Source organism: Oceaniglobus ichthyenteri, from assembly GCF_003057885.1.
Lineage (GTDB): Bacteria > Pseudomonadota > Alphaproteobacteria > Rhodobacterales > Rhodobacteraceae > Oceaniglobus > Oceaniglobus ichthyenteri.
Map to the genome: position 1 here is coordinate 1 of NZ_QAGK01000003.1, position 56,142 is coordinate 56,142.

The 56,142-nt window shown below is 60.1% G+C and carries 59 protein-coding genes and 1 pseudogene (1 of these 60 only partly in view); 34 read left to right on the top strand and 26 right to left on the bottom strand.

All coding sequences use genetic code 11. The annotated features are described in order from the left end of the window. Positions 1-105: 105 nt before the first annotated feature. From C8265_RS19950 to C8265_RS05425, 3 genes and pseudogenes are all read right to left on the bottom strand, one after another. Positions 106-291, bottom strand: a pseudogene (locus C8265_RS19950) (anti-phage BREX system Lon protease BrxL); the annotation flags it as partial. A gap of 123 nt (positions 292-414) precedes the next feature. Then, the gene (locus C8265_RS05420) at positions 415-3,654 is read right to left on the bottom strand and encodes an efflux RND transporter permease subunit (protein ID WP_108482999.1); all 3,240 of its coding nucleotides are present in this window, start codon (positions 3,652-3,654) and stop codon (positions 415-417) included. After that, a complete protein-coding gene (locus C8265_RS05425) occupies positions 3,651-4,610 on the bottom strand; it encodes an efflux RND transporter periplasmic adaptor subunit (RefSeq protein ID WP_108483000.1) in 960 nt (319 codons plus the stop codon). Before C8265_RS05425 ends, C8265_RS05420 begins: the two co-directional genes overlap by 4 nt. Before the next feature lie 107 nt (positions 4,611-4,717). On the opposite strand from C8265_RS05425, the gene C8265_RS05430 reads away from it, so the two are divergent. Beyond that, a complete protein-coding gene (locus C8265_RS05430; protein WP_108483001.1) occupies positions 4,718-5,038 on the top strand; it encodes an ArsR/SmtB family transcription factor in 321 nt (106 codons plus the stop codon). A 62-nt stretch (positions 5,039-5,100) separates the two neighbouring features. Here the strand turns inward: C8265_RS05430 and C8265_RS05435 are convergent, their stop codons facing one another. Continuing rightward, positions 5,101-6,114, bottom strand: coding sequence for an LLM class flavin-dependent oxidoreductase (locus C8265_RS05435; protein WP_108483002.1), 1,014 nt, complete (start codon positions 6,112-6,114; stop codon positions 5,101-5,103). Between the two features lie 184 nt (positions 6,115-6,298). Between C8265_RS05435 and C8265_RS05440 the strand changes: the two genes are divergently transcribed. From C8265_RS05440 to C8265_RS05450, 3 genes are all read left to right on the top strand, one after another. Next, the gene (locus C8265_RS05440; protein WP_108483318.1) at positions 6,299-7,249 is read left to right on the top strand and encodes a TAXI family TRAP transporter solute-binding subunit; all 951 of its coding nucleotides are present in this window, start codon (positions 6,299-6,301) and stop codon (positions 7,247-7,249) included. A 100-nt stretch (positions 7,250-7,349) separates the two neighbouring features. After that, positions 7,350-9,422, top strand: a complete 2,073-nt coding sequence (locus C8265_RS05445; protein ID WP_108483003.1) for a TRAP transporter permease — start codon at positions 7,350-7,352, stop codon at positions 9,420-9,422. 8 nt (positions 9,423-9,430) lie between these two features. After that, complete coding sequence (locus C8265_RS05450) at positions 9,431-9,778, top strand: DUF1850 domain-containing protein (RefSeq protein WP_108483004.1); 348 nt, start codon at positions 9,431-9,433, stop codon at positions 9,776-9,778. Positions 9,779-9,991: 213 nt separating this feature from the next. On the opposite strand, the gene C8265_RS19875 is transcribed toward C8265_RS05450, so the two are convergent. The 8 genes from C8265_RS19875 to C8265_RS05490 all read right to left on the bottom strand — a co-directional run bounded on the left by C8265_RS19875 (position 9,992) and on the right by C8265_RS05490 (position 17,335). Continuing rightward, on the bottom strand, positions 9,992-11,368 hold the full coding sequence (locus C8265_RS19875; protein WP_108483005.1) for a calcium-binding protein: 1,377 nt from the start codon (positions 11,366-11,368) through the stop codon (positions 9,992-9,994). Positions 11,369-11,551: 183 nt separating this feature from the next. Further along, entirely contained in the window at positions 11,552-11,944 is a 393-nt protein-coding gene (locus C8265_RS19880) for a calcium-binding protein (RefSeq protein ID WP_164512293.1), read from the bottom strand. A 170-nt stretch (positions 11,945-12,114) separates the two neighbouring features. Continuing rightward, positions 12,115-12,954, bottom strand: a complete 840-nt coding sequence (locus tag C8265_RS05465; protein ID WP_108483006.1) for an alpha/beta hydrolase — start codon at positions 12,952-12,954, stop codon at positions 12,115-12,117. A 47-nt stretch (positions 12,955-13,001) separates the two neighbouring features. Next, entirely contained in the window at positions 13,002-14,042 is a 1,041-nt protein-coding gene (locus C8265_RS05470; RefSeq protein WP_108483007.1) for a TRAP transporter substrate-binding protein, read from the bottom strand. 27 nt (positions 14,043-14,069) lie between these two features. Further along, positions 14,070-15,359 carry a TRAP transporter large permease gene (locus C8265_RS05475; protein ID WP_108483008.1) on the bottom strand — a complete coding sequence of 430 codons (1,290 nt, stop codon included), beginning with the start codon at positions 15,357-15,359 and terminating at the stop codon, positions 14,070-14,072. Further along, positions 15,359-15,847: a TRAP transporter small permease gene (locus C8265_RS05480; protein WP_108483009.1), complete on the bottom strand. Its 489-nt coding sequence runs from the start codon at positions 15,845-15,847 to the stop codon at positions 15,359-15,361. The genes C8265_RS05475 and C8265_RS05480 overlap by 1 nt, the downstream gene beginning before the upstream one ends. 46 nt (positions 15,848-15,893) lie before the next feature. After that, on the bottom strand, positions 15,894-16,967 hold the full coding sequence (locus tag C8265_RS05485) for an aldo/keto reductase (RefSeq protein WP_108483010.1): 1,074 nt from the start codon (positions 16,965-16,967) through the stop codon (positions 15,894-15,896). Beyond that, positions 16,964-17,335, bottom strand: coding sequence for a TIGR04076 family protein (locus C8265_RS05490; RefSeq protein WP_108483011.1), 372 nt, complete (start codon positions 17,333-17,335; stop codon positions 16,964-16,966). The genes C8265_RS05485 and C8265_RS05490 overlap by 4 nt, the downstream gene beginning before the upstream one ends. An 83-nt stretch (positions 17,336-17,418) precedes the next feature. On the opposite strand from C8265_RS05490, the gene C8265_RS05495 reads away from it, so the two are divergent. The 4 genes from C8265_RS05495 to C8265_RS05510 all read left to right on the top strand — a co-directional run bounded on the left by C8265_RS05495 (position 17,419) and on the right by C8265_RS05510 (position 20,867). Then, the gene (locus tag C8265_RS05495) at positions 17,419-18,069 is read left to right on the top strand and encodes a GntR family transcriptional regulator (RefSeq protein ID WP_108483012.1); all 651 of its coding nucleotides are present in this window, start codon (positions 17,419-17,421) and stop codon (positions 18,067-18,069) included. A 732-nt stretch (positions 18,070-18,801) separates the two neighbouring features. After that, positions 18,802-19,524, top strand: coding sequence for an IS630 family transposase (locus tag C8265_RS05500; protein WP_108483013.1), 723 nt, complete (start codon positions 18,802-18,804; stop codon positions 19,522-19,524). Between the two features lie 433 nt (positions 19,525-19,957). Continuing rightward, positions 19,958-20,278, top strand: coding sequence for a hypothetical protein (locus C8265_RS05505; protein WP_108483014.1), 321 nt, complete (start codon positions 19,958-19,960; stop codon positions 20,276-20,278). A gap of 238 nt (positions 20,279-20,516) precedes the next feature. Beyond that, on the top strand, positions 20,517-20,867 hold the full coding sequence (locus C8265_RS05510) for a hypothetical protein (RefSeq protein WP_108483015.1): 351 nt from the start codon (positions 20,517-20,519) through the stop codon (positions 20,865-20,867). A 72-nt stretch (positions 20,868-20,939) separates the two neighbouring features. Here the strand turns inward: C8265_RS05510 and C8265_RS05515 are convergent, their stop codons facing one another. After that, positions 20,940-21,119, bottom strand: coding sequence for a DUF1127 domain-containing protein (locus tag C8265_RS05515; RefSeq protein ID WP_108483016.1), 180 nt, complete (start codon positions 21,117-21,119; stop codon positions 20,940-20,942). 306 nt (positions 21,120-21,425) lie between these two features. Between C8265_RS05515 and ruvC the strand changes: the two genes are divergently transcribed. Genes ruvC through C8265_RS05540 form a run of 5 tightly spaced genes read left to right on the top strand, consistent with a single transcriptional unit; the run spans position 21,426 to position 25,150 of the window. Beyond that, positions 21,426-21,935, top strand: coding sequence for a crossover junction endodeoxyribonuclease RuvC (gene ruvC, locus C8265_RS05520; protein WP_108483017.1), 510 nt, complete (start codon positions 21,426-21,428; stop codon positions 21,933-21,935). Continuing rightward, positions 21,932-22,597 (top strand): Holliday junction branch migration protein RuvA, encoded by a 666-nt coding sequence (ruvA, locus tag C8265_RS05525; RefSeq protein WP_108483018.1) that lies wholly within the window; start codon positions 21,932-21,934, stop codon positions 22,595-22,597. The genes ruvC and ruvA overlap by 4 nt, the downstream gene beginning before the upstream one ends. A 3-nt stretch (positions 22,598-22,600) precedes the next feature. After that, complete coding sequence (ruvB, locus tag C8265_RS05530; RefSeq protein ID WP_108483019.1) at positions 22,601-23,629, top strand: Holliday junction branch migration DNA helicase RuvB; 1,029 nt, start codon at positions 22,601-22,603, stop codon at positions 23,627-23,629. 43 nt (positions 23,630-23,672) lie between these two features. Further along, a complete protein-coding gene (locus C8265_RS05535; protein WP_206050278.1) occupies positions 23,673-24,269 on the top strand; it encodes a LysE/ArgO family amino acid transporter in 597 nt (198 codons plus the stop codon). After that, positions 24,260-25,150: a DMT family transporter gene (locus C8265_RS05540; protein ID WP_108483020.1), complete on the top strand. Its 891-nt coding sequence runs from the start codon at positions 24,260-24,262 to the stop codon at positions 25,148-25,150. Before C8265_RS05535 ends, C8265_RS05540 begins: the two co-directional genes overlap by 10 nt. Positions 25,151-25,161: 11 nt before the next feature. Here the strand turns inward: C8265_RS05540 and choV are convergent, their stop codons facing one another. The 5 genes from choV to choX form a co-directional block, all read right to left on the bottom strand. Then, positions 25,162-26,190 carry a choline ABC transporter ATP-binding protein gene (gene choV, locus C8265_RS05545; protein WP_108483021.1) on the bottom strand — a complete coding sequence of 343 codons (1,029 nt, stop codon included), beginning with the start codon at positions 26,188-26,190 and terminating at the stop codon, positions 25,162-25,164. Beyond that, entirely contained in the window at positions 26,187-27,020 is an 834-nt protein-coding gene (gene choW, locus C8265_RS05550; RefSeq protein ID WP_108483022.1) for a choline ABC transporter permease subunit, read from the bottom strand. The genes choV and choW overlap by 4 nt, the downstream gene beginning before the upstream one ends. Positions 27,021-27,112: 92 nt before the next feature. Beyond that, the gene (gene thpR / locus C8265_RS05555; RefSeq protein ID WP_108483023.1) at positions 27,113-27,682 is read right to left on the bottom strand and encodes an RNA 2',3'-cyclic phosphodiesterase; all 570 of its coding nucleotides are present in this window, start codon (positions 27,680-27,682) and stop codon (positions 27,113-27,115) included. 2 nt (positions 27,683-27,684) lie between these two features. Beyond that, positions 27,685-27,894, bottom strand: coding sequence for a TfoX/Sxy family protein (locus C8265_RS05560; RefSeq protein WP_108483024.1), 210 nt, complete (start codon positions 27,892-27,894; stop codon positions 27,685-27,687). Next, positions 27,895-28,821, bottom strand: coding sequence for a choline ABC transporter substrate-binding protein (gene choX, locus C8265_RS05565; protein ID WP_108483025.1), 927 nt, complete (start codon positions 28,819-28,821; stop codon positions 27,895-27,897). It abuts the gene before it with no gap. Positions 28,822-28,902: 81 nt separating this feature from the next. Between choX and betI the strand changes: the two genes are divergently transcribed. The 4 genes from betI to C8265_RS05585 all read left to right on the top strand — a co-directional run bounded on the left by betI (position 28,903) and on the right by C8265_RS05585 (position 33,278). Continuing rightward, on the top strand, positions 28,903-29,481 hold the full coding sequence (gene betI, locus C8265_RS05570; RefSeq protein WP_108483026.1) for a choline-binding transcriptional repressor BetI: 579 nt from the start codon (positions 28,903-28,905) through the stop codon (positions 29,479-29,481). 51 nt (positions 29,482-29,532) lie between these two features. After that, complete coding sequence (gene betB, locus C8265_RS05575) at positions 29,533-30,990, top strand: betaine-aldehyde dehydrogenase (protein WP_108483027.1); 1,458 nt, start codon at positions 29,533-29,535, stop codon at positions 30,988-30,990. An 87-nt stretch (positions 30,991-31,077) separates the two neighbouring features. Continuing rightward, a complete protein-coding gene (gene betA / locus C8265_RS05580) occupies positions 31,078-32,736 on the top strand; it encodes a choline dehydrogenase (protein WP_108483028.1) in 1,659 nt (552 codons plus the stop codon). Continuing rightward, positions 32,733-33,278 carry a hemerythrin domain-containing protein gene (locus C8265_RS05585; protein WP_108483029.1) on the top strand — a complete coding sequence of 182 codons (546 nt, stop codon included), beginning with the start codon at positions 32,733-32,735 and terminating at the stop codon, positions 33,276-33,278. The genes betA and C8265_RS05585 overlap by 4 nt, the downstream gene beginning before the upstream one ends. Positions 33,279-33,357: 79 nt before the next feature. On the opposite strand, the gene C8265_RS05590 is transcribed toward C8265_RS05585, so the two are convergent. The 4 genes from C8265_RS05590 to C8265_RS05605 all read right to left on the bottom strand — a co-directional run bounded on the left by C8265_RS05590 (position 33,358) and on the right by C8265_RS05605 (position 37,430). Next, positions 33,358-33,819, bottom strand: coding sequence for an SRPBCC family protein (locus tag C8265_RS05590; RefSeq protein WP_108483030.1), 462 nt, complete (start codon positions 33,817-33,819; stop codon positions 33,358-33,360). 58 nt (positions 33,820-33,877) lie between these two features. Beyond that, the gene (locus C8265_RS05595) at positions 33,878-35,269 is read right to left on the bottom strand and encodes a helix-turn-helix domain-containing protein (RefSeq protein WP_108483031.1); all 1,392 of its coding nucleotides are present in this window, start codon (positions 35,267-35,269) and stop codon (positions 33,878-33,880) included. Between the two features lie 50 nt (positions 35,270-35,319). Next, positions 35,320-36,537, bottom strand: a complete 1,218-nt coding sequence (locus C8265_RS05600) for a multidrug effflux MFS transporter (protein WP_108483032.1) — start codon at positions 36,535-36,537, stop codon at positions 35,320-35,322. 251 nt (positions 36,538-36,788) lie between these two features. Next, positions 36,789-37,430 carry a 3'-5' exonuclease gene (locus C8265_RS05605; protein ID WP_108483033.1) on the bottom strand — a complete coding sequence of 214 codons (642 nt, stop codon included), beginning with the start codon at positions 37,428-37,430 and terminating at the stop codon, positions 36,789-36,791. A gap of 166 nt (positions 37,431-37,596) precedes the next feature. On the opposite strand from C8265_RS05605, the gene C8265_RS19440 reads away from it, so the two are divergent. The 5 genes from C8265_RS19440 to C8265_RS05625 are packed head-to-tail and all read left to right on the top strand — an operon-like array spanning position 37,597 to position 40,199. After that, a complete protein-coding gene (locus tag C8265_RS19440; RefSeq protein WP_164512278.1) occupies positions 37,597-37,752 on the top strand; it encodes a hypothetical protein in 156 nt (51 codons plus the stop codon). A 53-nt stretch (positions 37,753-37,805) separates the two neighbouring features. Next, a complete protein-coding gene (locus tag C8265_RS05610) occupies positions 37,806-38,039 on the top strand; it encodes a hexameric tyrosine-coordinated heme protein (RefSeq protein ID WP_108483034.1) in 234 nt (77 codons plus the stop codon). After that, positions 38,036-38,332 carry a DUF6522 family protein gene (locus C8265_RS05615; protein ID WP_108483035.1) on the top strand — a complete coding sequence of 99 codons (297 nt, stop codon included), beginning with the start codon at positions 38,036-38,038 and terminating at the stop codon, positions 38,330-38,332. Before C8265_RS05610 ends, C8265_RS05615 begins: the two co-directional genes overlap by 4 nt. Further along, entirely contained in the window at positions 38,329-39,534 is a 1,206-nt protein-coding gene (locus C8265_RS05620) for an NnrS family protein (RefSeq protein ID WP_108483036.1), read from the top strand. Before C8265_RS05615 ends, C8265_RS05620 begins: the two co-directional genes overlap by 4 nt. Beyond that, positions 39,501-40,199 (top strand): NnrU family protein, encoded by a 699-nt coding sequence (locus C8265_RS05625; RefSeq protein ID WP_240610991.1) that lies wholly within the window; start codon positions 39,501-39,503, stop codon positions 40,197-40,199. Before C8265_RS05620 ends, C8265_RS05625 begins: the two co-directional genes overlap by 34 nt. Before the next feature lie 26 nt (positions 40,200-40,225). Here C8265_RS05625 and C8265_RS05630 read toward each other — a convergent pair whose 3' ends face one another. Beyond that, positions 40,226-41,359 carry an HPP family protein gene (locus tag C8265_RS05630; RefSeq protein ID WP_108483038.1) on the bottom strand — a complete coding sequence of 378 codons (1,134 nt, stop codon included), beginning with the start codon at positions 41,357-41,359 and terminating at the stop codon, positions 40,226-40,228. Positions 41,360-41,466: 107 nt separating this feature from the next. Between C8265_RS05630 and C8265_RS05635 the strand changes: the two genes are divergently transcribed. Beyond that, positions 41,467-41,676, top strand: a complete 210-nt coding sequence (locus tag C8265_RS05635) for a DUF1858 domain-containing protein (RefSeq protein WP_240610992.1) — start codon at positions 41,467-41,469, stop codon at positions 41,674-41,676. Here C8265_RS05635 and C8265_RS05640 read toward each other — a convergent pair whose 3' ends face one another. Continuing rightward, on the bottom strand, positions 41,677-42,366 hold the full coding sequence (locus tag C8265_RS05640; protein ID WP_108483039.1) for a Crp/Fnr family transcriptional regulator: 690 nt from the start codon (positions 42,364-42,366) through the stop codon (positions 41,677-41,679). 341 nt (positions 42,367-42,707) lie between these two features. Between C8265_RS05640 and C8265_RS05645 the strand changes: the two genes are divergently transcribed. From C8265_RS05645 to C8265_RS05695, 11 genes are all read left to right on the top strand, one after another. After that, the gene (locus C8265_RS05645; RefSeq protein WP_126623145.1) at positions 42,708-43,172 is read left to right on the top strand and encodes a hypothetical protein; all 465 of its coding nucleotides are present in this window, start codon (positions 42,708-42,710) and stop codon (positions 43,170-43,172) included. Next, entirely contained in the window at positions 43,169-45,373 is a 2,205-nt protein-coding gene (locus C8265_RS05650) for a NosR/NirI family protein (protein ID WP_108483041.1), read from the top strand. Before C8265_RS05645 ends, C8265_RS05650 begins: the two co-directional genes overlap by 4 nt. Before the next feature lie 11 nt (positions 45,374-45,384). Then, a complete protein-coding gene (nosZ, locus tag C8265_RS05655; protein WP_108483042.1) occupies positions 45,385-47,322 on the top strand; it encodes a TAT-dependent nitrous-oxide reductase in 1,938 nt (645 codons plus the stop codon). A gap of 3 nt (positions 47,323-47,325) precedes the next feature. Continuing rightward, a complete protein-coding gene (locus C8265_RS05660; RefSeq protein WP_108483043.1) occupies positions 47,326-48,657 on the top strand; it encodes a nitrous oxide reductase family maturation protein NosD in 1,332 nt (443 codons plus the stop codon). Continuing rightward, entirely contained in the window at positions 48,623-49,519 is an 897-nt protein-coding gene (locus C8265_RS05665; RefSeq protein ID WP_108483044.1) for an ABC transporter ATP-binding protein, read from the top strand. The genes C8265_RS05660 and C8265_RS05665 overlap by 35 nt, the downstream gene beginning before the upstream one ends. Continuing rightward, positions 49,516-50,340: an ABC transporter permease gene (locus C8265_RS05670; RefSeq protein ID WP_108483045.1), complete on the top strand. Its 825-nt coding sequence runs from the start codon at positions 49,516-49,518 to the stop codon at positions 50,338-50,340. The genes C8265_RS05665 and C8265_RS05670 overlap by 4 nt, the downstream gene beginning before the upstream one ends. Further along, positions 50,340-50,903: a nitrous oxide reductase accessory protein NosL gene (locus C8265_RS05675; RefSeq protein WP_420818848.1), complete on the top strand. Its 564-nt coding sequence runs from the start codon at positions 50,340-50,342 to the stop codon at positions 50,901-50,903. The genes C8265_RS05670 and C8265_RS05675 overlap by 1 nt, the downstream gene beginning before the upstream one ends. Positions 50,904-50,906: 3 nt before the next feature. After that, positions 50,907-51,815, top strand: a complete 909-nt coding sequence (locus tag C8265_RS05680) for an FAD:protein FMN transferase (protein ID WP_108483047.1) — start codon at positions 50,907-50,909, stop codon at positions 51,813-51,815. A gap of 78 nt (positions 51,816-51,893) precedes the next feature. Beyond that, entirely contained in the window at positions 51,894-52,484 is a 591-nt protein-coding gene (locus C8265_RS05685) for a MarR family winged helix-turn-helix transcriptional regulator (protein WP_108483321.1), read from the top strand. Continuing rightward, a complete protein-coding gene (locus tag C8265_RS19885; protein WP_108483048.1) occupies positions 52,471-53,637 on the top strand; it encodes a P-loop NTPase in 1,167 nt (388 codons plus the stop codon). Before C8265_RS05685 ends, C8265_RS19885 begins: the two co-directional genes overlap by 14 nt. Beyond that, a complete protein-coding gene (locus C8265_RS05695; protein ID WP_108483049.1) occupies positions 53,630-54,871 on the top strand; it encodes a NifU family protein in 1,242 nt (413 codons plus the stop codon). Before C8265_RS19885 ends, C8265_RS05695 begins: the two co-directional genes overlap by 8 nt. A 12-nt stretch (positions 54,872-54,883) precedes the next feature. On the opposite strand, the gene C8265_RS05700 is transcribed toward C8265_RS05695, so the two are convergent. Both C8265_RS05700 and C8265_RS05705 read right to left on the bottom strand, forming a co-directional pair. After that, positions 54,884-55,978, bottom strand: a complete 1,095-nt coding sequence (locus tag C8265_RS05700; RefSeq protein WP_108483050.1) for an N-acetylglucosamine-6-phosphate deacetylase — start codon at positions 55,976-55,978, stop codon at positions 54,884-54,886. Between the two features lie 151 nt (positions 55,979-56,129). After that, positions 56,130-56,142, bottom strand: partial view of an ROK family protein gene (locus C8265_RS05705; protein ID WP_164512279.1) — the final stretch only. Its footprint extends 1,046 nt past the window's final position; only the last 13 of its 1,059 coding nucleotides appear in the window; the start codon falls outside the window, past its right edge — the gene reads right to left on this strand; the stop codon is at positions 56,130-56,132.

Consider the following 56,142-nt stretch of genomic DNA (forward strand, 5'->3'; position numbering starts at 1 on the left):
CAATTGCTACGACAACGCTGCCGTCGAAACCTTCTTCAAGACAATCAAAGCTGAGATGTTGTGGCAGCGGTCCTGGCGAACACGCCGCGATGCTGAGATGGCCATCTCAAAGGTCGCCTCATAGCTGTCGGTTTTTTCATTCAAGGCAACGCTGACCTGATCGATGACCTTGAAACGTCCCTTTTCCTTGATTGTCGTTTGGATCAGACCGACCTTGATCATGGTCGCGTCGATCCCCATCAACACGATAGGTATCTCGGTGGGCACAAGCGACGATCGGCGGCAGGTCATCACCTCAAATGGGAAGATTGCAAGTTGCCGATCGCTTCCTGTATCGCGCTGAATCTTATGCCGTATAAAAAATCTGCTGTTCGCTGTGTCCCGTCAGGGGGGTGCAGCGAACAGCCGCAGGCGTTATTTTTCGGCATCCAGACCGGCAGGCCGATAGGGTGCTTGTGGGTTTTTGAACAGCACATAGATTGCCGGAATAACCAGCACGGTCAGAAGTGTTGATGAGGCCAAACCGAACAGCAGCGAAATCGCCAGGCCTTGGAAGATCGGATCGGTCAGGATCACCGACGCCCCGATCATTGCGGCGATTGCGGTCAGCAGGATCGGTTTGAACCGGATTGCGCCCGCCCGGAGCAGGGTTTCGCGCAAGGGCTCTTCGGCTTCGGCACCGTGGCGGATGAAATCAACCAGCAGGATCGAATTGCGCACGATGATACCGGCCAGGGCGATGAATCCGATCATCGACGTGGCGGTGAACGCGGCATCAAACAGCCAATGACCGAACACGATCCCGATGAAGGTCAGCGGAATCGGTGTGAGGATCACCAGCGGCACCCGGAACGATCCGAATTGCGCCACCACCAGCACATAAATGGCAAGGATCGCCACACCAAACGCCGCCCCCATGTCGCGGAAGGTGACATATGTCACCTCCCATTCGCCGTCCCACAGCAGGGTGGGCGTGGAATCACCGGCGGGTTGACCATGCAGGCTGATTTCGGGGCGCGGCACGGCATCCGACCAGGGGCGATCGTCCAGCGCCTCTTGTACCGCGATCATGCCATAGATCGGCGCCTCGTATTCGCCCGCCAGCTCGGCCATGACCATTTCGGCAAAGCGGCCATTGTGGCGAAAGATCGGATGACTGCCGACCTCTTGGGTAACGGTCACCACATCGCCCAATTCGACGACACCACGATCACCCGGCAGCAGGTTCGCAGGCACAGGCGTTGATGCGGTGCGCTCGGACCAGTTCATTTCGCCACGCGGCAGCGCCACGCGGATTTCGGTCGGATCGCGGCCTTCGCCCCGGTGGGAATAGCCAACGGGAACGCCGTCAAACAGGGCGCGGATGGTGTCGTAAACATCGCTTTGGCGCACTTTGAAAAATTCCAGACTGGCCTGATCGATAGCCAGCCGCAGGCGCGGCCTGGGTTGGCCAAAACTATCTTCGATATCAACGACATAAGGCACTGCGGCAAAGGCGGCGCGCACCTCGCGCGCCACGGCGCGACGGGTGTCGGCATCGGGGCCATAGATTTCGGCGAGCAGGGTCGCCAAAACCGGCGGGCCGGGCGGAATTTCGGCAATGGCGACCGAACCGCCGTCGGGAAGATCCATGTCGGCCAGCAGTTCGCGCGCCGCCAGCGCAATATCATGCGATGATCGTTCCCGGTCGTGTTTGGGCAACAGGTTGACCTGCAGATCGCCTTGTTCGGGATTGCTGCGCAGATAGTAATGGCGCACCAGCCCGTTGAAGTTGAACGGTGCTGCAGTACCGGCATGCAGTTGGATCGACGTTACCTCGGACAAGGCGGCAAGGCGGCTGGCGGCCTCGGTCAGCACCCGTTCGGTGCGCTCAAGGCTGGTGCCCTCGGGCATGTCGACGATGACCTGAAACTCGGATTTGTTATCGAAGGGCAGCAGTTTTACAACCACTGTTCGATCAAAGAAAAACGTCATCGATCCGGCGGTCAGCACCAGCACCACGATCAAAAACAGGCCAGAGCGCCACCGGCTGGCGATGACAGGGGCGGCGACGCGGCGAAACAGCCGCCCCAGAAAGCCTTCGGAATCGTGGTCATGGCCGCCGGTATCCGCGCCCTCCCGCCCGGCAATTTTCAACATCAGCCAGGGCGTGAGGATCACGGCAACAAAGAACGAAAAGATCATCGCAGCCGAAGCGTTGATCGGGATCGGCCCCATATAAGGCCCCATCAGCCCCGACACGAACAGCATCGGCAGCAGGGCCGCAACCACGGTCAGGGTGGCGACGATGGTGGGGTTGCCCACCTCGGCCACCGCCTCGATCGCGGCGGTCACACGGTTGCGCCCGTCGCGCATGGCCCAGTGACGGGCGATGTTTTCGATCACCACGATGGCGTCATCCACCAGAATACCGATGGAAAAGATCAACGCAAACAGCGACACGCGGTTGATCGTGTACCCCATGAGGTTCGACGCAAACAACGTCAGCAGGATCGTGGTGGGGATGACAACAGCCACCACGATGCCTTCGCGCCAGCCGATAACGAATGTCACCAGCAAAACGATGGAAACCGTGGCAAGGGCAAGGTGGAACAACAGTTCGTCGGCCTTTTCATCGGCGGATTCACCATAGTTGCGGGTGATCTCGACGGTAATATCCTCGGGGATCAGTTCACCGCGCAAAAGCTCCATCCGCTCCAGCACATGTTCTGCCACCAGCACCGCATTGGCGCCTTCGCGTTTGGCAATGGCCAGGGTCACGGCGGGAAGCTGGGTCCAGCCCTCGGCGCCATCGGCGCGCGTCAGGGTCCAGGTGCGCGCATCAATCGGTGCGCCGCCAACCACGATATCGGCCACGTCCCGCACATACACCGGGCGATCATCACGGGTGGTCAGTTGCAATAGGCCGATATCACCTGGCCCCTGCAGGGATTGCCCCGCCACCACCGACAGGGTGCGATCAAGTGCTGTATCGCTGCCCACCGGAAAGGTCTGGTTGGCCTCGCTCACCCGCGCGGCCAGTTGTTGCAGGGTGACGCCATACAGCGCCAGTTGTTCGGGGTCGGGTTCGATACGGATCTGATCGGTGCGCCCGCCAACGATATAGGTCAGCCCCACATCATCCACCGACATCAGCGATGCGCGCAATTCCTCGACCAGCGAATACAGCGCGCGGTCGTCCCAGTGCGCCGCCGCCTCGGGGGTGGGCGACAGGGTCAGCGCCACGATGGCGACGTCGTTGATCCCGCGCCCGATGATCAGGGGCTGGGGTATGCCTTGGGGGATACGATCCATGTTGGCCATGATCCGTTCCTGCACGCGCAGGATGGCGGCGTCGGGATCGGTGCCCACATCAAACCGCGCGGTGACCATGACCCGGTCATCTTCGGTCTGGGAATAGACATGTTCGACCGCGTTGATCGAGCGCAGGATCGCCTCAAGCGGTTCGGTGACCAGCTCAACCGCATCGGGGGCGCGCAAACCATCGGTGCGCACCATCACATCAACCATCGGCACCGAAATCTGCGGCTCTTCCTCGCGCGGGATCACCACAAGTGCGATCATCCCCATGGCCAATGACGCCAGCAGCAAAAGCGGTGTCAGCGGCGAGCGGATGAAAGCGCGGGTCAGAAGCCCGGAAATACCCAGTTTCATGGCTGCACCAATCTGTCACCCGTGGACAGCCCGGCCAGGATTTCAACACCATCAGGGCTTTCCTGCCCCAGCAGAACAACCACATCGCGCGGTCCGGTTTGGGTATCGAGCACGACAAAATCATTGCCAAACCGGGTGGTGACATAGCTGCGCGGAATGACGATTACCTCGCGTTTATCCACGGTGACATGCACCCGCACCCGTTCGCCGACAAAGAAACTGCCCAGCCCTTCGACCTCGGCATCGGCGACAATGCGGCCATTGGTGATCAGCGGATAAACCTGTCGGATCACACCAGTTGACGCCACATCGCCGCCCAGCGCGGCACCTGCCACCTCGATCGTGTCGCCCTCGGCGATGGATCGGGCGTGGCGTTCGGGCAGGTTGAGGCGCAACAGGTAATGATCCGATGCAATGGTGGCCACCTGCTCTCCGGGCAACACGACGCTGCCTGACGGGCTTTGCACGTTCAGCACCCGGCCCGCGGCGGGGGCCAGAACCTCGCCCTCGCGCTCTTGTTGCAACAGCACATCGCGCGATTGATTGGCCGAGGCAACGCGCCCCTCAAGAACCGCCACAGCGGTTTGCGCCTGATCCACCCGGGTCTGGGCGATGATCCCGCGCGACAACAGGCTGACGGCGCGTTCCAGATCATCGCGCGCCTGGGCAAGCTCGGCCTCAAGCGCGGCGGCCTGCGATGTGGCGGCGGCGATTTGCGGCGCCATCTGTTCGTTGACGACCAGCGCCAGAACATCGCCCGCCGCGACCATGTCGCCCTCATCCACCAACAAATCCGCGACGGTGCCCCCCACCCGCGTGCGCGCGATCAGGGTGTCCACACTTTCTACCGTTGCGAACACCGCCTTGCGATCGGCCACAAACGTGGTTGTGATCGCGTGGGTCTGGGCAAAGGCAGGCGTGGCGAGGATGAGAAACAACAGGAAAGTCTTATACATGGCGGCGCTTTCGGGTCTGACAGATTTGTGAGCTTTGTTGACTTTCATATTAGACAAAGCTAATTTAGTAAATACTAATTTACAACCAATCTGACATGTGAGAGCCGATGCCGCAGGCCAATTCCGACCCATTCGAGGATCTTCAGGCCCGCGCCGAAGAGGTCGCGACGCTGCTTAAACAGTTGGCAAATACCCGCCGGTTGATGATTCTGTGCCGTCTGGCCGGGGGCAAGGCGACGGTGTCGGAATTGTGCAAGGTCGCCAATCTGTCGCAATCGGCGGTGTCACAACATCTGGCCAGAATGCGGATCGAGGGATTGATCGAGGGGGAAAAAGATGGCCAGCAGATCCGTTATTCCATCATTGATCCGCGCTGCCTTGAGGTGTTGAGCCATCTCAAGGCAAGCTTTTGCGATCCGCCCGATTGAGCCAACCACAGGCACAGCGCGTTTCAACGGGCCGTGCCTGTATCGCGTTTTTCGCCCCGCCCTCAGACGGCAAGCGATTGCTTGTGTGACACCAGATCACCCAGCGCCCCGGCCACAATATCAAAAGAGCGCACCCGCGCGGCATGATCGTGGATCATCCCGGTCACCAGAACCTCGTCTGGCTGATGCTTGTCTATAAGGGCGCGCAACTTCGCCTTGACCGTGTCGGGCGATCCGGTTGCCGAACACGACAGAGCCTGTCTGACCTGTGCCAGAACCGCGGCGGGCACCTGCGCCTCGACATCGCGGATCGGCAGCGGCAACTTTCCCGGTTTGCCCGAAAACAGCCGCGCAAAGGCCAGCGTTTGTGATGAGCGCAAAAATGCGGCTTCGGCGTCGGTTTCGGCGGCGCAAACCCCGATGGTGATCATCGCATAAGGTTTTGCCAAGGCAGCAGAGGGTTTGAAAGACGCCCGATAAACGGCAAGCGCCTGTTCCAGCATGGCAGGCGCAAAATGCGAGGCAAACGCATAAGGAAGGCCCAGATGGGCGGCCAGTTGCGCGCCATACAGGCTTGACCCAAGTATCCAGACCGGAACATGGGTGCCGACACCGGGTATCGCGCGCACCGGCGCAGTGTCGGGCATGTCACCGAAATACCCGATCAGCTCCTGCACATCCTGAGGAAAGCTGTCTTCGGGCATCATATGGCGGCGCAAGGCACGGGCGGTGGCCATATCCGTGCCCGGCGCGCGGCCCAGCCCCAGATCGATCCGACCATCATAAAGCGTTGCCAGCGTGCCGAATTGTTCGGCCACCACCAAGGGGGCGTGGTTGGGTAACATGATTCCGCCCGCGCCAATGCGCATGGTGCGGGTGGCGGCCGCCACATGGCCGATCACAACCGCCGTTGCCGCGCTGGCGATGCCGGGCATGTTGTGATGTTCAGCCAACCAATATCGGTGATACCCCGCCCGTTCTGCCGCGCGCGCCAGATCGACGGTATTGGCCAGGGCATCGCGGGTGGTCAGGCCTTCGGGCACAGGTGACAAATCAAGAAGCGAAAATTTTTGCATGGTGATCTCCGTTTGTCATAAGGTAGGCATCCGGGCGCGCCGATCCAAGGCTGGTTCAGATTGCCATTGCTTGCACTTGATATTCAGGGGCAAATGCTCAAACATGATCCATCTGTCTGGCGCTTCGTGTCGCGTGGGCACGGGCAAAACCCGCAAAGGGCGCCGACATCAAAGGGAGAGCAAAATGAACAAGATCATACCAGCCGCCGCCGGCGCATTCGCCTTGGCGGTCAGCCTGACAGGCGCGGCCAAGGCCCAGGATTTCATCAACGTGCTGACCGGCGGCACATCGGGGGTATATTATCCGCTCGGGGCCGGTCTGGCCAATATCTATGGCGAAAAGATCGACGGGGCGCGCACCCAGGTGCAATCAACCAAGGCCAGCGTCGAAAACATGAACCTGATCCAAAGCGGGCGTGGTGAAATTGCCTTTGCATTGGGCGATACGGTTGCCGCCGCATGGGCCGGCGACGAAGAAGCGGGCTTTCCCGGCAAGCTGGATCAATTGCGCGGCATCGCCGCGATCTATCCGAACTACATTCAGATTGTCGCCTCAAAGGAATCAGGGATCACCGATTTTGCAGGGCTGAAAGGCGCCAGCCTGTCGGTTGGTGCCCCTGCGTCGGGCACCGAATTGAACGCCCGCGCGATTTTTGGGGCGATGGACATGTCCTATGATGATCTGGGCAAGACCGAATATCTGCCGTTTGCGGAATCGGTCGAACTGATCAAGAACCGCCAGCTTGACGCGACCTTGCAATCGGCCGGGCTTGGCGTCTCTTCGATCCGCGATCTGGCGTCATCCTTGCCGATCACCGTGGTCGCGGTTCCGGCACAGGTGGCCGAAAACCTGGGCGCGCCGTATATTTCGGCGACCATCCCGGCGGGCACCTATGATGGCCAGGAGGCCGACGTGCCGACCGTTGCGATTTCAAACTATCTTGTCACCAATGCCAGCGTCACCGACGACATGGCCTATGCGATGACCAAGGAACTGTTTGAAAACCTCGACACTTTGGCGGCCTCGCATCAGGCGGCCAATCTTATCAAACTGGAAAATGCGTTGGACGGCATGCCGATCCCGCTGCATCCCGGGGCCGAGCGGTATTACCGCGAACAAGGCGTGTTGAAGTAAGACACCCTGTGTGTGGGCGCGCGTGCCGGTTGCGCGGGCGTCCACACCACCCAATCCTGCAGAACCTATTTTCAATGCTTCGTCCTTCGGGGAACCGGCCATGACCAATCCAGCAACCCCGCCCCTCCCGACCGAGGTACATGGCGTCAGCTTCCCGCAAGGGAACATCGGGCGTTTCCTGTTCTGGGTCGCGGTGGTCTTTTCGCTTTTCCAGATCGGCACGGCGGCCCATGTGATCGATCTGCCCAGCCAGATCGTGCGCGCCTTTCACGTCGGATTTCTGACTTTGCTGGCTTTTCCGCTGGTGGCCTATGCCCGCTATGACGGGGCGACAATGCGCGCCGTGGCCTGGGGGTTTGCGGCGGCCGGGGTGGCTGTGGCGCTATATCAGTGGTGGGAATACAAACCGCTGATCCTGCGGGCCGGGCGGCCTTTGGATATTGATATCGTCATTGGTGTTGTCTCACTTGTGGTGGTGTTTGCCGCCGCCTGGGCAATCATGGGCATTGCCCTGCCGATCATCGCGGGCGGTTTTCTGGCCTATTGCCTGTTCGGTGAATACCTGCCCGCGCCGCTCAATCATCGCGGTTATGGATTTGGTCAGGTGATCGATCATATGACCTTCGGGACCGAAGGCATTTACGGCATCCCGATTTATGTTTCATCCACCTATATCTTTTTGTTCATCCTGTTTGGATCGTTTCTGGAACGCGCCGGGATGATCCGGTTGTTCACCGACGTGGCGATGGGCCTGTTCGGGCATCGCCAGGGTGGCGCGGCCAAGGTTGCCGTTGTCTCTTCGGGGTTGATGGGCACGATATCGGGGTCGGGGGTGGCCAATGTTGTCACCACCGGGCAATTCACCATTCCACTGATGAAACGCTTTGGATACCGCCCGGCCTTTGCCGGCGGGGTCGAGGCGACGGCGTCCATGGGCGGGCAGATCATGCCGCCGGTGATGGGCGCTGTGGCCTTTATCATGGCTGAAACGCTGGATGTGCAATATATCGAAGTCGTGCGCGCCGCGCTTATCCCGGCGATTCTGTATTTCCTGTCGGCGTTCTGGATTGTCCATCTTGAGGCGGGGCGTCACGGATTGCGCGGCCTGGCGCGCGATGAGCTGCCTTCGGCGCTGGATGCGATCCGCAAGAACTGGATGCTTCTGGTGCCACTTGGGGTGCTGGTTTATCTGCTGTTTGGTGGCTATACACCGCTGTTTGCCGGCACCATCGGTCTGGGGCTGACGATCTTGCTGATCCTTGGCGGGTCTGCGGTTCTGAACCTGCCCGAGGGCATCTTCCGAATCATTTTCTGGATCGCGCTGGGGCTGGTTGCTGCGGGTTTCCTGCAATGGGGCACTAACGTGCTGTTCATCGCCATCGCGGTGCTGATCGCGGCGTCAACCATCACCCATGGCGGGCGCGATACGCTGGCGCTGTGTCGTGACAGCCTGGCCGAGGGCGCAAAGACCGCGCTGCCGGTTGGCATCGCCTGCGCGCTGGTGGGGGTGATCATCGGCACCATGACCCTTACAGGTGCGGCCAACACCTTTGGACAGTTCATCGTGACCGTGGGCAAAGCCAGCCTGTTCCTGTCGCTGATTCTGACCATGCTCACCTGTATCCTGCTGGGCATGGGGATTCCGACAATTCCCAACTATATCATCACCTCAACCATCGCCGGACCTGCCCTGTTGGCGCTGGGTGTGCCGTTGATCGTCAGCCATATGTTTGTCTTTTATTTCGGCATCCTGGCCGACCTTACACCGCCTGTGGCGCTGGCCTGTTTTGCCGCGGCGCCGATTGCCAAGGAAAGCGGGCTCAAAATCTCGGTCGAGGCGATAAAGGTGGCGGCGGCCGGATTCGTCATCCCGTTCATGGCGGTCTATACGCCCGCGCTGATGTTGCAGGATGGCGGCCCGCTGGCCGAAACCATCGGGTTCTGGCCCGCCGTGGCCTATGTGGTGTTCAAGGCCGGCCTGTCCATCGGGCTGTGGGGCATTGCGGTGATCGGCTGGCTGGGGCGGCCTTTGGGCTGGCCTTTGCGCGCGCTGGCGATGGTTGCCGCCTTTACACTGGTCGCGGCGCTGCCGATGACGGATCAGGCTGGATTTGCCCTGGTCGCGCTGTTTGTCGGCATCGTGTGGGTGGGGCGGCGAAAGATCATCGCGTGACCTGTCTTATGGTGGGCGCGACGATGCTGATGTTGGCCGCGTCCGACTTTCAACTTGGGTGGACCCATTCGGTTGAACACGTGGAATGGCAGGAAGAGTGGCGCATCCTCGACAGCGCCCTGTCCCTGACCATGGCGCGGGTGCGCGGGTCTGGCGCAGGGATGGAGCCGGGGGAAAACGCGCGCCTCAGGGATGGCTGGTGGGAATGGCCCGGTGCCATTCAGGTTCCCGCCTTGGTGCTGGCCGCATCCGGTGCCACCGGCGCGGGCTGGACCCTGTGCGCGGCGGACACCTGCACCGTCATCGGAGAAACCTCTGGCGCGCCCATCATTATAAAACCGTGCGCGGCCTCCTGATTTTCAGGCAGACGGACAGCAAAACCATGGGCGCAGTGCTGATCCTGATCAGGGATCGGATGTAAACACGCGGGCACTGCTGTGACCGATGAAGGGGTCGGCGATCCCGTGCGCGATCATGGATAACCGGCACATATACGGCCAAGTTTACGAGGCTTTTGGCGATTTAACGTGACGTCCGGGCGCACCGTGGGCGGCACGCCCGGTAAAAGATCACACGATTACGATGTAGTCCATCAAATCTTGATGTTTACTGGTCACACCATGAATTATCAAAGTACTGCCATAAACTTCAAATGGTTCAATAAGATCTACATCATAAATAATCATCACCGAGTCGTCATCCCAAGAGTCAAGATGAAAATTCGGGTCGGACAGTTGCAGCGTGTCGATCCCGAACTCGAAATCCATGATGGTATCATTTCCATCGCCCGGATTGAACACAAACGTATCAATACCGTCCCAGCCGTACATTTTATCGTTGCCCAGACCACCATGCAGCAGATCATTGCCAAAGCCACCGCGCAAAAGGTCATTGCCCTCTCCGCCGATCAGCGCATCGTGGCCGATGTTGCCATAGAGGCTGTCATTGCCGGTGCCACCAAACATCCGGTCATCGCCATCTTCGCCAAATAAATAGTCATGGCCAGAGTCGCCCAGCAAAAGATCATTGCCATCGCCACCCCGTAGCGTATCAAGGAGATCGCCACCATGAAGCTCATCGTCGCCGTCTTCGCCAAACAAACGGTCATAACCCTCGGCGCCCCAAAGAGTGTCATTGCCTGCGCCACCATACATAGAGTCGCGCCCTTTGCCCCCATCCAGCAGATCATCGCCATCACCCCCATATAGAGAATCATAGCCATCCCAGCCGTACAGCTGATCGTCGCCGTCGCCACCACGAAGCAAATCACTGCCAAAACCGCCGCGCAGCAGATCATCACCGGCCCCGCCATCAAGCGTATCGAAACCGAAGTTTCCAAACAGGCTGTCGTTACCTTCGCCACCTTCGATCAGGTCTGAGTTAGTGCTGCCATAGGCCCGGTCGTTTCCCCCGCCCAAGTCAAGTTTCACGCCGTCACGATAGCCATCAGAATATCCATCAACAGACTCCAGCCCCCTCAGATCGAACAGATCGTTCCAGTCGTTCCCCGAAATGACATGTCCACCGGTTTCGAGATTCTCAACCGAAGCCGCCGCATCAAGGATCAGAGAGTTGGTGCGTATCGGCCCCGTCAACCTGAGGGTATCTGTCCCCCAACCACCATCATAGGTCTCGTCATATAAAATCTCATAAGGCTCAAGCACGAAAAGATCGTCGCCAGCACCGCCGAAATAGGTGTCATTGCCGTGGCCGCCGTACAGCACATCATTTCCACCGCTGCCGCTTAACAGATCATCGCCATCATCGCCAAACAACAGATCTTCGCCGTCGCCGCCGAACAGAACATCATGGCCGATACCACCGCGCACCAGGTCATCGCCCGGCCCACTGTAGATCGTGTCGCTTCCTTGCAGGCCGTAAATGTTGTCGGCCTTAAACGTCCCTTCGATTTCGTCCGAGCGGTTCGTCCCGATAATCTGTGCCATGATATAAGCCCCTCTTTTTGCTGTGATGTCCCGGACAAGCGAACATCACCCTTGAAATACAATCAAGCCCAGCGAGGCGCAGGACAGGCCAATCCGACCAAAGTGACGTAGCGGCACAATCTGTTGCGCCGCTCACTGGGGGAATCTTGCGATCAACCGGCACGCCCCCGCAGCAGCACGCGGTCAGGCAAAGAATACGTGGTCCGCGACAAAGGCTTCGGCCTCGGTCTGGCTGGCCCAAATGCCGGTGTTGTCCCAGATCTGAATACTGGTGGCGTCGGCGTAATTGATCATGGTGCCCCACGGCCCATAATCGACTGTGTAATTCAGATCGGAAAGCTGGATCATGTCGGACCCTTCTTCAAAATCATAAATCACATCGTTGCCCTCGCCAGAGGTGAAGATAAAGACATCGGCATCATCCCCCCCAAACAGTGTGTCGTTGCCCGCCCCGCCGCCCAGGGTATCATCGCCCAGACCGCCCAAGATGCTGTCATCGCCACCACGACCCCACAGTACATCCCTGCCAGAACCGGTTTCGATGACATCGTTGAAAACGTAGCCGAAAAAGGTGATGTCAGGTGCGGGCGCAACGGATCGTCAACGCGTCGCGACAATTGCGAGCGTGAAATAAATGGAGTCCGGATTTTGGGTTTGTTGGGTCGCTCATGCCCTCCGGCGCGCACGCTGTGCAGGGGCCAGACGTGCCGCGCCGGGGTTCACCCTGACGCGCCGGTGTTGTCTGCTCAGCCGCGCGTCGGGCGACCGGCATAGACCTGATGGATCGGGTGATCCGGGTCAATCAGCCCATCGCAGATGTCGAAATGGTGGCGATCCGGTTCTTCCCAGATCGCAACCTTGGCGCCCAGCCCGGTCCAGATATCGGCCAGCAGCCGGTTCTGACGCAGGAATTCGGCCCGTTCACTTCCCCCCACCCAGCAGAACACCCGCAAGCCTTCGGGCGGGGCCAGCAAGGCGGGGCTTTCGCTGAGGGTTTCTTCCGTATCCAGCCGCAGTGTGTCATTCATCCTGAGCCGCAGGAAAGGGCGCAGATCGCTTAGCCCCGAAATCGGGATCACCGCCGACAGCCGCGCCCGCGTTGCCCCGGACAGCGCAGAGCCTTGCGCGGCGATTCGGGCCACCAAATGCCCGCCCGCCGAATGCCCGGCCAGAACCACCGGCCCGGCGATACGCCCGGCGGCCGCATCGACCGCCGCCGCAATCTCGACACCGATGTCGCGGATCCGGACCTCGGGGCACAGGGTATAGCCCGGCACCGCCACGACGTAGCCATGCGCAACCGGCCCGGCGGCCAGATGGGACCAATAGCTGCGGTCAAGCGAATGCCAGTATCCGCCGTGCACGAAAACGAACAATCCACGCGGTTCGCCTTCGGGCATAAACAGGTCATAGCGCTGTCGCGGGCCTGGCCCGTATGGCTGATCCAGCTCTGCGCGCCCCTTGGCCGTCAGATCATCGCGCAAGGCCTGCGCCGGACCGACCCAGGCTTGCGGCCATTGATCGCTGCGGTGGATGTGCGACGCATTGGAATAGGCACGGTCCCAATCGCTCACTTGATGAAACATCGGCTCTCTCCGTAAGGGGCAGGGCCTTGCCGCCCTGCCCATCTGTGTCAGTTCGCCGGAACGCCCAGCTCTTGTGCGACGGTATCGATCGCCTCGCGGTAAAAGGCCAGCGCAGCATCAGCATCGACGCCGCGCGCGTTGGCCTCTTCCAGCCAGCCGTCCTTGATTGGCGCCAGCAGCTCTTCCACCCGGCTTAATTCCTCGCCGGTCAGGTCGATCTTGGTGACACCCGCCGCGACCAGATCGGCATCAGCACCGCCGTTGTGTTCCTGCCAGACGGCGGCAAAACGGCTCACCATGGCCTCGCCCGATAGGGCGGCAATCGCTTCCTGGTCCTCGGGGCTGATCCGGGCCCATGCCGCATCGCTGATCACCATGAATTGGCTGGAGGCCGAGAAACCGCCCGGCACGGTCATCAGCACCGGCATATGTTCGGTCATGTTGAAATCCATAACGGTGGCATAGGTCTGGAACATGCCGTCGATGATCCCGCGCGAGATCTGATCATACGCCTCGGTCAGCGGTGAGGAGATTGACACCAGCCCAAGCTGGGTGGCGATCCGTTCGACAATTGCGCCGGGCACGCGGATGCGCAAGCCCTGCAGATCGTCGATGCCGGCCACACCTTCCCGAGTGAACAGCTGGTACGAGCCCGGCACCCAAAGGCCCAACAGACGCGTGCCCGCATGTTCATCGGCCGAGGCGAAAAATTCGTCATAGGTGCGCCAGTATGCGATTGAATTGACCTGCGCGTTTTCGGCGGTGAACGGCAGTTCGACAATCTCGGTCAGTTTGAACCGCTCAGGCGTATAGGCGTGCACGCCAAAGGCGATATCGGCCACGCCGTTGCTTACCAGATCGAAATGCGCACCCGGAGCGCCAAGCGCGGGCAGGATCTGCACCGTCACGCGGCCTTCGGTCGCCTTTGCGACATCGGCGGCCCAGGGTTCGACCATGTTGGTCACGATCGGATGGGTCGGCGGCAGCCAGTTTGAAAACCGCAGGGATACGTCCTGCGCAAACGCGGTGGTGACGCTGGCGATCATGGCCAGACCAGACAGCGCGGTGATCAGTGTTCTTTTTTTCATTTTGTTTCTCCGTGTTGGTTAGGGGGTCTACATCATCCCGGGCAGCCAAAGCGCAAGCCCGGGAACAAGCAGCAGAAGGATGATACGGATGATATCGGCAGCGACGAACCATGTGACGCCGGCGAACATTTTGCGCAGCGGAACCGCGGGCAGAACACCGCGCAACACATAGATATTCATGCCCACGGGCGGGGTGATCAACGCCACCTCCACCAGCGTCACCACAAGAATGCCGAACCAGATCGGATCATAGCCCAATGTCAGGATCAAAGGATAGGTAATCGGCAAGGTAAGCAGCAACATCGACATGCTTTCCAGCACACAGCCCAGCACCAGATACAGTACCACGATCACCAGCATCATCGCCCAGGGCGGTAGATCCAGAACGCCCACAAAGCTGTTGAGTTGCGCGGTGAATCCGGCCACGTTAATGAAATTGCCGAAAATCTGCGCGCCAACCAGCACGAAAAAGATCGACGCGCTCATCACTGCCGTCTGGCCCAGCGTGGCCAGCAGCGTGCGGAACGTGAGCTTGCGCCGCCACTGGGTAATGGCAAGGGCGCCGACCGACCCGACGCCCGCCGCTTCGGTTGGGGTGAATAAATTGCCGTAAATGCCGCCGATCACCAGCCCGAACAGCAAGATCACCGCGCCCACCGATTTCAGCGCGCTGAGCCGCGCGGCCCAACTGCTCGTCTCGCCTGCCGGACCGGCGGCGGGGTTCTTCCAGGTGGCAACCATGATCGCGCCAACATAGAGCAGTGCACCCAAAAGCCCCGGCAGCACGCCTGCGATGAACAGCGCGCCGATGTCATTCTGCGTCAGGATGCCATAAACGATCAGCACGATACTGGGCGGGATCATGATCCCCAGCGTGCCCGCCGCAGCGATGGAGCCCGCCGCCAGTGAATCGTCATAGCGGTAGCGTTTCATCGAGGGATAAGCGACCCGCCCCATGGTTGCCGCCGAGGCAAGGCTGGAGCCGCAGACCGCCGAGAACATGCCACCGGCCAGAATGGTCGAAATCGCCAGCCCGCCACGCCGGTGCCCGACAAAGCGATACGCCAGATCAAAAAGTTCTTTCGAGATTTCCGCCCGGCTGATCAGGTTGCCCATCAGGATGAACAGCGGAATCACTGACATGTTGAAGTTATGCACCGTCCGATAGGCGGAATCGGCCGCCATATAGCCCGCTGGCCCCCAGTCCACGATCCATGCAAAACCGCCAATGCCGATGGCCAGCATGGCCAGCGCGATCGGCACTTCGAGAAACAGCAGGATGAACAGCAGCGCCAGAGCGAAGAGCATCACGCCCATCACAGGTCTCCCTGCACATCAGAGGCGGAACCGGGCGGAGCCAGCAGCGCCGCCACAGCCGACAGCAAACACATCAGCGCCGCGAACCATGCAAAGGGCGCCAGCGGAAAGCCGGCAAAGATGGCCCGCGCGCCCGAGGCATTCATCTGGTTGCCCAGCCGGTACAGCTGCCAGGCGAAAAAGCCGAACACCGCCAGCGCGATCACCTTGCCCACAACCGTGAACAGCAACCGCAACCACCAATGCCGGTCGGCCAGACCGCTGAACAGGGTAACCTGTACATGTTCGCGCCGCAGGGTAACCAGCGGCAGAGCGGCAAAGACCATGGCGCCAACCGCGATCTCGGTGATCTCATAAGCGCCCCGGATCGGCCGGTTCAGGCTGCGCAGAATCACATCGGCGAACGAGACCCCCATCAGCACCAAAATGCAGAACGAAGTCAGCAGATACAGCGGGAAAAGGGCCTTGCCGGCCAGTCGCGCGAGCATGCCTCACCCTCCGGTCAGCTTTGATGCCGGGTATGTCCGGCAGAAATCACGCACCATGCACCGCGTCAGCAGGATTGGTGTTGAGGTTGTATTTCATGATCCGCCCGTGACGCCCGTTGCGGTCGCCCTCAAGCCCGAAAACCGGGCCATTTGGCCCGCCGGCCTGTGCCAGCACCGCATCGATGGCTGCGCGGTCGTCGGCGTCAAGCGTGACGTTGAACACATCCAGAGTCTTGGGCAGATGGCGTGCATAACGCGCCCCCACGATGGCCGCTGCAACCTGCGGCTGATCCAGCACCCACCGCGTGGCAACCGAGGCCAACGAGACGCCGTGTTTGTCGCCCACCGATTTCAACGTCTTCAGCAGGGTCTGAAACAGCTCCCAATTGCCGAATTCATCAACGATCAGCCGGTATTTGATCAGCGAGCGGTTTTCGAACTGGAACCCCGGATCGGGCTGGCCCAGCCATTGATCGGTCAGGAAACCACCCGCCAGAGTGCCATAACACAGGATCTGCACATCGCGCCGCGCGCCCCATTCGGCAAAGGCACCGGCCGGGCGACGATCCAGAACCGAATATTGCACCTGCGCCGAAACCACATCGAAACCGCCGTCGATAAAGCGATCCATCACCGGGAAATCCCAATTCGTGGTGCCCAGATTGGCGATCTTGCCCTTTTTCTGGCACTCTCTGAGCACCTGCAGCGCCTCGACAGCATTGCCAAGCGCCATGTCCCACCAAAAGAACTGCACCAGCGGAATTTGTTCAATCTGCAACCGTTTGAGCGAGCGGTCGACGATGGCCTCAACCTCATCGGGGCGGATGTCATGCAGACGGCCCAGATCCGGCACCAGCTTGGTATGCACCATGACCCGGTCGGCCACCTCGGACCCGCGGCGGCGGCGGACATCGGCAATGAAGGTGCCAATCATCTCTTCGACGCCGGTATAAATGTCGGCGCAGTCAAAGGTGGTGATCCCGGCGTCCAGAAACGCCTCCATATCGGCAATCGCATCGGCGGCGCGCACCTCACCGTGGTCGCCGGCCAGTTGCCAGCCGCCCTTGATCACCCGGGAAATCCGGTGGCCCGGGCGCAGGTCTGCGGTTTCGACGGTCATTTGTCATCCTTCCAATAGGGGGTGCCGCGCTGATCCGGCAATCCGGTGGTGGCCGCATGCGAATACCAACGACGCGCTTCGCGGATGATGCGCAGCCGACCACCGCAATGGGGATCGGGGCAGGCAACTTCGGCGTCGGTGGACATCCAGTCATCGGGATCGGTGTCGCGCTGTTTGGCGGGCAGCAGCGGCAGCACGGCGGCCAACGCATACATCGACAATTTGGCCGGCCCGTCAAATACCAGGTTTTCACCGATGACGCGAAATGCTTCGCCCTCGACATGACGACAGACGGGGGCGCGGCCATCCAGAACGGTTTCGACCTTCAAATCATAAAGCCAAAAACCGTGTTCGCCGTCCTTTTGCATCTGCACCCCTTTCAAGGCTTGACCGAGTCATCTGTGATATGTGACATTTTATCAACGATAGATTTCAGATGTGTCAAGCCCCCATGAGTATGCCCGTCATCGCCCGCATCGATCCGCTGAAACTGCGCGAGAACGCGTATTTCGCACTTCGCGATGCCTTTATCCGCGGCGCGTTTGCGCCTGGTGATGTCGTCAGCCTGCGCTCTCTCGCTGATCAGCTGGGCGTGTCGATGACCCCAGTGCGCGAGGCGGTGCGCCGGTTGGTGGCCGAGGGCGCGTTGGTCGATACCCCATCCCGCACGCTGATGGTGCCGGCCTTCGACGCCCGCCGCGCCGCTGATCTGATGGCGGCTCGTCTGGCTCTGGAACATCTGGTTCTGGATCAGGCAATCGACAGGATCACCCCCGCGGATATCGACACGCTGGAGGCAATCATCGCCCGCGCCAAGGATGGGCCCGAAAACATCCCCGACCTGATTACAAACCACGAGTTTCACTTCACGCTGTACCGGTTTAGCGCCTCAGAAGTGCTGCTGCCGGTGATCGAGGCGCTCTGGCTGCAATACGGCGCCTATCTGAACCTGATCATCAACCGCCCCGCCGCCGGACAGATCGAGGAACACGCACATCACCAGCAAATCCTCACCGCACTGCGCCACGGTGACCGCCCCGGCGCACATACGGCATTGCAGGCTGATATCCAGCGTTCGTTCGGATTGCTGATTTCAGACTGAAACCGTGGTCAGGCTGACAGGGATGATACCTGCCGGGCGTACCACCACTTCACCACAACAGAATTTGAGCCGCCCCAAATCGTCCGGTTTCACCGGAGCCTGTTGAGTTCTTCTCGATCGACTTTATCGAGTATGTTCATGTTTGCATGGAAGACCGCCTCAACTTTCGTTGCTGTGATGTATCACCGAGGCGGCGGCTGTTGAACTATTCAACCAATGTAAGGGTTTCCTCGGACCTAGACACAGGGCTTCGGTAGTGGGGACGTCCCAGTCAGGTGCTTTTTGACATGCGCATCCGACCACATCATTACCGATTTGATAACCGCGTCTTTCTGAGCCGTTCTACGTTCGCCGCGACCGTCGTGTGCGATCACACCAGGTGCATGTTTCGGTCCGTGGTCCGCGCGATAGCTGCCAACATGATGCTAGTTTAGATGCAATTCCGATGTGCCCCTCTCATATGCACGCTCAATGTGAAACGGCAACAGTCTTGGCCAGGGATTATCGCAATTACGTCCCCAAAGGACCGCGAAAGCCTTCGGTCATGCAGGCAGTGGTTGGGAAGACTATTCGTCGGATAGCATGGAGCGCTGCGGTGTCAAGCGCGATAAGACGCGGCCATCGCGTGTGCGGCTGCTGGCCATGGAAAGGAACATGGAAACAAAACTGAAGATGATCGCCAAAATAGTTCAGGAAAAACCACCCATTGCGACGCACTGAAGCTGTGCCCTGTTGGCCGAAGCTATGTGCATTTCGCCGTCGAGCGTGGGTCGCATCTGGGCTGAAGCCGGTCTCAAACCGCAGATCACCAAAGGGTTCAAGGTCACGAACCAGCCGCTCTTCGAGGAGAAAGTCACCGAAATTGTCGGATTTTATCTAGACTCGCCGGACTGGGCGGTCGTGCTGTGCGTGGATGAGACGTCACAGATCCAGGCGCTCGACCGGATCCAGCCTGGGCTGCCACACAAGAAGGGGCGGGCGGCCACCATGACGCATGACTACGAGCGCCATGGTACGACCACACTGCTCGCAGCACTCGACGTCAAATCCGGCCAGATGATTAGCGAATGTCTGCCGGGCCACCGGGCCAGAGAATTTCTGAAATTCCTCCGGAATATCGACAAAGCCGTGCCAGCAGGGCGGGATCTCCATCTGATCCTGAATAACTATGCCACCCACAAGACACCTGAGGTGCGAGCATGGCTAGAAAAGCACCCGCGCTTCAAGCTCCATTTCACGCCCTTCAGTGCCTCATGGTTGAACTTGGTCGAGCGATTCTTTGCCGAGATCACTTTAAGACGCATCCGACGCGGCAGCTATTCCAGCGTCGATGATCTGGAGGCCGTGATCTATGACTATCTGGAGACCACAACGAGAAGCCGAAGCCCTTCAAATGAACAAAACCGCGGAGGATGTCCTCACCCGAGAACGCCGCGCGCTGAACGCGCTCGATGAAATTCGCGGAAACAGATGGGAATGATCAGACACGGAACAACTAGGTTTTCCGAGATGTCCTGCCGTGCGCGGATATCATTGAGCCGTGATGGTGGTGTGTATTTCCTGGGTGGTGTGGGTGTGGCTTTGTCGGGTCGGCATCGCGTTGGCGCGGCGGACAATTTCATGAGAATCGTCGGTCTTATCAAGCTCGGCGGATGAATTGGGGCGAAGACGCGGCTTGATTTAAATAATTTTAAAAATGAATTGTTTCCAGTGTGTGGACATACTTTGCGGGTAGCGATTTTTGCATCTAGAACACTGTATTAAAAGTGATCGAGGATCGGATTTTTATCAAATTTTGCCTCAATTGGCTGCGATTGCCTTATTCGTGCCGCAATTGCGACTATAAATGGGCATTGTCGGTGGGGGCCGATAATACAGAGTCACTGCCATGTCGATGACACTTACTGAAATGAACCGCCATATTGCGCGCAACAATTGCGCCGTGGCCCGTGCCGCAGGTGTGGCGATGACGGGCGGGTGGATGGCCGTACCTGCAAAACGGCGGCCCGGCCTGATGGCTGTATCACTCATCCTCGGTGCGGCGGTCATCCTGACTTTGGCCAAAGCGGTGCTGGTGGTTTTGATCGGCGCAGACGCTTATGATGGGGCGTTGCTTTCCCTGCAGGGTGCGTCTTTTATTGACGGTGCTGCAGCTTGGATGATGCAGGTTGATGGGATAACCGCCGCGATCCGTGATTTCATACAGTGATCTGTCGGGCGTAAACCTCACACAGCTTATCAAGATTTTGAAACGGCCATTCCCTTGACGGTGATTGGCTGCTTTGCATTTTCAATCCAATTCAAATTTTCATTGAAGACTGGCCGATACCAATAGTATTTCAAATGAATTTGCAGATATTTGTCCAAAGTTGCCATATTGATGCCGCAATTATAGCTATAAATGGCCCTTGTCGGTGGGGGCCGATAATCAGGTAAAAGGCTGGGCTATGGCTTTTTCACAAACCTCAAAGTTTACCAAGCGTCGCCATCAGATTATTCGCGACCACCGCGCGATTGCGCGCCGGGGTGGTGAATTGCACATGGGGCCCGATGGGTTGTTGACCGTGCGCCGCAAACGCGGTTCCTCCGGTGTGCCGTATCGTGGCCTTTTCATATTGGCCGGGGTTCTTTTTGTCGCAAAAGCCCTGATGTTGGCCCATGATGGCGCGCAAACCTATGGGGAACGGATTGTTGCATTGGCGGAAAGTGGCGCGGTGGGGCGGGCGGCTGCCTGGATCATGCAGGCCGATCCGCTGACCCGATCAATCGCGGACTATCTTGCGCCGCTTTTGGGGTAAGCCCGGTGTTGAAATGAAAAAGGCCGCTTTGGGTCATTCCCAAAGCGGCCTATTGTGTATTCTGCATGTGGCTCAGAGCCTTTCGATATCGCTGCGGGTCAGGCCGATATCATCGAGTTCGTAATCTGTCAGGCGCGACAGGGATTTGCGGGTGACGCGTTTTGCGTTCCAGGTGGCGACAGGTGCCGTCAGGCGCAGCAAGGTGGCGGCGATGCCGGGAGCCGCGGGGCGGGCGTGTTCGAAAACGGACATTGCGGATGCTTTCAATAACAAAGGGACGATGCGTGATCGCAGAGCGCAGTTAGGCGGCAAAATATATTTGTGCAACCTGGGGGGGGCACATAGCACCCTTGTGTTTTCTGCATGGCATAGCCGCCGCTTAACTTCTTAAAAATACTTACTTAATTTTCCGAGCGAAAAGCCGGATTCGGGGCTGAAAACAGCCTTTTCCATCGCCAATCTGCCCGTGCCAGTACCAAAGGTGTTCACCATAACCCTTGGCGGATGTTCGCCTTTCGTGCTAGGGGTGGCGCAAAAGCAACAAGAGCAGGACAGGCAATGCGCGTATTGGGGATCGATCCGGGGTTGCGCACCTTGGGTTGGGGGGTGATCGATGTGGACGGGCCGCGTTTGTCCCATGTGGCAAACGGGCATTGCACGTCGCAATCCTCTCAGGATCTGGCGCAAAGGCTGATGTCGCTGCACACGCAGCTTTCGGCCGTTCTGGCCAGATACGCGCCCGACACCGCCGCGGTTGAGCAAACTTTTGTGAACAAAGATGGGGCCGGAACCCTGAAGCTGGGTCAGGCGCGGGGGATTGCCATGCTGGTCCCGGCTCAAGCGGGGCTGAGTGTGGGGGAATATGCCCCCAATACGGTGAAGAAAACCGTTGTTGGCGTGGGCCACGCGGCAAAAGAACAGGTGGTTCACATGGTGAAAATGCAACTGCCCGGTGTGATTATCTTCGGGGCCGATGCCGCCGACGCCCTGGCGATTGCCATGTGCCACGCGTTTCACCGCCAGACCGGCGATAAATTCGCCAAGGCGGTGGCGGGGGCGCGGCGATGATTGGCCGGATTGCGGGGCGGATTGATTATCGCGGCACCGATCATGTGCTGATTGATGTGCGCGGCGTTGGCTATATCGTTTATGTGTCGGACCGCACGATGATGACACTGCCCGGCGTGGGTGAGGCGACGGCGCTGTATACTGATCTGCTGGTGCGCGAGGATTTGCTGCAACTGTTTGGCTTTCCCAGTTTGGTTGAAAAGGAATGGCACCGATTGTTGATGTCGGTTCAGGGCATCGGGGCCAAGGCATCGATGGCGATTCTGGGCGCGCTTGGCCCGGATGGTGTGGGCCGTGCGATTGCGCTGGGCGATTATAACGCGGTTCGTGCGGCGCCGGGGGTCGGGCCGAAAATTGCACAGCGCGTGGTGAATGAGCTGAAAGACAAAGCCCCCGCCGTGATGGCCATGGGCGACGGTGCAGCGCCGATTCTGGACGACGAGGTGGTTGAAACATCCGCCAGCCCGGCCAAACCCCGCGCTGCCGCCCCCAAACCGGCAGGCGGTGCCGCACAATCCGAGGCATTGTCGGCCCTTACCAATCTGGGCTATGCTCCAAGCGAGGCTGCGGGCGCCGTGGCCCAGGCCGCAGGTGAGGCACCGGGTGCGGAAACACCGGCACTGATCCGCGCCGCGCTGCGGCTTTTGGCCCCGAAAGGATAAGCCATGCAAACCCCCGATCCCGCCCTGCGCGCCGACCGTCTGCCCGAAGATGCAGACCGCGCGTTGCGCCCACAAGATCTGCAGGAATTCATCGGTCAGGCCGAGGCGCGCGCCAACCTGCGTGTGTTCATCGAAAGTGCGCGAATGCGCGGCCAGGCGATGGATCACGCGCTGTTTCATGGCCCGCCCGGTTTGGGCAAAACGACATTGGCGCAGATCATGGCGCGCGAATTGGGGGTAAATTTCCGCATGACAAGTGGGCCGGTGTTGGCCCGCCCCGGCGATCTGGCCGCGATCCTGACCAACCTTGAGGCGCGCGATGTCCTGTTCATCGACGAAATTCACCGCCTCAATCCGGTGGTGGAAGAGGTGCTGTATCCCGCGCTTGAGGATTTCGAACTTGATCTGGTGATTGGCGAAGGCCCTGCTGCGCGTACCGTTCGGATTGAGCTTCAACCCTTTACGCTGGTTGGGGCGACCACCCGGTTGGGCCTGCTGACCACACCGTTGCGCGACCGCTTCGGCATTCCGATCCGGTTGCAGTTCTATACCGAAGATGAGCTGCATCAGATCGTCACCCGTGGCGCGCGCCTGCTGGGGATATCGGTCGAAGATGATGGCGCACGCGAAATTGCCAAACGCGCCCGGGGCACGCCGCGCATTGCCGGGCGGCTGTTGCGCCGGGTAATCGATTTTGCCTTGGTCGAAGGCGACGGCACCCTGACCCGCGCCATTGCCGACAGTTCGCTGCACCGATTGGGGGTTGATACACTGGGGCTGGATGGGGCCGACCGGCGGTATCTGAATTTCATCGCTGATGCCTATCAGGGCGGGCCGGTGGGGGTTGAAACCCTGGCCGCTGCCTTGTCGGAAAGCCGGGATGCCTTGGAAGAAGTGATCGAGCCGTTTTTGTTGCAACAGGGCCTGGTGCAACGCACCCCGCGCGGGCGGATGTTGGCGCAAAAGGCTTGGGCGCATCTGGGCCTGCCCGCGCCATCGGCCCCGGCGCAAGGGCGCCTGTTCGAAGAATAAGCGGGGGCTGGACCTTTTTTGCGCCCGGGCTTACCCAAACTCCATGATACATTCTGCTGTGGCCGGATTTGGTTTGGGCCTTTCTCTTATCCTGGCGATTGGCGCGCAGAATGCATTCGTGCTGCGCGCCGGTTTGCGCGGCAGCCATGTGTTTGCCATTTGCCTCACCTGCGCGCTGAGCGATGCGATTCTGATCGCCGCCGGGGTGGCCGGATTTGGCTGGCTGGTCACAGCTGCCCCTTGGATTGGTCCCGTCATGCGCTATGCGGGGGCGGCATTTCTGATCGGATATGGCGCGTTGGCATTTCGCGCCGCCTGGCGTGGGGGCGGGCGGTTAGAGGCGGCCACAGGCCCCGAGATCAGCTTGAACGTGGCGATTGCCACCTGTCTGGCGCTGACGTGGTTGAACCCGCATGTGTATCTGGACACGGTGGTGTTGCTGGGCACCGTTGCCGCGCAATGGGACCGGATACCGTTTGGCATCGGGGCCGTCTGCGCGTCTTTCGTGTTTTTCTTTTCACTGGGCTATGGCGCGCGGTTCCTGCGGCCGCTGTTTGTACGACCGGGGGCGTGGCGCGTGTTAGACTTTGGCATTGGCTGCGTGATGTGGCTTTTGGCGCTAGGGCTGATATGGGCATGAAAGGGCCGGTGGCCGGTGTGTTCTGGATGGTTCTGACCGGCCTGTTCTTTGTCGGGGTCACGGCGATTGTGAAACATCTGGATGGGCGGATGCCCGCGGCGCAATCGGCCTTTTTGCGCTATGCCATGGGGTTGGTGTTCTTGCTGCCGATGATCGGCACGTTGCGCGCCGCGCGCTATGACCGGCGCACGATCCTGCTGTTTTCCCTGCGCGGCTTTGTCCATGCCATTGGCGTGATCCTGTGGTTTTTCGCAATGACGCGCATTTCCATCGCCGAGGTGACGGCGATGAATTACCTCTCGCCGGTCTATGTATCCTTGGGCGCGGTTCTGGTGCTGCGTGAAAAAATGGCGCTGCGCCGGATCGTGGCGGTGATCATGGCCCTGATCGGCGCGCTGATCGTGTTGCGCCCCGGAGTGCGCGCGCTGGATCTGGGCCATCTGGCGATGCTGGGCACGGCGGTGTTGTTCGCCGCCGGATATCTGGTGGCCAAGATCATGGCCGATGAACAGCCGCCATCGGTTGTGGTGGCGATGCTGTCAATTTTTGTCACCCTGTTTCTGGCGCCTTTTGCGGCCATGGATTGGGTCACACCCACAGCGCGCGAATTGGCCTGGCTGTTTGGTGTCGCGATATTGGCGACATCGGGGCATTTTACCATGACCCTGGCGTTTCGCGCGGCCCCGATCACAGTCACCCAGCCGGTCACGTTTTTGCAACTGGTCTGGGCGACAATTCTGGGCGTGGTGATGTTTGGCGAGCCTTTGGATGGCTGGGTCATATTCGGTGGGCTGGTGATTCTGGCATCGGTCATTTTCATGACCTGGCGCGAGGCCGTGGCGAAACGGCGCGCCTTTGCTCAGGCCACCGGCCCGGTCTGACGCCAAAGCGGTTAGTCCGAATGCGGCGACAGCCGACTTATAACAGAATTCTGGGTGATCTGGCCCAGCTCCTGTTCATCTTCGACCACCGCAATCGGTGAGGTGTCGTCATCAAACAGCGGCAGGATCGCGTTGATCGGGGTGCCGGGCGACGTGTCGCGCGTGGTTGATCCGACGGAATCAATCATCACATCCTGGGCCGTCAGCACGTTCAGCGGATTCATATGGGCCACAAAATCGGCGACGTACTCATTGGCGGGTGCCTGAAAAATATCGCGCGGGGTGCCGTGTTGCACGATGCGCCCGCCTTCCATGATTGCGATGCGGTTGCCCAGTTTGAACGCCTCATCCAGATCGTGACTGACGAAAATGATCGTGCGGCCCAGCTTTTTCTGCAGATCCAACAGTTCGTCCTGCAGCCGGGTGCGGATCAGCGGGTCAAGTGCGGAAAACGGTTCGTCCATCAACAGGATCGGCGCATCGGTGACAAAGGCGCGGGCCAATCCCACGCGTTGCTGCATCCCGCCCGACAGATCGCCAACCTTGCGTTCGGCCCAATCCGACAGCCCGACCAGCGCCAATTGTTCATCGACCTTGGCGTTGCGTTCAGCGGTGGGCATCCCGCCCAGCTCAAGCCCCAGGCCGACATTTTCGCGCACGGAGCGCCAAGGCAAAAGCCCGAATTGCTGAAACACCATCGAAACCGATTCCTGCCGGACCCGGCGCAGATCGGCGGCACTGGCGTTGGTTACATTGCACGACCAGGTGCCATCATCAATCGTGACCGACCCGCGTACCACCGGATTCAACCCGTTCACTGCACGCAGCAGGGTGGATTTGCCCGACCCAGACAGACCCATCAGCACCAGAATTTCACCCTCGTTCACGGTCAGCGAACAATCGTGCACGCCCAGAACCTGATCCGTTGCAGATTGAATCTCGCTGCGCTCTCGGCCGGCATCCATCAGCGGCAATGCGGTTTCAGGATGATCGCCAAAGACAATGCTCACGGCGTCGAAAATTACGGCTGGCTTGCTCATTTCTTGCGCACCCTTAGCATCCGATCCAACATGATGGCGACGACAACGATCACAAATCCCGATTCAAACCCCAAGGCAGTGTTCACCTGATTGAGCGCGCGCACCACCGGCACGCCCAATCCATCGGCCCCGACCAGGGCGGCAATCACCACCATCGACAGCGACAGCATGATCGTCTGGTTCAGCCCGGCCATGATCTGTGGCACGGCCCATGGCAATTCAACCTTCCACAACACCTGACGCGGGGTGGCGCCAAACGCCTGTGCCGCCTCTAACAGGGGTTGTGGCGTGGTGCTGACCCCCAGATGGGTCAGGCGGATTGGTGCGGGCAAAACGAATATGATCGAGGCGATCAGGCCCGGCACCATGCCGATGCCGAAAAACACAATCGCCGGAATGAGATAAACAAATGTCGGCAGGGTTTGCATCAGATCCAGCACCGGGCGCATGGTTTGATACAGTCGGGGCCGGTGCGCGGCGGCAATGCCTATGGGCACGCCAACGCCCATGCATAAGATACAGGCCGACAGCACAAGGGTGAGGGATTCTGTCGTTTCCTCCCAGTATCCTTGGTTGAGGATGAACAAAAACCCCAAGGCAATGCCCAGACACACCTTCCAGCTGCGTTGCAACGCCCAGGTCAGCGCAACAAAAGCAGCGATCACGATCAATGGATGGGGGGTTTGAAAAACCCACAGGATGGCATCAATCACCGCCTCCATCCCATCGGACAGCCCGTCGAAAAACCACGCTCCGTTATCCTGTAACCAGTCGAAAACAGTGCGCGCCGTCGTGCCGATCGGAATTTTCGTATCGGTTAGCCAGTTCATGTGGTGGTGTTCCCCGAGGGTTTTGTGATTTTCTACAATGACGGGTGTGTGTCTGAATTGGAAGGGCGCGAATGCCCTGCCAACCACAAGGATTAGCGATGTACAGCGCTGGGAAGCTGTGTTGGATAAAGCGGATAGCGTTCCAACAGATCATATCTGGGGCCGTCGTCGGTCAGCGTGCTTTGATACAGTGCGACCGCAGGAGGCACGAAGGCGGGCCATTTGAAATCACCATGGGCCGAAAGAAACCGGCCAATCCGGGCCAGATCATCGGGGGCGATGCGGTTGGGAAACCGCGCCAGCGTGACATGCGGAATAAACCGTCGCGCGGGCAGGGCGATGCCGGCGTTGCGCACCATCGTGGTGATCTTGCGCTGATAGTCGGGCAAACCGTCGCCGTGGGCCAACACATGCAAACTGCGCGGCGGATCGGTGCCAAATGTATCAAGGGCCGACAGATGCAGATGCAACAGCGGCGGCGCGGCCATTTCCAGAGAGAGATGCAACTCATCCAACTGCGCCAAGGTCACATCGCCCATGAACGCCAGAGTGAGATGCATATCCTCGGGCAACACATGCCGCCCGGTGCGCAGATGCGCCTGTATACGCTCAAGCCCGTCAGTCACGTCTTCGGGCAGATCCAAGGCCAAAAAAGCACGCATTGTTATCTCTTTACCAAAGTCTGGACCGTGGCGGGGGCCAGATCGCGCCCCACTTCGGTGGGTTTGAAAAACAACTGATCGTTGCAGATCAAGCCGATAAAGGTGTCATCGCAATTGACCCCGTATTCGCCGAACATCGGGCGGGTGCGGATCACACCCGCCCCCGCCATTTGTTCGGCGATCCATGCAACCGTTTCGGGCTGCGCTGCCATTTACAGGCCCAATTCGGCGCGTACAGCTGTGATGCCCGGCTTGCCGTCTTTGGTTGTTACACCGTCAAGCCAGCCGTTCAAAACGCCGGGATGCGCGGTCAGCCATTCCATCGCCGCCACACGAGGCGCTTTGCCGTCGTTCAGGATGCTGCCCATGATTTCATTCTCAAGCTGAAGTGAAAATGCCAGGTTTTTCAAAAGATTGCCAACATTCTTGCACTCTTGTGTGAACCCTGCGGTGACATTGGTATAAACCGTGGCACCACCCAGATTGGGGCCGAAGAAATCATCGCCACCGGTCAGATATTGCATTTCGAACGCGGCGTTCATCGGGTGCGGCTCCCAGCCCAGAAATACGACCGGCTCTTCGCGACGGTTGGCGCGGGCCACTTGGGCCAACATGCCCTGTTCGCTGGATTCGACCACTTCGAACCCGTCCAGCTCAAAGGCGTTGCCCTCAATCATCGACATGATCTGGCGGTTGCCGTCATTACCGGCCTCAATGCCGTAAATCTTGCCTTCAAGCGCGTCCTTGTGCGCGGCGATATCGGCAAAGCTGGCAATGCCCAGATCGGCGGCGGTTTTGTTTACGGCCAAGGTGTATTTCGCCCCGGTCAGGTTAGCGCGCACGGTTTCCACTGTACCGGCCTCGCGGTAGGGGGCCAGATCGCCCTCCATTGTGGGCATCCAGTTGCCCAGAAACACATCAATGTCACCCGCGGCCAACGAGGTATAGGTGACCGGCACGCTCAGCACCTTGACGTCGGTGTCGTATCCCAAAGCATCCAGAACAACGGTGGTGGCGGCGGTGGTGGCGGTGATATCGGTCCAGCCCACATCGGCAAATCTGATCGTGTCGCAATCGGCCAATGCAGCACCGGCCGTGGCGGCCAGGGCCAAGGCGGAAAGTGTGGTTTTCAACAGCATATCAAGCTCCGTATTTTTTGTTGATTGACTGATCAATCAAAATTCATTTACCCTTGGTCGGTACTCTAAGCGAGGTTCAGAATGCCCAAGGTTGGAATAGAGCCTATCAGGCGCGACGCATTGGTGAAAGCAACGATCCACGAGATCGGCTGCGCCGGATCACTTGACGTGACGGTGGGCCAGATCGCGCGCCGTGCCGGTATGTCGACCGCCCTGGCGCATCACTATTTCGGTGGCAAGGATCAGATTTTTCTGGCCGCCATGCGCCATATTCTGGGCCTCTACGGCGCCTCTGTGCGCGGCGCGCTTATGGGCGCGACCGATCCGCGTGACCGGTTGGGACGTATCGTGCGGGCAAATTTCGAACCTGCCAATTTCCGCCGCGAGGTGATCGCCGCCTGGCTGACGTTTTATGTGCAGGCCCACACCGTCCCCGAGGCGGGCCGCCTGTTGCGCGTTTATCAACGGCGGTTGCATTCGAACCTGTTGCACAACCTTAAACCGCTGTGCGGCGCGCGCGCGGGCGAGGTGGCCGATATCATTGGCGCGCTGATTGACGGGCTGTACCTGCGCGCGGCCCTGGGCGGAGAGATTGACGGCATCACCGCCGCCGCGCGGGTTCTGACGGTGATGGAGGGTCTGATCGACGCCAAACCGTGACTATGCCTCGCCGCCTACCGAAACACTGAATTTCTGGACCTTCTGAATACCATGACCCACACAACCCAACCCACCGCCAGCCATTTCATTGATGGTGAATATGTCGAAGACACCGCAGGCGATGTGATCACCTGCATCTATCCGGCCACGGGCAAACCGATTGCCACCGTCCATGCCGCCACCCCCGCGGTGGTGGAGCGCGCCCTGGCCGCCGCCAAACGCGCCGGGCCGATCTGGGCCGCGATGAGCGGGACCGAGAGGGGCCGCATCCTGCGCCGCGCCGCCGATATCATCCGCGCGCGCAACCACGACCTGAGCGTGCTGGAAACATATGACACCGGCAAACCCTATAGCGAAACAAGCGTGGCCGACGCCACCAGTGGGGCCGATGCGTTGGAATATTTCGGCGGTCTGGCCGGATCGTTGACCGGCGAACATATCCAATTGGGGGGTGATTGGGTCTATACCGTGCGCGAACCCTTGGGCGTCTGTGTCGGGATCGGCGCGTGGAATTACCCCACGCAAATCGCCTGTTGGAAGGCGGCACCGGCCCTGGCCTGTGGCAATACCATGGTGTTCAAACCCAGCGAAACAACCCCGCTTTGCGCGCTGAAAGTGGCCGAAATTCTGGTTGAGGCGGGGGCACCGGTCGGCGTGTTCAACGTGGTGCAGGGCATGGGCGCGGTTGGCGCGGCGCTGGTAGGTGATGAAAGGGTCGCAAAAGTATCGCTAACCGGATCGGTGCCCACCGGGCGGCGCGTCTATGCGGCCGCAGCCGAAGGCATGAAACACGTCACAATGGAGTTGGGCGGCAAGTCACCCTTGGTGATTTTCGACGATGCTGATCTGGAAAACGCGGTGTCAGGGGCGATCCTGGCCAATTTCTATTCCACGGGTCAGGTGTGTTCCAATGGCACACGGGTGTTTGTGCAACGCGGGCTGCACGCGGAATTTGTCGCCCGCCTGAATGCGCGTCTGGCCAATGTGGTGATGGGTGATCCGATGGACCCGGCGGTGAATTATGGCCCGATGGTAAGCGAGGCACAAATGCAGATCGTGCAAGGTTTTATCGCCAAAGGCATTGAAGAGGGCGCAACCCTGGCCCATGGCGGCAACCGCGTGGCGCGTGATGGATTTTTCCTGGAGCCCACGGTGTTCACCGATGTCACCGACGATATGACCATCGCGCGCGATGAAATCTTCGGCCCGGTCCTGTCGGTTTTCGCGTTCGATACCGAGGACGAGGTGATGGCCCGTGCCAACGCTACGCCCTTTGGTCTGGCCGCCGGGGTGTTCACCAATGATCTGACCCGCGCGCACCGGGTGGCGCAGGGGTTTGAGGCAGGCACCTGTTACATCAACACCTACAACCTGGCCCCGGTCGAAGCGCCGTTTGGCGGTGTAAAAGCCAGCGGTGTGGGCCGTGAAAACAGCAAAGAGGCGATCAACCATTACAGCCAGGTGCGATCGGTTTATGTGGCGATGGGCGATGTGGAGGCTCCGTTTTAAGATGGCGAAGTTTGACCAAAAGGAGCGCTACCGCGCATTTCCATATAACACGCGGCACCGCGACGCCCAAATCGAACGGTGGTTCTGATGGAGGCGGATTTTGTCATCGTCGGCGCGGGCAGTGCCGGGTGTGCCATGGCCTATCGGTTGTCCGAGGCCGGATCATCGGTGTTGGTGATCGAACATGGCGGCAGCGATGCCGGGCCGTTCATTCAGATGCCCGGCGCCTTGTCATTTCCGATGAACATGCCGCGCTATGACTGGGGCTACAAGACCGAACCCGAACCGCATCTGGGCAATCGCCGCATGGCCACGCCGCGGGGCAAGGTGATTGGTGGCTCGTCCTCGATCAATGGCATGGTCTATGTTCGCGGTCATGCCCGCGATTTTGATACCTGGGCCGATATGGGCGCCACCGGCTGGGGATTTGCCGATGTGCTGCCCTATTACAAACGCATGGAAACCTGGCACGATGGCGGCCATGGCGGCGATCCGGCCTGGCGCGGCACCAATGGGCCACTGCATGTATCGCGCGGGCGGCGGGACAATCCATTGGTTCAGGCATTCGTTCAGGCCGGCGTGCAGGCGGGTTATCCCGCCACCGATGATTATAACGGCGCCCAACAAGAGGGCTTTGGCCCGATGGAGGCGACGATATACAAGGGGCGGCGGTGGTCGGCGGCGAATGCCTATCTGAAACCGGCGTTGAAGCGAAAAAATTGCGATATTGTGCGGGCCTTGGCCTGTCGTGTGGTGATCGAGGAGGGCCGCGCCGTCGGGGTCGAGGTGCAGCGCGGCGCCACCCGGCAGATCGTGCGCGCCCGGCGCGAGGTGATCCTGGCCGCGTCGTCGATGAATTCGCCCAAGTTATTGATGCTGTCGGGTATCGGCCCCGGCGCGCATTTGGCCGAACACGGAATTGATGTGCTGGCCGATCGTCCCGGCGTTGGTGCCAACCTTCAGGATCATCTGGAATTGTATGTGCAGATGGCCGCAACCCAACCGGTTAGCCTGTTTCGATACTGGAACCTGTGGGGCAAGGCCTATGTGGGCGCGCGGTGGCTGTCCACCGGCACCGGGCCGGGTGCGAGCAATCAGTTTGAAAGTGCGGCCTTCATCCGCAGCCGGGCGGGCATCGCTTATCCCGACATCCAGTATCATTTTCTGCCCATCGCCGTGCGGTATGATGGTCAAACAGCTGCCGAAGGCCACGGGTTTCAGGCCCATGTCGGCCCGATGCGCAGCACATCGCGCGGCTCGGTCAGCTTGCGCAGCGCCGATCCGGCAGCGGCCCCGGTGATCCGGTTCAATTACATGTCACAGGCACAGGATTGGGCCGATTTCCGCACCTGCATTCGCCTGACCCGGGAAATTTTCGGTCAACCGGCCTTTGGCCCCTACGTCGGCCATGAAATTCAGCCCGGCGCACAGGCGCAAACCGATGACGAGCTGAATGATGTGATCCGCGATCATGTGGAAAGCGCCTATCATCCCTGTGGCACCGCGCGGATGGGGCGGGCCGATGATCCGGGCGCGGTGGTTGACCCACACTGCCGGGTGATCGGGGTTGATCGCCTGCGCCTGGCCGACAGTTCAATTTTTCCCCAGATCACCAATGGCAATTTGAATGCCCCCTCAATCATGGTAGGAGAGAAAGCGTCAGATCATATTCTGGGGCGCACACCGCTGGCGGCGGATGATGCCACGCCCTGGATGCATCCGAATTGGGAAATTACACAACGATGACAGATTTGGCACATCGCACCGGCCTGCCCGAAGGCTTGCGCATTCTGGCCGATCAAATGCCGCGCGACACCTGGGAGGGCCATGAAAACTTTGATGGCCTGACCCGGTTCTGGATGGAGCGTCATTTGATGTTTCGCGAGGTGCTGGGCCGGTTGCAGACCGGCAGTCAGGCCTATCTCGATGGCAATCGCGAGGCACAATCCTATATCCATGAAACCGGGCGGTATGCGGGCTTCCTGCTGAATCAATTGCACGAACACCACACCATAGAAGATGATCACTATTTCCCGAAACTCACAATTCTCGAACCGCGCCTGATGGCGGGGTTTGAACTTCTTGATCGTGATCATCAGGCGTTGGATGGCCATATCAGCGCTTTGGCCGATAGGACAAATGCGGTGCTGCGCGGTGTTTCGCGCGATACGGCAGGCGCGCTTGAAACCCATTTGGCGCAGTTCAAGACATTTCTAAACCGCCACCTGCTCGACGAAGAAGATCTGGTCGTGCCAATCATCCTGACACACGGCGGTGTCGATTTGTAAGGCGCAACGCTATGTTTTTTCTTGCGAAAACTATCCTCGGGGGTGAATTGCCGCAGGCAAGAGGGGGCAGACAGCCCCCTTACTCCGCCTCACCCTGATCGCCGCCCTCAACGTGATCCTTGAACTGGGTGAAAAACTGATCCGACAGTTTGCGTGCCACCCCATCAATCAATCGGCTGCCCAATTGCGCCAGTTTGCCGCCCACGGCCACATCTGCGACATAGGACAGCTCGGTGCCATCTTCGACCTCGGCCAGAACAACGTTTGCACCGCCTTTGGCAAATCCCGCGACGCCGCCCTTGCCTTCGCCCGAGATACGATAGCTTTCGGGCGGGTTCGCATCCGAAAGGGCGACGATGCCTTTGAAGGTGGCCTTTACCGGGCCGATTTTTTGTTTCACCACCGCCTCAAACCCGTCTTCGGCACTGCCTGACAATTCTTCGCAGCCGGGGATGCAGGCGCGCAATGTGTCGGGATTGTTGAGATGCGCCCAAACCGTTTCGCGGTCGGCGTTGATGATACGGCTGCCCGTCAGTTCCATAGGTTCCTCCCTCTAGGCCCACAGGGATACCCGCAGGCCCCGATTGGGTAAAGGGGCGTCAGCGATCAACGCTATAGGGCAGGGTGCCGCGCCGGTCGGGGTCGATGGTCAGGCGGCGTTCCAAGGGCGGCACCGAACGTTGATGGCAATTTTGCCGCTCGCAAATGCGGCAGGATATGCCGATGGGTTCAAATGCGGCGCTGGCCGTAAGGTCCAGCGTATCGGCATAAACCAGGGCGGGGGCGTGTTTCACCTCGCAGCCCAACCCAATGGCAAACCGGCGCGTCGGGGCGGTAAAACTGCCCCCCGGTTTGGACACATCGCGCGCCACCGAAAGGTACCGCAGCCCATCGGGAGTTTGCGCCAGTTGCCGCAAAAACCGCCCCGGGGTTTCAAAGGCGCGGTGCACATTCCACAACGGACACGCCCCGCCAAACCGGGCAAATTGCAATTGAGTGGCAGAGTGGCGTTTGGTGATCGTGCCGGCCTGATCGACCCGCACAAAGAAAAACGGCACGCCCTTGGCACCGGGGCGTTGCAGGGTTGAAAGCCGGTGCGCCACCTGTTCGATGCTGGCCCCGAACCGGTCTGACAGCATTTCCAGATCGTGACGGGTGTCCTGCGCCGCCTTCAGAAACGCGGTATAGGGCAGCAGCGCGGCACCGGCGAAATAGTTGGCCAGGCCCAGCTTGGCGATCTGGCGGGCTTCATCGCTTTGAAAACGGGCCAGATCCAGCGTTGCCTCGAACAAATCATCCTGGGTCAGCACCGCCAGTTGATGCAACAGTTGAAATGCCCGGGTGGCGGGGGCCGCACGCGCCGAAAGGGTCAGCGTGCCTGCCGCACTGTCATAGGCGCGCAACAGATCGGTATCCTGTGTGCGGGTTTCCACCCCGTGTCGGGCCAGGGCCGCATGGGCGCGCGCCACCGCATCGCCCGGCCCGGCGAAATGTTCGGCGGCACGATCGACCGCATCGATATAATTGTCGCAGTAATGGAAGAAATCGCGCACCTCTTCCCATGGGCTGTGTTGCAGGCGCGCGCCGTCGCGGCCCAATGCTTCGTCAAACGAGGCCAGGCGTTCATGGGCCTGTCGATAACTGCGATGCAGATGCAGAAAGGCGCGCGCCAACGCGGGCGCATTCGAGGCGGCCAGCCGCAGATCCGCCAAAGGCGGCGGGTCATCGGTGAACACGGGGTCTGCCAAGGCTTCGCGCATGTCGGTGATCACACGCTCGGCCTCGCCCGTGCTCAGTTCGGTCACATCAAAGCCAAATTCACTGGCCAAGGCCAGAACCACACCGGTAGACACCGGGCGGTGATTGTTCTCCATCTGGTTCAGGTAAGGCAGCGACACGCCCAACTTTTCGGCAAACGCCTTTTGGGTCAGCGACAGGCCGGTGCGGATATCACGCAGTTTCACCCCGGCATAAAGTTTCTGATTGGCCATGACACCCCCAAGCTTTGCAAACCCGGTTTAGCCTTTGCAAAGCGGGCGCGCTAGCCCGTGGTCATCACCCGGTCCCGGCGCACGGTGTAAACCGCACTGGCACAAGACAGCGCAGCCGTTACAGCCATCAAGACAATCAGCGGCAGCGCGGAATTGCGCCCCTCAAGCAATATGCCAGCCAGAACCGACAGCGCGGCACCGCCCCCAATCATGATTGCCCCACCCAGCCCGCTTGCCGTGCCCGCCAGATGTGGCCGCACCGACAACATGCCAGACGTCGCATTGGGCAAAACCAGACCGTTGCCCAAACCGACAGAGATCATGAAACCAAAAAAGGTGTAAGGATTGCTGAAACCCGCAACATTGACAATCAAGGCGACAAACAGCCCGGTGGCCGACAGGAATGTACCAGTCAGAACCATCGCGTTGATGCCAAACTGAACGGCAAAACGGCCGGTGATGAAATTACCCATCATATACCCAATGGCCGGCGCGCCAAAGAACAGCCCCAAGGTGGCAGCGTCCATTCCAAACACATTGGTGCCCACATAAGGCGCCCCCCCGAGATACGCAAAGAATGCGCCCGAGGTGAACGCCGCGGTCAGGCAATAGCCCCAAAACCGCCGCGAGGTCAGCAATTCGGGATACTGACGGACCTGTTCCAAAAGGCTCGACGAGGATTTGACGGCAGTTTCGCCCAGGTCTTTCCAGGCCAGAATGGTGACAAGAACGCCCAGTATCGCCAGCACCCAAAAGCTGGCCTTCCAGCCAAACAGGCCATCCAGCGCACCGCCCACGGCGGGGGCGATCATCGGCGCCACGGCCATCCCCATGGTGACATAGCCGATCATCGACGCGGCGCGGTCTTGGGAAAACATATCGCGGATCACGGCGCGCGACAGAACCATGCCGGAAATGATGATGGCCTGAACCACCCGCAGCGTCAGAAAAACCTCAACGTTGGGGGCATATATGCATGCAACCGTGGCAATCACGAACACCACACAGCCAAACAGGATCACCGGCCGCCGCCCGTAGCGATCACTGACCGGGCCAATGAACAACTGCAACACCGCATTCCCGACAAGATACAGCGCAACCGACAATTGCATCGTTGCATAATCGGTTTCAAAATACGCCGTCATGCCGGGCAGCGACGGCAAAAAGATATTCATCGCCAGCGCCGAAACTCCGGCAAGCAGAATCAAGGTCAGGATATGGGGGGGTGTCGTGCGGTCTAAAAACCGTACAGAAATTGCTTTGGTCATATGCAGGCCGCCAGGCGCGTGGTGGGGCGTGGCCCGCGGTGCAGGCGCAAAATGGTTGGATTCATGGTATGTAACCGGCTGTAATGGTTATGAAAATTCTCTGGCACGGCCGCGCATGCGCAGGGTGTCGTCAAGATACCTAGTGCGCATGGCGCCGATTGGCAAAGACAAATGCAGCTGTGCCGTGGCGCGGGCGGTCATCGGGCAGGCCGGGACGCCGGGCAAAACCAGGCCCGATTGCGATTGGCCAATCAATCCGGTGATGGGGCGGTTGGGGTTTCAGACCGCGCTTTTCCGGTTGGTTTTGCCACCGGCAGGATCAATTGTTCAAACGGCATCACAAGACGGGTTTCGGCATGCAGCACAACCATGGCCGCCGCGCGCGCGTCTTCGCCTGCATCGTGGTGTTCGAAATTCAGCTGCAACACCTTTTTCAGATGCGCCAACCCGTGACCGCCATTTCCCTTGAATTCGGGCCAGGCGCGCCGCGCAATTTTCACGCTGTCGCTCCATCGCAGGGGCGGGGCCTCCAGGCCGCAGGTGTCACAGGCGGCATTGATCGCGCGTTTGTCAAAACTGCTGTGTTGCACGATGTGATGGCGCGACAGTAACGGCAGGATCGCCGACAAGGCATCGGGAAAGGTGGGCGCGCCCAAAACGTCATCGGGGCGGATGCCGTGCAAGGCGATGTTGAACCTGTCGAATCTGCTGCGGGGATCGACCAGCATGGAAAATGTCAGGATTTCATTGTCAGGGCGCACACAGGCCAGCCCGATCTGGCAAATGCTGGCGGCATCGCCGCAGGCCGTTTCAACATCCAGCGCGACAAAACGGAAATCGCCCTGCGGTACGCGGCGCAAATGGGCAAAGCTCTGGCGATTGGGGGCGATCATCGGGCTGACTCGTGCTGTGGGCGTTGCGGTTTTTTAGCGGACAGCGTTCAAATTTGACAGGGTCGCGCCGGCAATCGGGTGAAAACAGCATTAATTTGGTATTTGCAATGCGCATTTGGCGGCGATATACAATAGGCATCAGAAATACCTATTAGGGGTAGAATCAATGACACTGTCCGAAGCATTTTTATGGCCGGGAACCAAAGTCTGCGAACGTCTGGGCATCGACCCCGAAGGCGAGGCGGGGCTGATCCGATGGCTGATCAACACGCTTGTTTACCTTGTGATAAGCCTGATTTTCGTCTGGATCATTGTGGTTTAACGTTGCCGCATGCATCCTGCTGACCAATAGAGACACACCGAAAGGCCCCAAATATGACAACCTGGCTTCCCACGCTGATCACCAAAACCCCCGAAGAAGGCTATGAATTGGCAGTCAAACTCAGCCGTGTGGCGATCAAGATGACGCAACCTGATGCCGCAATCCGCGAAAAGCTGCGCCCCGAATACGCACAGGATTCTGACGCGCTGATTGCGTCAAGTCAGGTGGTTGCGACCCATTTTGCAACGGTGGCCGCCGCCAACGGATATTGGACCGACGTGTCATGACACGGGTTGAGATCAATCGCGACGGGTTTGTCGTGGACGCCGCGGTGATTGCCGCCGCCTGCGGGATAAGCCCCGAACAAGTGCAGCCGCTGATGCGCGCCGGGCAGATCACATCGGTAAGCGAAACCGGCGTTGACGAAGACGCCGGGCGCGCACGCCTGACGTTTCATTACGCCGGGCGGGCGGTGCGGATCGTGATTGATCAGGCCGGAACCATATTGAAACAGGTCAGTTTTCCGGCACGCGGTGGCCTGTCGGGGTCTGAGAAATCTGGGCATAAGAGTGTGAAATGACGCAGACCACATCCGAGCAAAGCCGCCAATGGCAAGGGCCAGCGGTGTTTTCCTATGGGTTTCGCCCGTTCTTTTTATTCGGGGCAGTTTGGGCAGCCCTGGCCATGGTGCTGTGGATTCTCATGCTGGCGGGCCTGATTGCATTGCCCACCGCACTTGATCCGGTGTCTTGGCACGCGCATGAGTTCCTGTTTGGATATCTGGGCGCAATCATTGCCGGATTCCTTTTGACCGCCGTGCCCAATTGGACCGGGCGATTGCCGGTTGTCGGATGGAATCTGGCGGGGCTGTTTGCCCTGTGGGTGGCCGGGCGCGTTGCGGTTGCCAGTTCGGCGATCTGGCCGGTTGGCCTGTCCGAAGTTGTTGATCTGTCATTCCTGGTGGTGCTGGGCGCGGTGATCCTGCGCGAAATCGTCGTGGGCAAGAATTGGCGCAACCTTTTGGTTTTGGCGCTTTTGTCGGTGTTCGCCCTGGCCAATCTTATTTTTCACCTTGAGGCGGCGCGCGGCGATGTTGCCGCGCAGGGCATTGGCCTGCGTCTGGGCATTGGGGCCGTGGTGATGATGATTGTGGTGATCGGGGGGCGGGTGGTGCCATCGTTCACGCGCAATTGGCTGGTTCAGCGAAAGGCCGAACGCCTGCCCGCGCCCCCGATGCAGCGGTTTGACAAGGCGACGTTTTTGATCACGGTGCTGGCGCTGGTTGCATGGGTGGGCGCGCCCGATCACGGGGCGGTGGGTGGCGCGCTTTTGATTGCGGGGGTTCTGAATGCGGCCCGTCTGGCGCGCTGGCAAGGTGGGCAAACCCTGTCAGAGCCGCTTTTGTGGATATTGCATCTGGGCTATGCCTTTGTGCCGCTTGGCGCGATTTTCGCCGCCCTTGCGATTTTGTGGCCCGATCTGTTTCCCGCCATCGCGGCACAGCATTTCTGGATGGCGGGGGCGTTTGGCGTGATGACCGTGGCGATGATGACCCGCGCCACCCTGGGCCACACCGGGCAAAAGCTGGTGGCCGGGCCGGGCACACTGGCGCTGTATCTGGTGCTGATCGGGGCGGTGGTGGCGCGCACGGCCGCAGCAATCTGGCCTGATCTGGCAATGCTGTTTCACACCCTGTCCGGCGTGTTTTGGATCGGGGCCTTTGTCGGGTTTGGCGTTGTTTACGGCCCATGCCTGATGACCCCGAAACCGGCCCGGCGATGACCGGCTGGTTGACATTCGCGGGGATTTTCGCGCTGTTTTTCGCAACGCATTCGATCCCCGTGCGCCCGCCCGTCAAACGGCAGATCGTGCGTCATGTCGGGCCACGGGGTTTCACCATCGGCTATTCCATCCTGTCGTTGGTGATGCTGGCGCTGCTGATCTGGGGGGCGGATCGTGCACCGTTTGTATTGGTGTGGGGCGAGGCACCGTGGCACCGGCCCATTGTCTGGGCGGGCATGTTTGCCGCCTGTCTGATCCTGGCGGCGACCATCGGGCGGCCCAATCCGTTTTCGTTTGGGGGGCGAAATGATCAGGCGTTTGATCCTGAAAATCCCGGCCTGATCGGATATATGCGCCACCCTTTGTTGATTGTGCTGGCGCTTTGGGCGGGGCTGCATGTGTTGGGCAATGGCGATCTGGCCCATGTATTGCTGTTTGGCACGCTCACGCTTTTTGCGCTGCTTGGGTTTCGGATTGTGGATATGCGAAAGAAACGCATTCTGGGGCCCGAAACCTGGGCGCGGCTTTTGTCGCAAACGCGCGCGGCGCGGCATGTGGGGATGCCATCACGCGACACCTTGTTGCGCATCGCTGCGGGGGTGGTTGGGTATCTGATCCTTGTGGCTCTGCATCCGGTGGTGATTGGACAGCCGGTGTTTTTATAGGCTGGGCGCGGCAACGCACAGCCACCCTATTGCAGACTGACCCGGGCCAGCGCGCTGATCAGATCGGTGCGCGTCACGATCCCGATAATCCTGTCCTCTGCCAACACCGGCACGGCATCGACATCGCCTTCGGCCATGAGCGGCAGCAGCGCGGTCAGCGATGTTTCGGCAATGGCGCGGGGGCTGTCGGTGTTCATGATATCGGCGGCGCGGGCTGTGGTGTTGCGATTCAAAAGGTGCCGCAGGGCCGGGCCAAACCTTTGACGCAGGCGCGCGGCATCCTGGCGGGCATGGTCGATCAGATGAAACTGAAAGATAACGCCCAAAAACCGTTGTTCATCGTCCACCACGGGTAGGGCGGTAAACCGGTGGCGAAGGAAAAGATCGGCGATATGTGAAAGCCGTGCATCCGGTTTCACGGTAATCAGGGCGCGCGACATGATATCGGCGGCAGTGACCGGCCCGGTGCGGTGTGTCGCGGCCTGAAGTTCGGCAGCACCGATAAGACGGGCAAGATCTTCAACACCAAGGTTGAAGGACTGTCGATATTTATCAAGAATCGCGGTCAGCTCTTCCTCTGACAGGCCAAGGCGTTCGGTGGGTTCGGGGTCTTGGGTGCCGTGGGTGTTTGGATCGTCAAACTGGCGAAACGGATAATGCCGCCCGGTCAGGCGGCTGTAAATCATCGCAACCCCAACCAGAATCACGGTGCCCAGGGCCACCGGCGTCAGGGCAAACATGAACCCAAGATCGCGCATCGCATCCGGGCTCATTGCCGCGGTCATGGCGATCGCCCCGGCGGGCGGGTGCAGCGCCCGGCACAAAATCGTTGCCGCAATCGCCAGGCTGACCGCCAGCGCAATGCGCAAGACCGGATCACCGACCGTCAGGCACACGGCCACGGCCACAACTGCGGCAACCGTATTGCCGACAATCGCTGACCAGGGCTGTGCCAGCGGGCTGTTGGGCACGGCAAACAGCAACACCGCGCTCGCGCCGAACGGGGCGATCAGATACAGCCCTAGCCGCAGATCGACCGTGGGCGACAGAACAAACAGCCCCACCATTCCCAACCCCAGAAATGCGCCAAGACCGGCGCGCGCCGCCTCAAGCGGTGAGGTGCGCGCCACGGCCGGCCCGAATGATTGCAATTTCAGCAAGAGCGCGCCTTTCGTTTGTGGCCTGTGCCGTGTCCAAGTTTGCGCTTACGCAACGTCCCTTGCGGCGGTGGGCCTTATAAACACCGGATGATGGAGGAGTGAAACCTGTGAAAACGCCAAAACTCGAAGATCCCGATATGACCCTGGACATGTTGATGTCGAACTGGCCAGAAACGATTGCCGTGTTTCTGCGTCACAAGATGTTATGTGTCGGCTGTATGGTGAATTCGTTTCACACCGTGGTTGATGCCTGTCAGGAATACGGGCTGGATGAACAGGCGTTTCGCGCTGAAATCCACGATGTGATCCGTCTGTAATCAGAGATCGCCCAAAACCGTCAGCCGGTGTGGATCGCAGATGATGATCTTCTTGCGCTGGCTGGTGATCAGGCCGTCTTTTTCCCATCCGCTCAGCAGGCGGCTGACTGTTTGCAGCGTTGTGCCGGCCATTTCCGACACATCCTTACGGGTTATCGGAAAGCTGATTTCGATGCCATCTTCGGTGCGTCGCCCCGATTGGTTGACCAACCGCAGCAGCGCGCGGGCAATGCGTTGTTCGACGTGCTGTGTCGACATTTCAACGATACGGGTATTCATTTCATCGACACGATCCCCGACAACCTTGTAAGTTTCCGTGGCAAACCCCTGATAATCAGTAACAAATTCGCGCCACAATGATGTGGGCCAAGACAACGCCAGAATTTCACAGGCGGCGATTGCGGTGGCCGGATAGGTATCGCGCCCCAAGGCCTGGGCAATGCCAAACAGCTGTCCCGATGGAATATGCAGGAACGTGACCTGTTCACCGTTCGGGGTGATCTTGACCACCCGCACCGTGCCATCAAGCAGCAGAAAAAACCGGCGCGCCGGGGCGGATTGTTCGAATACGGATACGTTGGAGTCAAACCTGTGGCTTGTCGCCTGATCGAGAATCGCCCTGATCTGCGGTTTTTGCAGTTGGCGAAACGGTGGCAGCGGCGACAGCAGGCTTTCATCCAGTTTATGCAAGGCTTTGTTCCAATTTCCAATTGTCTCCCAGTGATAAGGCCAATGCGCCAGAACGACCAGTGGTCAGAGGCACACAATGATCCGCAAAAAGGTTAAGCTGGCACAACGTTCGGCCCCGCGCCTGAGGTTAGGCAGGGCGCAATGCTTATTCGTCTGGACGTGACTGAAATGTTTCAACCTGCTCTTCTGGCCTATGCTTTGATGCCAGACTGCTGCGCAGACTCTGAAAACGGCGGGCGTTGGGTCATGCAGGTATTAAATTCACCACAAAGCTTGGCAGACCGGTCAGAATTTGTTCTAGATCAAAGCGTGGGCTTTGATCACGGGGCATGTGTGTCTTCATGAAGAACGCAATTTCCATATTGTTCAGTCTGGTCCTTGGGGTGTGCCTTGCATTCTATGGCCCCGCTGACATGGCCAAAGCCGATGGCGGTGGCGCGGTCTTTGCGATTGAGATTTGCGCCAATGCAGGCGCGACGACCGTCTATGTCGATGCCGATGGCAACCTTGTCGAACCGGCCGCAGACTGTGCCGAATGTCTGACATGCTGTCAGGCCGCCATGGCGCAGCTCTGTGTGACCCCCGGAGCGATTCAGGCCCTTGTTCTTTCCAGCGAAAAGGCGGATCTGCCCCTTTCCGATACGCCCCACCTGAATAAACGAAATACCCACCCCTCGCCGCGCGGCCCCCCTGCCGGGCATGTCTCTTTGTTTACGGTGACCGGGCTGATCGCACATGATCAGGCTCTTGCCGGTCATAAGACGCGCAGCGACGGGCGACCTCTCTCTAAGGACGCCGACGCATGAAAACCCTTCTTTCCCCCCTTAAAATCATGGTATTTGTCGCGACATTGCTTCTGTCGGGGCTTCCGGTTGCGGCGCAAAGCGTGCTGTCGGCTCTGCTGCCGGATGTTGTGGCAAGTGAGCTGGTCGAGGGCGCCGATGGCTTTGGCGCGGTGCACCCGGATATACCGGTGGTTCAGGTGCTCAGGGGCGGTGAGAGGATCGGCTGGGCCTATGTCACGTCGGATTTTGTGTCGACCACCGGGTATTCGGGCAAACCGATTCACACCATGGTGGCGATTGATGACGCGGCACAGGTGATCGGCGTCGAGCTGGTCAAACACTCTGAACCGATTGTTCTGATCGGCATTCCCGACAGCAAGGTCAAAGCGCTGGTTGCCAATTATCGCGGGCTTGATCTGGTGGCCGAGGCGGAATCTGGCGGCACCGCGCACCAGCTTGATATCATCTCGGGCGCCACCGTTACCATTATGGTGATTGACGATTCCATCGTGCGTGCCGGTCTGAAGGTGGCGCGCCAGCTGGGGCTGGGCGGTCTGGCGGTTGAGGCCCCCGATGCCGGTCCGCAATTTGAAATCAACCCAGACGCCGAAGCATCGGATGATTGGATGACCCTTGAGGGCGACGGCACCTTGCGCCGTCTGTCGTTGGATGTGGGGCAGGTGAATGCCGCCTTTGCCGCGATGGAAGACGAACGCGCAGGTCAGCGCGCCCTGACCGAAGCCCCCGAAACCACCTTTATCGAAATGCAGGCGGCCCTGGTGTCGCATCCGGCCATCGGGCGGGCGATTCTGGGCGAGGCGGTCAACGACAACCTGAATGATTGGCTGGACGAGGGCGATCATGCTGTCGCCATCGTCGGGCGCGGGCTGTATTCGTTCAAGGGGTCTGGCTATGTGCGCGGTGGGATTTTCGACCGTATTTTCCTGATCCAGGATGATATATCGGTGCGGTTCCGTGACCGGATGCACAAACGGATCAACACAATCGCCGCCGACGGCGCGCCGGTTTTTGCCGAGGCCGACCTGTTCAAGATTCCCGCCGACAGCGGATTTGACCCGACCAAACCGTTCCGCATTCAACTTTTGGTGCAGCGTGAGGTGGGCGCGATTGAAAAGGTGTTTACCACCTTTGATTTGGGTTATCAGCTGCCGCCGCAATACATCCGCGCCGTGGCCCCCGCGGCCGCACCCGAGGCGTCAGGCGCCGCTGTGGCCGCCGCAGCGCAAAGCGAAACAGACGCGCAACAGGCATTGTGGAAACGGATCTGGGCCGGCAAAAAGGTTGAAATCGCGGTGCTGGTGGTGATGCTGACCATCCTGACCGGCGTGTTCTTTTTCCAAAGCTTTGCAGTGCGCAACGAGCGTTGGTTCTATTGGTTCCGGATCGGATATCTGACCGTTGTGCTGGTTTATCTGGGCTGGATTTCGAACGCGCAATTGTCGGTGGTGAACCTGATGGCGCTGTTCGGCTCGCTTGTGTCCGGCTTTAGCTGGCAGGCGTTCCTGCTTGATCCGCTGACGTTCATTCTGTGGTTTGCGGTGGCGGCGGCGCTGTTGTTTTGGGGGCGGGGGGCCTATTGCGGCTGGCTGTGCCCGTTCGGCGCCTTGCAAGAGTTGTTGAATCAGGTGGCGCGGGCGCTGCGCATTCCGCAATGGACGCTGCCCTGGGGCCTGCATGAACGGCTGTGGCCGCTGAAGTACATGATCTTTCTGGGCCTGTTCGGCGTCTCGCTTGTCAGTATTGAACAGGCCGAGCATCTGGCCGAGGTCGAACCGTTCAAGACCGCGATCATCCTGAATTTCGTACGCGCCTGGCCGTTTGTGGCCTATGTTGCGGCGCTGTTGATTGCCGGTTTGTTCGTTGAACGGTTCTTCTGCCGCTATCTTTGCCCGCTGGGTGCCGCACTTGCGATACCGGCGCGGTTGCGGATGTTTGACTGGCTCAAGCGCTATAAGGAATGTGGCAACCCCTGTCAGACCTGCGCCCACCAATGCCCGGTTCAGGCGATTCACCCGACCGGCGAAATCAACCCGAACGAATGCATCGACTGTCTGCATTGTCAGGTGTTGTACCAATCGGAAACCCAATGCCCCGTTGTCATCAGAAAACTGAAACGGCGCGAAAAAGTTGGCGCTGTGCCTGATCTTGGCCGCGCTGCGATGGGTCATCCAAACCAACCAAAACCACAAAGTATCAACTGAAAGGATACGTTATGTCAGAGGACAAAAAACTACCGATTTCCCGCAGGAGCCTTTTGGCTGCGACGGCCGGTAGCGCCGCGTTGGCCGGCGCCTGGGGCGGACGCGCCATGTTGGCTGGCGGTGCCGTTGCCGGTGCCACCCTTGCCACGGCCACCAGCGCACGCGCTGCTGCCGGTGCCGAGGTCGGGCCGGGCCAGTTGGACGAATACTATGGCTTCTGGTCTTCGGGTCAGTGCGGCGAAATGCGGATCCTGGGTGTTCCGTCGATGCGCGAACTGATGCGTATTCCGGTATTCAACACCTGTTCGGCCACCGGTTGGGGGATCTCCAACGAATCCAAGAAAATCCTGACCGAGGGCCTGCTGCCCAAGACCAAGGAATATCTGGCGGCCAATGGTCATGAGTTCCCGCCAAACGGCGATTTGCACCACCCGCACATGTCCTTCACCGAAGGCACCTATGACGGTCGGTTCCTGTTCATGAACGACAAGGCCAACACCCGTGTTGCCCGCGTACGTTGTGACGTGATGAAATGCGACAAGATCATCGAGATCCCCAACGCCAAGGCGATCCACGGTCTGCGTCCGCAAAAATGGCCCCGCACCAACTATGTCTTCTGTAATGGCGAAGACGAAGTGCCAATGGTCAACGATGGCAAAATCCTGGACGAGCCGGAAAAGTATGTAAACTTCTACACTGCCGTGAATGCCGACGAAATGACGGTGGCGTGGCAGGTGATGGTCACCGGCAACCTGGATAACACCGATTGCGATTATGACGGCAAATATGCCTTCTCGACCTCGTACAACTCGGAAATGGGCATGACCCTGGCCGATATGACCGAGGCCGACATGGACCATGTTGTTGTCTTCAACATCAAGGAAATCGAAAAGGGCATCGAAGCGGGCGATTACATTGAGCTGAACGGCGTCAAGGTGATCGACGGGCGCAAGGGCCAGAACAAGAAATACACCCGCTATATCCCGATTCCGAACAACCCGCACGGCTGCAACATGGCACCCGACAAGATTCACCTGTGCATCGCGGGCAAACTGTCGCCCACCGTGTCGGTGATCGACGTGCGCAAACTGGACGCGGTGTTCGCCGACGAAGCCGAGCCGCGCAGCGTTGTGGTGGCCGAGCCGGAACTGGGTCTTGGGCCGCTTCACACCTGCTTTGATGGTCAGGGCCGTGCGTTCACGACACTGTTCCTCGACAGCCAGGTGGTGATGTGGGACATTGAAAAGGCGATCCAGCTGTATAACGGCGAAGATGTCGATCCGATCATCTCCAAGCAGGACGTGCATTACCAGCCCGGCCACAACTCGACCGTGATGGGTGAAACCCTGGAGGCAAGCGGCAAGTACTATCTGACGATGAACAAGTTCTCCAAGGACCGGTTCCTCAATGTCGGACCGCTCAAGCCCGAAAACGAACAGTTGTTCGCGATCGACGGCGACAAGATGACCCTGATCCACGACGGCCCCACCTTTGCCGAACCCCACGATGCAATTCTCGTGGACCCCAGCAAGGTGAACCCGAAATCGGTCTGGGATCGCAACGATCCGATGTGGGCCGAAACCCGCAAACAGGCCGAGGCCGATGGCGTCGATCTGGACGACTGGCAAGAGGAAATCATCCGCGACGGCAACAAGGTGCGCGTCTATATGTCGGCCAACGCGCCCAGCTTTTCGATTGAAAAGTTCACGGTGCAGCAGGGCGACGAAGTGACGATCATCGTGACCAACCTGGATGACATCGACGATCTGACCCACGGGTTCACCATGGGCAACCATGGCGTCGCGATGGAAGTGGCACCGCAAGCAACCGCTTCGGTCACCTTTGTGGCGGCACAGCCTGGCGTCTTCTGGTACTATTGCCAGTGGTTCTGCCACGCGCTTCACATGGAGATGCGCGGCCGGATGTTTGTTGAGCCAAAGGCAGCCTAAACGATGATGCGTTCCCTGACTTTCGTGTTTGCCGTGATTTTTGCTCTGCCCCTCTGGGCGGGTGAACGGGCTGTGGCACCCGGTCAGGGGACGCTTGCCAAAGCCATCGCCGGGGCGGCCCCCGGCGATGTGCTGATCCTTGAGCCGGGCAGCCATCTGGGCGCGATCGTGATTGACCGCCCGCTGACCCTGACCGGTACGCCCGAGGCGATCATCGACGGTGCGGGCGATGGCACCGTGGTGACGATTGACGCCTCTGATGTGACAATCACCAACCTTACCGTTACCGGATCGGGCCTGAACAGCGAAGACACCGATTCAGGTATCAAGATTTTGCGCAAAGCCGACCGCGCCCTGGTTGAAAACAACCGGGTTCTGGGCAATCTGCATGGCATTGATGTGCATGGGGGCCATGATGCCATGGTGCGCGGCAATACCATCGAAGGCACCCGAAATCCGCGGATGAATGACCGCGGCAATGGAATTTATGTGTGGAATTCCCCCGGCACCGTGGTTGAAAACAACAGTGTGCGCTGGGGCCGCGACGGTATTTTTTCCAACGCCTCGCGCAAGGGCACGTATCGGGGCAACCTGTTTCGTGATCTGCGCTTTGCCGTACATTACATGTATACCAACGATTCCGAAGTGTCGGGCAATGTGTCCATCGGCAATCACCTGGGCTATGCGATCATGTTTTCCAACAAGGTGGTGGTAAAAGACAACCTGAGCCTGTCTGACCGCAGTCACGGCGTGATGTTGAACTTTGCCAATAACGCGGATGTGTCCGGCAATCTGGTGCGCGGCGGGGCGGATCGGTGTACGTTCATCTATAACGCCCATAAGAACCTGATTTATGACAACCGGTTCGAGGGCTGCAATATCGGCATCCATTTCACCGCCGGGTCAGAACGCAACGTGTTGACCAACAATGCCTTTCTGGGCAATCGCACGCAGGTGAAATATGTCGGCACCCGCGATATCGAGTGGAGCTTTGAGGGGCGCGGCAATTACTGGTCGGATCATTCCAGTTTTGATCTGGGCGGTGACGGCATTGCCGACAGCGCGTTTCGCCCTAATGATTTGATGGATCACATTCTGTGGTCGCAACCCGCCGCCGCCCTTTTGACCGGCGCGCCGGTGGTGCAATTGATCCGCTGGGCACAATCCAGCTTTCCGGCCACGCTGCCCGGTGGGGTGGTGGACAGTGCGCCCCTGATGATCGCACCCACCATAGACGTGCCAACCCAATACCTCGCCATGGAGGCCGAAGCGGCCACGCGGTGGAATGAAAGCGAACCTGATGACTTCGACATTAACGATCTCTCATCTCACTAAGGCATTCGGAGGCGTCAAAGCCTTGTCCGATGTCTCGTTGGAGGTGGCGCCCGGTGAACGGGTGGCGTTGCTGGGCCATAATGGCGCGGGCAAATCCACCCTGATGAAGGTGATCCTGGGCCTGATCGCGGCAGACAGCGGCAAGGTAAGCGTGTGTGGCGCCGCCCCGGGCGATGCGATTGCGCGCACCAAGGTGGCCTATCTGCCGGAAAACGCGACGTTTCATTCCGCCCTGACCGGGTTGGAACAGATCACCCATTACATGCGCCTGCGCGGTGAAAACCCGTCGGGCGCCACGGCGCTGCTGGACAAGGTGGGCCTGGGGCACGCGGCAAAACGCCGGATCGGCACTTATTCCAAAGGGATGCGCCAACGCGTCGGCCTGGCGCAAACCCTGATCGGGCGTCCCAGCCTTTTGGTGCTTGACGAACCGACCAGCGGTCTTGACCCGGTGTCGCGGCGCGATTTTTACGAACTTCTGGATGCGCTTGCCGCCGATGGCGCGGCGATCCTGCTGTCAAGCCACGCCCTGACCGAGGTTGAGGCACGCACCGACCGGTTGTTGATCCTGTCGGGCGGGCGGATGGTGGCCAGGGGCACCTTGCCCGATCTGCGCCGCGAGGCCGCTCTGCCGGTGGCCATGCATATCACCGCCCATAATGGCTATGACGCCGATATCCTGACCGCGTTGCCCGGTGCCATTCGGGTCGGGCGCGCGCTGCATATCAATTGCAGCCAGTCGGAAAAACTTGCCACCCTCGCCAAGGTCGCGGGGATGAAGGAAAAGGTTGCCGATATCGAGGTCGTGCCACCCAGCCTTGAAGATATCTATAGCCATTTCAGCCGGAGGGACGGCCAATGATCGCCCGTATTCTGGCCACCGCCATCACCGAATCCCATATCGCGCGGCGCAACCGTTGGGTGTTGATCGCGGTGGTATTGATGGTGGTGTTTTCGCTTGTCCTGTCGGCGGTGGGATCGGCCCCGGTTGGCGGGCTTGGGGTGGATCGTCTGTCGGTCACGGTTGCCTCGCTGACGTCATTGGCGGTGTATCTGGTGCCGTTGGTGGCCCTGCTGATGTCGTTTGATGCCGTCGCGGGCGAGGTGGAGCGTGGCACATTGCCGCTTTTGCTGACTTACCCTGTCGCGCGCTGGGAAATTCTGGCCGGTAAATTGCTGGCTCATACGACGATTTTGGTGATTGCCCTTGTTGCCGGTTTCGGCGCTGCCGCTGCCATCGCCGTGGTCAGTGACCCCGCAGCGGTGGCCGGGTTTGGCGCGCTGTGGCGGCTGACCTGGACATCGACCCTGCTTGGGGCGACGTTTCTGGGGGTTGGTTATGCCCTGTCGTCGATGGCACGGCGCGCGTCGGGTGCGGCGGGTCTGGCAATCGGGCTGTGGTTGGGGTTGGTCGTGCTATACGATCTGGCGCTGTTGGCGGCGGTTGTTGCCGATGATGGCGGCGTTTTCACGACGCAGGTCTTTCCCGCCGCGCTGTTGGCCAACCCTGCCGATGCTTTTCGCCTGTTCAACCTGACCGCGTCCCAGGCCACGGCCGCCGCATCGGGGATTGGTGGCGCGGCGGCTTCGATTCCGATGTGGCAATCGCTGATCTCGGTTCTGGTATGGCCATTGGTCGCGCTGGGCCTTGCCACACTGGCCTTCAGAAAGGTCGAGCCATGATCCGTCTGTTGGCCATACTGGCGCTGTTTGCCCTGACCGCCTGCAAGGAAGAGACGACGCAGGACACATCTGCCGTGCCCCTGACGATTGAGGCAGTGGGGCATTTTTGCCAGATGAACCTGTTCGAACATGAAGGCCCCAAGGCCCAGGCGCATCTGGCGGGCCTGCCGCAAATGCCCCTGTTTTTCAGTCAGGTGCGCGATGTCGTCGCCTATTTGCGAATGCCCGAACAAAGCCACGAGGTTTTGGCCGTCTGGGTCAATGACATGGGGGCCGAGGGTGCCACATGGTCAGAGCCCGGCATCACCAACTGGATTGCCGCCGAAGATGCGGTTTATGTGGTCGGCGGGCGCCGGGTGGGTGGCATGGGCGCGCCGGAACTGGTGCCGTTCTCCGACCCTGCCGATGCCGCCGCCTTTGCCCAATCCAACGGCGGTGAGGTGATGAAAATGGCCGATATCCCCGACGCGGCGGTTCTGGCCCCTGTCGTTTTGGATGGCGACGACACCGATACCGAATTTGAACAACGCCTGCGCGCGCTGTCCCGCACATCAGGAGATTGAACCATGACAACACGCCGCCGTTTCCTTGCCATCAGTGCCGCCGCTTTCGCCTATCCCGGGATTGCCGCGGCCCAACCCGTTTACACCTGGCAGGGTGTCGCCCTTGGCGCGCGCGCAACGCTGCGCCTGGCCCATCCCGATGCAAAGGCAATCAGCGCCCGGGTGGCGGGCGAAATTTCGCGCCTTGAGGATATATTCAGCCTGTATCGCCCCGACAGTGCGTTGATGGAATTGAACCGCGCCGGCGTGCTGAACGCCCCGCCCTTTGAATTGCTTGAGTGTTTATCGCTTGTTTCGGCAGTGTATCGCGCCAGCGACGGGCGGTTTGACCCGACGGTTCAACCGCTGTGGCGGTGTTACGGCGATGCATCCGCCTTGGGCGCACTGCCAAACCCCGATGCTTTGACCCGTGCGCAGGCCCTGACCGGCTGGAGCAAGGTCACGGTTGACTCGACCGCCATTGCGATGCGGCCGGGCATGGCGCTGACCCTGAATGGGATCGCCCAAGGGTATATTGCCGATCAGGTGGCGACGATGCTGACCGCCGAGGGCCTGGGCAATATCCTGATTGATACGGGTGAATTTCGCGCGATCGGCACACAGCCGGATGGCCGCGCCTGGCCCGTAAAACTGGCCGCCGGGGGCGAAGTTGCCCTTGCCGCGCGCGCGCTGGCCACATCCGCCCCCCTGGGCACCACGTTTGATGCTGCCGGGCAGGTCGGGCATATCCTTGATCCGCGCAGCGGTGTTTCATCACCGTCAAACTGGCGTGAAATCACGGTGTCTGCGCCATCCGCCGCCCTGGCAGATGCAATTTCCACCGCGGCGTGTTTGTGCGCCACACGGGGCCAGATCGACAGTGTCGCGGCGCAGTTTGGCGATGTTCGGGTTGAGGCGGCGCATCCCGCCTGATCCGCCGGGATGGTCCGCGCGCCGGGGCAGGGCGCGCGCCACCTTGCCAAGATAGTTTCGATTCGCTATCAATTGTTCATGCAACACCCACCCTGTTCCATCGACCGGATTGCCGAACTTCTTGTTCATATCGGCCGCGCCTCGCGCGCCGATACCGGGCAGGCCGATCTGACCGGGGCGCAATGGGCCTGTTTGCGGTTTTTCGCCCGCGCCAATCCCAGCACGCGCACCCCGTCGGCCTTTGCGGGGTTTCAGGCAACGACCCGGGGCACGGCATCACAAATCATCAAATCGCTGGAAAAGCGCGGCCTTTTGGCGCGCTTCAAATCCGCCACAGACGGGCGCAGCGTCAGGTTTGACCTGACGAAACAAGGGGATGCTGTGTTGTGCAACGATCCCCTTGGCGATTTGAACGGGCTTTTGGCGCGGCTGGAGCGGTCAGAGCGCGAGGCATTCCTTGCAACGCTGTCGCGCCTGTCTACATCATTGGCAGAGCTGAAAAACATACCGGCCTTCGGCACCTGTGCCGATTGCAGTCACTTTACCCCCAGCGGCGATCACGGATTTTGCGGCTGCATGGCGGCGGCCCTTGGGGCGGGTGATATCAACAAACTTTGCGCCAGCTTTCGTGGCCAGCATTCACAAGGACAGACCCATGACACAGACTGATACAGCCGCCGCGCCGCGAATGATTGCCATCAGCAGCGGCAAGGGCGGCGTTGGCAAATCCACCGTCACCGCCAATATCGCCGTCGCCATGGCCGAGGCGGGGTTGCGTGTTGGCATTGTCGATGCCGATATCTACGGCCCGTCAATTCCGGGGATGTTGGGCATTGAAACCCAGGCAAAACCGCAAATGGCGCCCAATGGCATGGTGACGCCCGCCCAGGGGCATGGGGTGAAGGTGATTTCGATGGCGATGCTCAGCAATGATGACGCGCCGGCCATCCTGCGCGGGCCAATGGTTACGAAATATCTGCAAATGTTCGTGCGCCAGGTCGATTGGGGGCCGCTTGATGTGCTGTTGCTGGATCTGCCGCCGGGGACGGGCGATATTCAACTGACGCTGGCACAGGCGTTCCCCTTGTCGGGCGCGGTGGTGGTCAGCACGCCCCAGGATGTCAGCCTGAAGATTGCGCGCCGTGGATTGCGGATGATGGAACAGGTCAAGGTGCCGATCCTTGGCGTGATCGAAAACATGAGCGGCTTTACCTGCCCGACCTGTCAGACGGTCACCCATATCTTTCACGATGGCGGCGGCGAGGCGATTGCCAAAGAACTGGGCGTGGCGTTTTTGGGCAAGGTGCCTCTTGATCCGGCGGTGGTGGATTCGGGCGATGATGGCGCGCCTCTGGTCAAGGCCGCGCCAAACAGTCCGGCGGCCCTGGCCTATCGCCAGATCGCCGCATCCCTTATGGGCGATACCGGCCCCACCGGCGGATTGGTCACGCCATTCGCCTGGACCTTGGCCGATGGCACGGGCAAGCCTGCATCGGTTCCCGCCACCGGGGCCGGGCCAGACCGCCTGATCACGCTGGAAAGTGACGCGGCAGGCCTGATTCTGGGGTGGGGGGATGGGCGCGAACAACGTCTGTCACCGCGCGATCTGCGCATTGCCTGCCGCTGTGCCAGTTGCCGGGATGAGGTGACGGGCAAGCGATTGCTTGATCCCGAAATCGTGCCGCTGGATATTGCGATCACCCGGATCTGGAGCGTTGGAAACTATGCGCTGGGCCTGTCGTTCAGCGATGGCCATGACACCGGCATTTACACGTTCACGCAATTGCACGGACTGCAGGGCGCGGAGGTTGAAGATGTCTGACCAACCCGCGCAACGGCGGATCCGGGCGCAAAATTCGGCCAGTGATGCCCATGTGATGGGGTTTGTTCTGGACGCGCCGATTCAGCCGGGCCGCACCGCGCGCTTTGACGGGGCCGACGACGGCGCGCCCCTGTCACGCGCAATGTTCGGCATTGAGGGCGTTCAGCATATCGAGGCATCGGGCGCCACGATCTGGGTGCGCAAAGCTGAAACAGCGGATTGGAGCACGCTGAAACCCGCGATTGCCGCCGCAATCCGACAGGTGCTGGAAGAAACCGATACGCCGCTTGGCGCCCATGATGTGGATGCCGACACCGCCCTTTTGCAAGCGGTCGAGGCCCTGTTGGACCGGCAGGTCAACCCGTCGGTCGCCGCCCATGGTGGCCATATCGGGGCCGAGCGTGTGGCGGGCGGTGTGGTTTTTCTGCGGATGTCGGGCGGATGTCAGGGCTGTGCCGCGTCGGCGGCCACCCTGCGCGAAGGGGTTGAGCGTATGTTGCGCGCGGCCCTGCCCGAAATCCGCGAAATCGTCGATGTCACCGATCACGCCGAAGGCAGCAACCCGTTTTATACCCGCGATGGCGGGCCTTCGGCCGTGTTCAACCGGCCGGTTCCGCCCCAGGTTATAAGCTGGCAAGGTGATGAAATCAGGGTCGATCCTGACTACCTTGCGCCGCGTCTGGGGATCAGCACCGATGCCCTGAGCAAGGGGTTGCAAAGCGGTGAGGTGGTGGCGACCACTGAAATCGGCACCGGGGCGAAGGCCGGCACATCGCAAATCATCCTGCGCAGCGCGACGCGGGCTTGGGCGGCCGAGGTTTTTACCGATGGCACCGCGCGCGAAATTCCACCGCCCCGCGTGGGTGGGGCGGCGCCCCGGTTGAAATCCAACCTTGCCACACAGGTGCGCGCCCATCTTGATGTCATGCCCGGCGAAAAGCCCCATATCACATATGGCGCGCTGGCCCGCGCGCTTGGGTATTGGGCGCCCGGATCGGTGGGGCGGATCACCCGCGCGTTGGAAACCACAATGCAAGAGGATGCCGCCGCCAATCGCCCATTCATCGCCGCCCGCGCCGTGGGCCGGGGGCCTGCCGCCCTGCCGGGGCGCGGATTTTTCGATCTGGCGCGCGCTTTGGGTCGGGGGCCGGACCCGGGGGAAAGCGATCAGGCGTTTCATGCCCGCGAACTGGCGCGTGTGGGTGTAACGGAAAAATCGTCAATCACGACCTGATGATCGGGATGCTCAGGCGCCGTGCCTCTGCAATTTGCCAAAATACAATGTGTCGCGATGGCTGCCCAGCAGCGGTTGTCGCGGGAGTTTCATCAAATCACGCGGTGTGACCGTGGCGGCGCGCAGGGCCTCAACCGGGGAAATCCCCACATCGGCCACCAGCCGCGCGACCGAAGTTTTCAGATCGATATGCGCGCCCGCAAGCGCGCCATTGGCATTGACCAGTTTGCCATTTTCCACGCGAATGGTTTCACCGTAAAGTTCAAACCGGTCCGGCCCGGCAATGGTGGACATCGCATCAGATACCAACACCATGCGCCCCGCACAGGGGCGGGCGCGAAACGCCAGCGCGACCATGCGATCATCCACATGATGACCATCGGCAATGATGCCGCAATAGGCGGTGCTGTTGATCGCCACGCCCGCAATACCGGGGGCGCGCGATGTCATCGGCGGCATCGCGTTGAACAGATGGGTGAACCCCCGCAATCCTTCGGCAAGGGCCTGTTCGCCTTGCAGCGCTGTGGCGGTGGTGTGCCCTGCGGCCACGGTCACGCCCATCCGGGTCAGATCGGCGATGGTGCCGGGGGGCAGTGTTTCGGGCGCGACGGTGAACAGCACCGGCAGATCATGTTCGCGCAACCGCGCCAGCAGTGCGCGGGTCTGCGCATCGAACGGGCGAATGCGGGCCGGATCGTGGGTGCCTTTGCGCGCCACATTGATGTGCGGGCCTTCGATGTGAATACCCAGAACGCCGCCGCGTCCGTGTTCGGCCAACACCGCATCGGCGGCGCGTTCGGTAACATCGGGGTGGTCGGTGATCACCGTGGGCAGTACGAACGCGGTCCCGACCGAGCGGTGGGCGGCGGCAATGGCGCGCACCCCTTGGGGCGTGGGATCGTTGTTCAACATCACCCCGCCGCCGCCGTTCACCTGAACGTCAAACAGCCCGGGTGACAGAATTTCAGGCACCGGTTTGGGGGCAACTTCGGCGGGCAGGGCCGATATGTGGCGGCGCGCGACCAGGATATCGTTTTCAAACGCAACCGCCACGTCGCTCAGAAAGGTTTCGCCATCATACACCGCGCGCGGCAGAATCCATTGCATCAGTCGCGTCCTTTGGGAGGTGCGCGCCGCTGAATGGTCAGTCGTGTCATTGGTAATCCATCGCAAAAGGGGCGGCGTGTGCAGTGCATATCATCGGGCGAATGGGCGGCGAAGGCAACACGGGGGCGCAACGGTTTCTTCGCTTGCGGCCCTACATCCTGTTG

Excerpts from the sequence above, each read along its gene's own strand:
- C8265_RS05420 (WP_108482999.1), bottom strand. The coding sequence starts at position 3,654 with ATGAAACTGGGTATTTCCGGGCTTCTGACCCGCGCTTTCATCCGCTCG.
- C8265_RS05425 (WP_108483000.1), bottom strand. The coding sequence starts at position 4,610 with ATGTATAAGACTTTCCTGTTGTTTCTCATCCTCGCCACGCCTGCCTTT.
- C8265_RS05430 (WP_108483001.1), top strand. The coding sequence starts at position 4,718 with ATGCCGCAGGCCAATTCCGACCCATTCGAGGATCTTCAGGCCCGCGCC.
- C8265_RS05435 (WP_108483002.1), bottom strand. The coding sequence starts at position 6,114 with ATGCAAAAATTTTCGCTTCTTGATTTGTCACCTGTGCCCGAAGGCCTG.
- C8265_RS05440 (WP_108483318.1), top strand. The coding sequence starts at position 6,299 with ATGAACAAGATCATACCAGCCGCCGCCGGCGCATTCGCCTTGGCGGTC.
- C8265_RS05445 (WP_108483003.1), top strand. The coding sequence starts at position 7,350 with ATGACCAATCCAGCAACCCCGCCCCTCCCGACCGAGGTACATGGCGTC.
- C8265_RS05450 (WP_108483004.1), top strand. The coding sequence starts at position 9,431 with ATGGTGGGCGCGACGATGCTGATGTTGGCCGCGTCCGACTTTCAACTT.
- C8265_RS19875 (WP_108483005.1), bottom strand. The coding sequence starts at position 11,368 with ATGGCACAGATTATCGGGACGAACCGCTCGGACGAAATCGAAGGGACG.
- C8265_RS05465 (WP_108483006.1), bottom strand. The coding sequence starts at position 12,954 with ATGTTTCATCAAGTGAGCGATTGGGACCGTGCCTATTCCAATGCGTCG.
- C8265_RS05470 (WP_108483007.1), bottom strand. The coding sequence starts at position 14,042 with ATGAAAAAAAGAACACTGATCACCGCGCTGTCTGGTCTGGCCATGATC.
- C8265_RS05475 (WP_108483008.1), bottom strand. The coding sequence starts at position 15,359 with ATGGGCGTGATGCTCTTCGCTCTGGCGCTGCTGTTCATCCTGCTGTTT.
- C8265_RS05480 (WP_108483009.1), bottom strand. The coding sequence starts at position 15,847 with ATGCTCGCGCGACTGGCCGGCAAGGCCCTTTTCCCGCTGTATCTGCTG.
- C8265_RS05485 (WP_108483010.1), bottom strand. The coding sequence starts at position 16,967 with ATGACCGTCGAAACCGCAGACCTGCGCCCGGGCCACCGGATTTCCCGG.
- C8265_RS05490 (WP_108483011.1), bottom strand. The coding sequence starts at position 17,335 with ATGCAAAAGGACGGCGAACACGGTTTTTGGCTTTATGATTTGAAGGTC.
- C8265_RS05495 (WP_108483012.1), top strand. The coding sequence starts at position 17,419 with ATGAGTATGCCCGTCATCGCCCGCATCGATCCGCTGAAACTGCGCGAG.
- C8265_RS05505 (WP_108483014.1), top strand. The coding sequence starts at position 19,958 with ATGTCGATGACACTTACTGAAATGAACCGCCATATTGCGCGCAACAAT.
- C8265_RS05510 (WP_108483015.1), top strand. The coding sequence starts at position 20,517 with ATGGCTTTTTCACAAACCTCAAAGTTTACCAAGCGTCGCCATCAGATT.
- C8265_RS05515 (WP_108483016.1), bottom strand. The coding sequence starts at position 21,119 with ATGTCCGTTTTCGAACACGCCCGCCCCGCGGCTCCCGGCATCGCCGCC.
- ruvC (WP_108483017.1), top strand. The coding sequence starts at position 21,426 with ATGCGCGTATTGGGGATCGATCCGGGGTTGCGCACCTTGGGTTGGGGG.
- ruvA (WP_108483018.1), top strand. The coding sequence starts at position 21,932 with ATGATTGGCCGGATTGCGGGGCGGATTGATTATCGCGGCACCGATCAT.
- ruvB (WP_108483019.1), top strand. The coding sequence starts at position 22,601 with ATGCAAACCCCCGATCCCGCCCTGCGCGCCGACCGTCTGCCCGAAGAT.
- C8265_RS05535 (WP_206050278.1), top strand. The coding sequence starts at position 23,673 with ATGATACATTCTGCTGTGGCCGGATTTGGTTTGGGCCTTTCTCTTATC.
- C8265_RS05540 (WP_108483020.1), top strand. The coding sequence starts at position 24,260 with ATGGGCATGAAAGGGCCGGTGGCCGGTGTGTTCTGGATGGTTCTGACC.
- choV (WP_108483021.1), bottom strand. The coding sequence starts at position 26,190 with ATGAGCAAGCCAGCCGTAATTTTCGACGCCGTGAGCATTGTCTTTGGC.
- choW (WP_108483022.1), bottom strand. The coding sequence starts at position 27,020 with ATGAACTGGCTAACCGATACGAAAATTCCGATCGGCACGACGGCGCGC.
- thpR (WP_108483023.1), bottom strand. The coding sequence starts at position 27,682 with ATGCGTGCTTTTTTGGCCTTGGATCTGCCCGAAGACGTGACTGACGGG.
- C8265_RS05560 (WP_108483024.1), bottom strand. The coding sequence starts at position 27,894 with ATGGCAGCGCAGCCCGAAACGGTTGCATGGATCGCCGAACAAATGGCG.
- choX (WP_108483025.1), bottom strand. The coding sequence starts at position 28,821 with ATGCTGTTGAAAACCACACTTTCCGCCTTGGCCCTGGCCGCCACGGCC.
- betI (WP_108483026.1), top strand. The coding sequence starts at position 28,903 with ATGCCCAAGGTTGGAATAGAGCCTATCAGGCGCGACGCATTGGTGAAA.
- betB (WP_108483027.1), top strand. The coding sequence starts at position 29,533 with ATGACCCACACAACCCAACCCACCGCCAGCCATTTCATTGATGGTGAA.
- betA (WP_108483028.1), top strand. The coding sequence starts at position 31,078 with ATGGAGGCGGATTTTGTCATCGTCGGCGCGGGCAGTGCCGGGTGTGCC.
- C8265_RS05585 (WP_108483029.1), top strand. The coding sequence starts at position 32,733 with ATGACAGATTTGGCACATCGCACCGGCCTGCCCGAAGGCTTGCGCATT.
- C8265_RS05590 (WP_108483030.1), bottom strand. The coding sequence starts at position 33,819 with ATGGAACTGACGGGCAGCCGTATCATCAACGCCGACCGCGAAACGGTT.
- C8265_RS05595 (WP_108483031.1), bottom strand. The coding sequence starts at position 35,269 with ATGGCCAATCAGAAACTTTATGCCGGGGTGAAACTGCGTGATATCCGC.
- C8265_RS05600 (WP_108483032.1), bottom strand. The coding sequence starts at position 36,537 with ATGACCAAAGCAATTTCTGTACGGTTTTTAGACCGCACGACACCCCCC.
- C8265_RS05605 (WP_108483033.1), bottom strand. The coding sequence starts at position 37,430 with ATGATCGCCCCCAATCGCCAGAGCTTTGCCCATTTGCGCCGCGTACCG.
- C8265_RS19440 (WP_164512278.1), top strand. The coding sequence starts at position 37,597 with ATGACACTGTCCGAAGCATTTTTATGGCCGGGAACCAAAGTCTGCGAA.
- C8265_RS05610 (WP_108483034.1), top strand. The coding sequence starts at position 37,806 with ATGACAACCTGGCTTCCCACGCTGATCACCAAAACCCCCGAAGAAGGC.
- C8265_RS05615 (WP_108483035.1), top strand. The coding sequence starts at position 38,036 with ATGACACGGGTTGAGATCAATCGCGACGGGTTTGTCGTGGACGCCGCG.
- C8265_RS05620 (WP_108483036.1), top strand. The coding sequence starts at position 38,329 with ATGACGCAGACCACATCCGAGCAAAGCCGCCAATGGCAAGGGCCAGCG.
- C8265_RS05625 (WP_240610991.1), top strand. The coding sequence starts at position 39,501 with ATGCCTGATGACCCCGAAACCGGCCCGGCGATGACCGGCTGGTTGACA.
- C8265_RS05645 (WP_126623145.1), top strand. The coding sequence starts at position 42,708 with ATGAAGAACGCAATTTCCATATTGTTCAGTCTGGTCCTTGGGGTGTGC.
- C8265_RS05650 (WP_108483041.1), top strand. The coding sequence starts at position 43,169 with ATGAAAACCCTTCTTTCCCCCCTTAAAATCATGGTATTTGTCGCGACA.
- nosZ (WP_108483042.1), top strand. The coding sequence starts at position 45,385 with ATGTCAGAGGACAAAAAACTACCGATTTCCCGCAGGAGCCTTTTGGCT.
- C8265_RS05660 (WP_108483043.1), top strand. The coding sequence starts at position 47,326 with ATGATGCGTTCCCTGACTTTCGTGTTTGCCGTGATTTTTGCTCTGCCC.
- C8265_RS05665 (WP_108483044.1), top strand. The coding sequence starts at position 48,623 with ATGACTTCGACATTAACGATCTCTCATCTCACTAAGGCATTCGGAGGC.
- C8265_RS05670 (WP_108483045.1), top strand. The coding sequence starts at position 49,516 with ATGATCGCCCGTATTCTGGCCACCGCCATCACCGAATCCCATATCGCG.
- C8265_RS05680 (WP_108483047.1), top strand. The coding sequence starts at position 50,907 with ATGACAACACGCCGCCGTTTCCTTGCCATCAGTGCCGCCGCTTTCGCC.
- C8265_RS05685 (WP_108483321.1), top strand. The coding sequence starts at position 51,894 with ATGCAACACCCACCCTGTTCCATCGACCGGATTGCCGAACTTCTTGTT.
- C8265_RS19885 (WP_108483048.1), top strand. The coding sequence starts at position 52,471 with ATGACACAGACTGATACAGCCGCCGCGCCGCGAATGATTGCCATCAGC.
- C8265_RS05695 (WP_108483049.1), top strand. The coding sequence starts at position 53,630 with ATGTCTGACCAACCCGCGCAACGGCGGATCCGGGCGCAAAATTCGGCC.
- C8265_RS05700 (WP_108483050.1), bottom strand. The coding sequence starts at position 55,978 with ATGCAATGGATTCTGCCGCGCGCGGTGTATGATGGCGAAACCTTTCTG.